Below are 55903 nucleotides of genomic sequence, written 5' to 3' on the forward strand. Positions count from 1 at the left end.
GGGCCAGAGCAGGGCCGAGGCCAGGGCCAGCAGCACGGCAAAAGCGCCCCAGTAGAGCTTGAAGGCGAAGAAGGGCCACACGAAGTGCCCGTAGCCGTTCATGGCCGAGTAGAGCACCGAGGGGTTGGAGTTCGGAAACAGCAGGTTGTGCTCGATGCCCAGCGTGCCCTTGAAGATGTCCAGGGCGTAGTACAGGATCATGATGAAGTGGCCCATGTACTTGTTGTTCACGAGCACCTGCACCGTCATGGCCAGCACGCACAACATCAACATCTCCACCAGCCGGAAGCCGAATAGCTCCTTCACGTACACGTCCAGCTCGTAGTGGAAATAGCCCTTGGCGGTTTGCAGCAGCAGCCCGCAGAGCATCACCACCGCCAGCAGCACTACCTGAATGGCCATCAGCGCCCCGAGCTTGGCCACGAAGGGCACCCAGGCGGGCATGGGCATGGCATCGTAAATCTGGTTGACCTTGCTGTCCCGCTCGCGCCACACCAGCTCGCCGGCGTAGAAGGTGATGATGATGAGCTGAAACAGGGCGTAGGTGCCAGCCAGCAGCTGCACCACCTGCGGGGTGGTGGGAAAGGTGTTGGTGCCGTACATCTTGCCCACCTGCAGGCCGGTCATCAGCAGCATCAGCACGCCGGCCCCGGCAATGCCGATGAAGTACACGCTGCGCACGGTGCTCAGAAACTCCAGGCGCAGCAGGCGGCTCAGCTGCGCCCAGGCCAACCCGGCCGTGAAGCGCGGGGTGATGCGGGGCAGCACCAGCTTGCCCGGCGACTCGACTACGCCCAGAGCGCCCTTGGGGCGCGGGCCCGAATCGGCCTTGTTGGCGAAGCTGAAGCGGAACACGAAAAAGCAGGCGGCCAGCGCCACGGCGCCTACCGACACCCACAGCAGGCGGTTTTGCACCACCCAGGTGCTCCAGGGCAGCAGTTGGGTGTTTTTCTCGGCCACCGTCCAGTAGCGCTGCGTCAGATCAATAGCCTGGCCGCCCAGCGGGTCGAGCAGGGCCTTGAGCAGGTCATTGTCCAGATCCTGCTGCAGGCCGCCGCTGATGGAGTAGAGCACCAGAAACAGCACTCCGCCCAGGTAAATGGCCAGGGCCGAACGCGTGAGCGTGGCGGCGGTGAAGAAGATGGCCCCGGTCAGGAATACGTTCGGAATGACGAACTGCAGGTAGGGCATCAGGTAGGGCATCAGCCGGTTCGGCCCCAGCCGCGCGGCATCGATGCTCGGCCAGTAGGTGGCCAGCCAGGCGCCCAGGCCCGCGCCCAAAAACACGGCTATGGTCACCACGAACGAGCCCAGGAAGCGGCCGCCGAGGTAGCCGGCTTTGCTGATGGGGGCCGTGTAGTACAGCGAGTGGGTGCGGTGGTCGAAGTCGCGGAACACCGGCGTCCCCATCATGGCCGAGGTGATGAATACCCCGAACAGGCTGATAACCGTGAGCAGGGTGTTGATCTGGTAGGCCGAGTTGGCCAGCATCTTGCCCGAGCCGCCGCCCACCGTCAGGCTCACGCCGAACACGCCAGACAGGGCCAGCATCAGCAGGAAAGCCATCAGGGCCATCAGCCCGAAGTAGATGTACGTCGCCGGCCGCTTCAGGCGGTAGCGCAGTTCGAAGAGGAATATTTCGAGGAACATGATTTCGGTCTTCTTGACCGTCACGTTGAGCTGCCTATTTCAGAATGTCATTCCGAGCGAAGCCGAGGAATCTCGCGTGCTAACGTCGGAAATCATTCTTCCAACGACGCGGTAGAGATGCTTCGACAAGCTCAGCATGACGCCATGCAGCGACGTAGAAGCCGCCGGGCCAGCTCAGCATGACGTTCGGTTTTTAGCCTTTCACCGCCTTGGCGGCCACCTGCTCGGCGGCGTGGATGCGGGCGAAATACACGTCTTCCAAGGTGGGCTCGACGCCCTCAAAGCCGTTGCCGGGCTGGGCCAGGCTGTGCACGTGGATGATGGTCTGCCCGGCAAACAGGCGCGAGGAAATCACCGAAAACTGCTGCTGGTAGCTCTCCAGCTCCTGCTTGGCAATGGTGCGCCGCCAGATCTGCCCGCGCATCTCCTCGATGGCGCGCAGCGGGTCGCCGGTGTAGAGCACCTGCCCCTTGTTGATGATGGCGAACTGCCGGCACAGGTCCGACACGTCCGACACGATGTGCGTGCTCAGAATCACGATGCGGTCCTCGCCGATTTCGGCCAGCAGGTTGTGGAAGCGGTTGCGCTCCGTCGGGTCGAGGCCGGCCGTGGGTTCGTCCACGATGATCAGGCGCGGGTTGCCTAGCAGGGCCTGCGCAATACCGAAGCGCTGCTTCATGCCGCCGGAGTAGCCGCCCAGGTTCTTGTTGCGCACGTTGTAGAGGTTGGTCTGCTGCAGCAGCGCGTCGACCACCTGTTTCCGTTCGCCCTTGTTGCTGATGCCCTTGAGCACGGCAAAGTGGTCGAGCAGCTCGGCGGCCGTCACCTTGGGGTACACGCCGAATTCCTGGGGCAGGTAGCCCAGCACTTGGCGCACCCGCTCGGGCTGGCGCAGCACGTCGATGTCGCCCAGCTGAATCGAGCCCGCGTCGGCCTCTTGCAAGGTGGAAATCGTGCGCATCAACGAGGATTTGCCAGCGCCGTTGGGGCCCAGCAGTCCAAACATACCCGGCTCGATGCGCAACGAGACGTCGTTGAGGGCCTTGGTGCCGTTCGGGTAGGTCTTGGAAAGGTGTTCGATGACCAGTTCCATGGTGAGAGAAGGTTAGGATGTTGAGGCGTTGAAAGAATCAGGGATAAGATAGCAGCGGCGGCGACGCGGTTGCCCGGTAAATGCGATTAACTCGTTGAATTCGTGCCGCAAGCACGTCTTTCGCCGGATGAGCACGACGGGCCGCTGCCCGGTAAGCAAACCTAACACGGGGCCCGGTGCGTCCGCCGGCAAATCGACCAACGCCGTGGCTCACGGCGGCAACACCGGCTGCCAGCGCCCCGCCGGGCGGCAAATGCCGTTGTCGGCTGCTGGGGTGGCGTTGCCGGCTGGCCGGGCGGGGCTGGTCGATTTGCCAGCCGGCTTACCCGGCGCGGGCCTTACATTCGTGAATGATGAACCCGGTGGCCTGGCCGCCGGACTGACGTTGATACTGCCTTTGTTATGGCCGAATTTCTGAGGCGAGGAGCCCACCAACTAGCTGCCTGGTGGCTGCGGCCGGCTGCCCCGCAAGCGGTGCCCGTAGGCATCCACGTACTGCTGTGGGCGCTGCTGCTGGGGGCCAACCTGCTTCGGCTCAGCATCAAGTGGCTGGCCGAGGGGGCTGACACGTGGTCGTGGCCGCTGATGCTGGCCGACCTGGCCGCTACCGTTGCCACCTACGCTTTGCTGTTTTACTTCACTTGGCTGGTGCTGGTGCCGCGCCACCTCAACCGGCAGAAGCCCGTGCGCTTTCTGCTGGTGGTGCTGCTGACGGTGATAGTCACCGCCATGGTGCGCTTCACCACCAATATCGGGCTGGGCCTGATGCCCTCCATGTGGCCGGCGCACGTGGAGGGGCCGCCCCCGCCCACCGGTTCGGTAACCGATTCGTTTTTGGCGGGCCTGCGCGCCGGTTACCGCCAAGGCTACAAATCGGCTTCGAGGGCGCAAGAATCAATGGGTGCCGACAAAACCACCGGCAAGAACATCGTGCCGGCCACACTGCTCATTATGCTACTGGGCATCTACCTGCGCCTCGGCAACGACCACCAGCACGAGAAGCGCCGCCGCCGACAGGCCGAACGCGAGCGGCAGGAGCTGGAAAAGCAGCACCTCGCGGCCGAGTTGTCGCTGCTGAAAGCGCAGATCAACCCGCATTTCCTCTTCAACACGCTCAACAACATCTACTCCCTGGCCACGGCCCACGACGTGGAGGCGCCCGCCGCCACGGCCGTGCTGCAGCTGGCCGACCTGATGCGCTACCTGCTCTACGAATCGGCCACCGATACCGTACCGCTGCGCAAGGAAATCGAGCACCTACGCAACTTCCTGAGCCTGCACCTGCTGCGCCTGCCCGGCGCGGGGCCCGAGCGGCTGCGCTTTGAGGTGGCCCCGGAGCTGGCCGAGGCCAACCTGCCCGTGGCGCCCATGCTGCTGCTGCCGCTGGTGGAAAACGCCTTCAAGCACGGCGACCTGACGGCTCGCCCCCACGCCGTGGAGCTGGAACTGACCCAAAACGGCGCTGAGCTGGTATTTTCGGTGCAGAACCGGCGCCGCGCGCCGCGCCCCGGGCCGCCGCAGCCCGGGGGCGTGGGCCTGAGCAACCTGCGCCGCCGCCTGCACTTGCTGTATCCCTCGCGCTACGGCCTGCACATCGAGGAGACGGCCGACTATTACCGCGCCACGCTTACGCTGGTGCTCACGCCGGCTGGCGCTGCCCCGCTGCCGCTGCCCGCTGCCCAACTTGCTGCCGTTTAGCCCCGCCGCTGTTATGGAATCCACACCCGCCCCGCCTACCCGCATCCTCACCTGCGTTGCCGTCGACGACGAGCCGCTGGCCACGGCCGTGATGCAGCGCTACTGCGCCCAGCTGCCGTTTCTGCAGCTGGTGGCCACTTTCCACGACGCCATGTCGGCCTTGTCCTTTCTGCAGGCCACGCCGGTCGACGTGGTCTTCCTCGACATCGAAATGCCAGGCCTCACCGGCATGCAGCTGGCCCAGATTCTGCCGCCCGGCCGCACGCGCGTGGTGCTCACCACCGCCTACGACCAGTACGCCGTGCAGGGCTACGAGCTGGGCGTGGCCGATTACCTGCTCAAGCCTATCGGGTTTCAGCGCTTCGTGCAGGCTGCCAACCGGCTGTACCACAGCTTCCAGACCGAAACCGCGGCCCCGGCTCCGCCAGCACCCGGCCCGAGTGCCGCTGCAGCTACCGACGCCGCCCCGCCGGTAGCCGCCGATGCCATGTTCGTCAAGAACGAGCACCGGCTGCAGCGCGTCGCCTTCGACGACATTCTGTACATCGAAGGCATGAAGGATTACCTGATGATTTACACCGCCGAGAGCGGCAAAATCCTCACGCTGCAGTCCTTTCGGCGAGTAGAGGAGGTGCTACCGCCGCAGCGTTTCGTGCGCATCCACAAGTCTTTTCTGGTGGCGCTGAACCGCATCGAGCACGTGGAGCGCGGCCGCGTGCAGATAGCCGGCCGCCTGCTGCCCGTCGGCGACGCCTACCGCGACGCGTTTATGGCCTTGATCCGGGCCTACAACCAGCTGTAATGATGAGACAAGAGTAGGGAGAGGTGAGAAATGAGACGACGTTCTGCGAAGTCTCGTTTCTCACCTCTCCCTACTCTTGTCTCTAAAAAAAGCTACTTCAGCTCCACACTCTGCATGATGGCCTGGGCCACGGGCTGGTACTGCGCCTGCTCCTCCACCGGGCTGATGAAATGAAACACGTACTGCTGCCCGCCCTCGATGGCGTACTGCATCAGCTCGTAGCGGCGTAGCGGGGCCATCATTTCGCGGCCGCGGCGGGTGTCGCCCAGCGTCGAGACGAACTCCAGCACGATGAAGTCGCGCTTGTTGATGGTCTTGATGTCGTGGGTGAGGATGTCGACCTTGGTGTAGGTGCTCTTCAGCTTCGACTCGTAAATCTTCAGCAGCAGGGCGTAGTCCTGGTTGGTGAAGGTGGTGGGGCGGGCGGCAATGCTGTAATCGATGCGGCCGGCGGGGTTGCTGAACACAGCCAGCGGCTTGCGAGCCGCCGGGTACTTGGTGGCAATGGCGTCGTCGGGCAACGGCTGAAAGTCGGCCGGTACGCCTACGGTGAGGTTTTTGGCGACGTCCACCTTTTTCAGCTTGGGCGGGGCAAAGGCAGTCAGCAGCCACACCAGCGGCAGCAAGGCCAGGGCGCGGCGTAGCACGGAGAAACGGAATGCAGGGTTCATGGCAATCATCGGCGGCAAAGTAACGCAGTCCGGCATGGGAAAATTTCAGGGTGGGACAGGCCTGCTGCAAGGACAAAAAAGAGCGTCATGCTGGGCCCGGCCGAAGCATCTCTACGGATAGTAATCTGCTGGTTGAGATTAGTATCAGGCGAAGCGGGAGAGATGCTTCGGCCGGGCCCGGCATGACGTGCTGAAGACTTGCGTCTGAATGGCCTAGAACAGACCTTTCTTCTTTTTCTTGGCCGGCGCCGCTACCGACGGGTACTTGATGCTCACCTTCTTCCAGTACAGGTAGTTGTCGATTTTGGCTTCTACCAGATACGTGCCAGCCGGAATGTGGCCCAGGTCGACGGGGGCGCCGGTGTGCGTGGCCGGGTCCAGGGCTTGCTCGTACACCACGGCCTTTTTGTAGTTGGTCATGGTGAGCTTGCCGGGCTTGGTAAACTGCTGGGTGAAGCTCAGCAGCACCGAGTTGGAGTTGGGCTTGGGGAAGATGTCGATGCCCGACAGGGTTTCCACGCGCTTGATGCCGCCGTCCAGAATCAGCGGCTCGGCTGCCGACTTGGTTTTGATTTCGGTACCGGTCGTTTCCGACTTGGTTTTGGTCTTGACCTTGGTTTGGGCCTGCGCGGCCGAAACGGTGAGCAGAGCGGTGGCGGCGAGCAGGTAAACGGAGCGTTTCATGGCGTAAGCAGTAGTTCCGCGCAGCTACGCGGACAAATTCGGGGGTAAAGGTCGGGGTTCGGAGCCAATAAAAAGGTGGCCGAAGCGCCCTTTGCACATTCCGGGCCAAATTGCACAACGCGCCTTGTACGTGCCAATCGGGCGCGCGGCTTGCCTATCTTTGCCGGCTCCAAAACCGATTGACCGGCCGCCTCCGGGCGGCTGCCACTGCCCGTTTGGCAACGGCGGGCCTACTTTCTGCTTATGCTCCGAACCCACACCTGCGGCGATTTGCGCCAGGAAAATGTTGGTCAGACCGTTACGCTCAGTGGCTGGGTGCAGCGCACCCGCGACATGAACGCTGTGCTCTACCTCGATTTGCGCGACCGGTACGGCATCACCCAGGTCGTGTTTGAGCAGGGCGTCGAGGCCGAGGCCCTGCGCGAGCAGGCCCGCGAGCTGGGCCGCGAGTTCGTGGTGACGGTGACGGGCCGCGTGGCCGAGCGCTACAGCAAAAACGCCAACCTGCCCACCGGCGACATCGAAATCCGCCCCGAGACGCTGACGGTGCTCAACCCGGCCAAGCTGCCGCCCTTCCTCATCGAGGACAACACCGACGGCGGCGACGAGGCCCGCATGAAGTACCGCTACCTCGATTTGCGCCGCAATCCCGTGCGCCGCAACCTGGAGCTGCGCCACCGCCTCGCGCAGTCGGTGCGCCGCTACCTCGACGAGCAGGGCTTCCTGGAAGTGGAAACGCCGGTACTCATCAAGAGCACCCCGGAAGGCGCCCGCGACTTCGTGGTGCCCTCGCGCATGAATCCCGGCCAGTTTTACGCCCTGCCCCAGTCGCCGCAGACCTTCAAGCAACTGCTGATGGTGTCGGGCTTCGACCGCTACTTCCAGATCGTGAAGTGCTTCCGCGACGAGGACCTGCGCGCCGACCGCCAGCCGGAATTCACGCAGATCGACTGCGAAATGGCCTTTGTGGAGCAGGAAGACATCCTGCAGACCTTCGAGGGCATGACGCGCGAGCTGTTCAAGCAGGTGAAGGGCTTCGATCCGGGCGAGTTTCCGCGCATGACCTACGCCGACGCTATGCGTCTCTACGGCTCCGACAAGCCCGACACGCGCTTCGCCATGCAGTTCGTGGAGCTGAACGATGTGGCCAAGGGCCAGGGCTTCCCGGTGTTCGACAACGCCGAGCTGGTGGTGGGCATCAACGCCTCGACCTGTGCCACCTTCACCCGCAAGCAGCTCGACGAGCTGACCGACTTCGTAAAGCGGCCCCAGGTGGGCGCCACCGGGCTGGTATACGCCCGCGTGGAGCAAGACGGCAACGTGAAGTCGTCGGTGGATAAGTTTTACGGCCCGGAGGCGCTGCAGCAGTGGAAAGCTGCTTTCGACGCTCAGCCCGGCGACCTGCTGCTCATCCTGGCCGGCCCGGCCGACAAAACCCGCAAGGCCCTGAACGAGCTGCGCCTGGAAATGGGCCAGCGCCTGGGGCTGCGCAACAAGGAGGACTTCCGCCCGCTGTGGGTGGTGGATTTCCCGCTGCTGGAGTTCAACGAGGAGGAGGGCCGCTACTTCGCCATGCACCACCCCTTCACCTCGCCCAAGCCCGAGGACATTCCGCTGCTCGACAGCAAGCCCGGCGAAGTACGCGCCAACGCCTACGACCTGGTGATTAACGGCACCGAAATCGGCGGCGGTTCCATCCGCATCCACGACCGGGCGGTGCAAGCGCGCATGTTCGAGCTGCTGGGCTTCTCGCCCGAGGAGGCCGAGGCGCAGTTTGGCTTCCTGCTCAACGCCTTCGAGTACGGCGCTCCGCCCCACGGCGGCATTGCCTTCGGCTTCGACCGTCTGTGCTCCATGTTCGGCGGCGCCGACAGCATCCGCGACTTCATTGCCTTCCCCAAGAACAACTCCGGCCGCGACGTAATGATTGACTCGCCCGCGGAGATTTCGCCGGCGCAGCTCAAGGAGTTGAGCATCGACACGAAGGTGGAAGCGGGAAAGTAATTCCTATAGTAGTCTGAAACACGAAGCGGCGCCTGATGCATCAGGCGCCGCTTCGTGTTATATTATCTACCGTATTGGTTGGGAGCTCAGTTCAGCCGAAAGTTCTTCAGGCTCTTGGGCAGCAGCGCGTGCCGATCCAGCAGCAGGGCCTGCAGAATGGCCAGCGTACATATCACCAGTACGACAATTTTCAGGTTGCTCACCAGGCCGGCGTCCACTTCCATATCCTGGGAGCTTTTCGACAACTCCTGGCCCACCCGCTGTTGAATCTGATTGAGGTGAGTCAGGTCGTCGTGAATGCGGGCAAACTGCTGCTCCAGGCGCGCCTGCACCAGCTCCGTGGAGCCCGTTGCGGTCAGCAGCTCTTGTTCCAGAGCGTTGTACTGGCGCAGCCGGGCCTTGAGGGCACCAAATACCTGCACTTCTTCGGCTACCAGGTAAGTAGCCTCGTAGCGGGCTAGGATGGAATCAACCTGCACATTGTGGCCGCCGAGCTGCACCTGCGCGTAACGCTGCCGGGCCGTCGAGGGCCGACTTTGGTAGCTGGTGAGCAACTGCCGTTTGCTGTACATCAGGTCGTTGAGCTGAAACAGGCCGGCCGCTGGCAGCAGCCGGTCCTGGTACAGCGACGAGACGGACGTATTCATGTCGTGCAGCAGGCGTTTCTCCCAGAAGCTGCTGCCCAGCACCACGAGCAGGACAACCAGAAACAGGGCCGTGGGCTTGGCTTTATGATGGATTCGCTGGAGGGAAGTCATAGCCGATGGGTGAGAGGTAAAGCATAAAATACAAAAAACCGGGCAAAACTGCCCGGTCTCGGTGGCCGCCCCGTCAGAGCCAGGCCATGGTTTCCTGAAAATTCACCGGGTACATATTCAGGTACTGCACGATGCGTGGGTAGTGGCCCCGGTTCGGGCTGCTGCCGTGCGGCAGCATGTGGTGCCAGATAACGAAGTCGCCGGCTTCAGCAGCGATGGGCACGGCCTGCGCATCCAGGTTCACGCGCCGCGGGTCGGTGCCGGGCGGCAGGCTGGCCAGCCACGTTTCCAGAGTGCGGTGGAAGCCCGGCACGCAGCAGAAGGCTCCTTGCTCGGCCGGGGTGTCGCATAGATACAGCAGACCCTGCGTGCCGAAGTGGAAGGGCGGTTCCAGGCTCAGGTCCCAATGCAGGTGCGGGCCCTGGAAGGGCAGGGCGGTGGTTTCGGGCGGGTTGAAGCTGGTGCGGTCGGTGGTTTTCCACAGATCGGCCGTACCCCAGAGCTGGGCAAACGCCTTGTGGATGCGCCTAGACTGCCGGTTGGCCTGCAGGGTGGGGTGATGGTAGAATTCCATCATGATGCCCTTGCCGATGCGCTTCTGGTACCAGGTAGCCGGGTTTTGCGGGTCCATGCCCAGTGCTTCCCACACGGCGTTTTCGGTGGCGCGGGCCTGTTCTTTGGAAATAGCGCCGCGCACAATTACGTAACCGTGCTCGGCCCAAAACGCCAGGTCCTCGGCGCTGAGCACGTCGGGTTCGGCTTCCAGCTCCTGCAAGCTCTGCTGCAGAGCCAGCGGGTATGGCTGGCCGGAAAACAGGCTGTTGAGCCGGTCGATTTGCGGCGGGTCGAGTTGCCCGTTATGCTTGCTGAGCACCCAGCTTTCAAACTCCGCAAAGCTCGGAGCCGAGCCCAGCAGGTACTGCAGGGTTTCTTCTAAGGGCAGGCCCAGCCCGTTGAGCAGCAGGTTGTCGAAGCGCCAGTCTCGGTCGGTCGTCTCCACGAACACGCCGTTGCGCTTGGCTAGCGTCCGCGCCCAGAAGGGCTTGAGGTGCAGCACGCCCAATTGCCCGATTTCTGCCGCCTCGTCCGCTTCAGGCCGGGCACGAGGGCGCTTTAAACTGTTGATAAACTTCGAAAGCATCCTGTTGCCCTTAACTAATTAACCTCAGCAAGGTAAGCCGAATACCAGCAAAGCGGCAACTGCCGCGCCTGCTGGTAGCAGCCCGGAGGTCGTGCCCTGGCGTTGCTGTGTGGTGCAAACCCCGATATTCGCTGCCCGAGAAGGCTGCGCATTATGCAAGGAGCATTGACCACGGTGCGCCTGCCCGGCCGCGTATCAGACGACTATGAGACCTGATTATATTGTGCAAATCGAGGGCAATGAGGCGGTGCTTGATGCGTACGTAGCCGGCGTTTTTGCCGGCACGTGCCAGGCCGTTGCTACCAAAAGGCACCTCCTCCAACTGCCCGGCTACGAACTCTGCTTAAACTCCACGCTGGTCGACTACGTCCTGCAGCAGCCGTTCGTGCTGCCGCGCGTCATCGAGTTTTTCGAGCAGCTGCGCAAAGTGTCTGCGCGAGGCTTCAACGACTTTCACTACCCCGTAGACCGTTGGCTAGAGGCAACTATCGCCACGCCTTATTTCCACAACGCCGGGGACCAATGGCACCCAGACTACCACCTGCGTGCCGATGCCAACCCCGCCAGCCTACCGCCCGACTACATCCATTTTATGCTCTACGTGGCGCTTTGCCACCTCAAGTACGGGCCCAGCTACGCCAGCGTAACGGCCAACCGCTACTTTGATTTCGCCACGGCCCTGGGCTCGGACGAAGTGGCCCGGCTCAAGCAGTTTGGTAGCGGCAAACTACCGCCGGAACTCACCGCATATACCGACGCCAACGTGCATTGCACGGCCAACGACGCGTTTGCCACCATCCGCATCAAGCTAAGCACCGAGGGGGCCGATGGCTACCGGGCCGTGCTGAAGTTCATCAATGGGCTGCTGCAAAACGAGGAGTTTCCGCGTAGCTACGCCATCGAGTTTTCGGGTCGGGCAAAGCACTGGCTGCCGGTGAAAGGCCTGCCCAAAAAAGGCGTGCACGCGCTGTTTGCCAACGCCGCGCGCTACCCCGAGCTGCACCCGCTGCTGGTCAAGTACGCCCAGCTAGCCATGCGGCCCCACGAGTGGTACAGCAACCTGGACGGGGAGCAATGCGCCTTGCCGGGTACCTTCGCCGTGTTTGCGCTGGGGCTGCAGAGCGAGGTGTACTTTGATTTGGTGCAGCAGTACATGCGCGCCGTCGATGAAGAACACCAGGAAATACAGACGGGCTTCACAGTGGCTTTCGTCGAGCGGTTCGGCATCACTGACCAAAGCTTCCCGGTGTTTATAGCCTGCTTGCTCTCGACGCAGTCGCACAAGCACTACAAGGTAGTGGCCGAACACTTCAGCACCCGCCCGAACCTGGAGCGGCTGCTGGCTTGCCGGCGCGACTTTGCCCGCTACTATTACGAGGAGCAGCCGGCCTATGAAGCTACTGCCGATGACGACAACAGCGAGGAAGAGGGGCTATTCGAGTACGTCTGGGCGGATGTGCTGCACGCCATTTTCGGGCCGACCAAGAACTATCCCAAGCTGGTGCGCGCGGCGCCCGAGGAGCTACGGCCCCTGTACACGGAGCTGCTGACCCCGCAGCCATAGTAACCTCAGTGCTCCGGGCTCACCTAGTTCAAGGCTAGCCCGGAGCACTGGGGCAGCAGGCATGAGGCTGTAACGCAGGCCGGGCGAGGCCAGGACTGATCGATGCAGTCCGGCGCGGTGTTAACGCTGCCTGGGTGAACGTGTGCCTAGTTGAGGGCAAGCGCGGAAATGATCAAATAAGACTTTATTGCGTGCAAATAAGGGTGCTTGGGTTGACAAACTTCACCGGGCACGCTTTCTTGCAGGGGATGAATTGTTTTCGGTGGTGGCAACGCGTCTTGCTGCCCTTCTTCGCTCCGTTGCTGCTCGCCTGGCTGGCCCTGCCCACCGCGGCCCAGAACCTGACGTTCCGCACGCTTTCTACCCAGCACGGGCTGTCGGAAAGCAGCGTGTACAGCCTGGTGCAGGACCGCAACGGCTTTTTGTGGCTGGGCACCCAGGACGGCCTCAACCGCTACGACGGGGCCGCGTTTCGCGTGTTCCGCAGCGACCCACAACAGCCCACCGCCCTGGTCAGCAGCTTCATTCTTTCCCTAGCCGCCGATGCTAAGGGCGGCTTGTGGGTGGGCACCGGCGGCGGTGGGCTGGCCTACTACAACCCGCTGACGGAGAATTTTCGCATCTACGAGGCCATTCCCAACGACGAACGGGCCCTGACCGACAACTTCGTGTGGGCCGTGTTCTGTGACCGGCAGGGGCGGGTGTGGGCCGGCACCGAAGGCGCCCTGAACCTGTTCGACCCCAAAACGGGCCGCTTCAGGCACTTCCGCCACCACCAGACGGTGAGCGGCAACGTGCGGCGCAACGCCATCCGGGCCATTACCCAAACCAGCGACGGCCGCGTGTGGGTGGGCACCGGCGAGGGACGCATCAGCCACGTAGATGAGCGCACCGGCGAGCTGGTGGCGCTACCCGATTGGGCCCCCGGTGCGGCTGTCAAAACCATGACGGCTACCCCCAACGGTGGGCTGTGGGTGGCCTCTGAAAACGCTGGTCTCTGTCACCTCGACCTGCCCCGCAACCGCCGCACGCACTACCGCGCCGAGCCCAACCAACCCGGCAGCCTACCGTCCAACACCGTCAACGCCATCCTCGTCGATCAGCAGGCGCGCGTGTGGGTGGGCACGCAGGCGGGCCTGTGCCTGCTCGACCCGGCTACCCAGCGCTTCACCCGCTGGCAGCACCTGCCCAACGTGCCCCACAGCCTGCCTACCGATAAGGTTTACAGTCTGTATCAGGACGGCTCAGGCCTGCTGTGGGCCGGCACCGACCAGGGCGTGGCCAGCTTCGAGCCCCGCCCCAGCGCCTTCGAGCAGCCCTTGTCAACTAGCCTCACGGGCTCGGTGTGGGCCATTACCGAAGACGCGCAGCGGCGCCTGTGGGTGGGCACCGAAAACAACGGTCTGCTCTGCCACGACCCGGCCACCGGTCAGTTGACCACGTACCGCGCCAACCCGGCCGATGCGCAGGCCCTGCCCGAAGACTTCATCCGCGCCGTGTGCCCCGACCGCGCCGGGCGCCTCTGGGTGGGCACGCGCAGCAAGGGCCTGGCCTGCCTCGACCCCGCTACCGGCCGCTTCCGGCGCTTTCGCCACAACCCCGCCGACCCCACCAGCCTCTCCGACGACTTTGTGCGCTGCGTGTACGAAGACCGGCAGGGGCGCATCTGGGTGGGCACCGAGGGCGGCCTGAACCTGCTCGACCCCGTCAGCGGCCGCTGCGCCGTGTACCGCCACAATCCCCGCGACCCGCAAAGCATCAGCAGCAACTACGTGCGCTGCGTGTACCAGGACCGCAAAGGGCGCCTGTGGATCGGGGTGGGAGGGGGCGGCTTGAGCCAGTTCGACTCGCGCACGGGCCACTGCCGCACCTTCCGCGCCGACCGCACCAATGCCCAAAGCCTCAGCAGCAACTTCGTACGCTGCATACTGGAAGATGCCCAGGACCGCTTGTGGCTGGGCACCGAAGGCGGAGGCCTGTCCTGCCTGCTTGATGCTGACAAAGGCACGTTCCGCAGCTACAGCGAAGCGCAGGGCCTGCCCAACAACGTCGTTTACGGCATGGCCGCCGACGAAAGCGGCAACCTGTGGCTGGCGACCAACCGGGGCATTGCGCGCTTTGCGCCGCGCACGGGCTATTTCCGCACCTACGACATGCGCGACGGGCTGCCGCAGGACGAGCACAACGCCGGCGCGTACTGGCGCAGCCCCGGCACCGGGCGGCTGTACTTCGGCGGCGGCAACGGCGTAGTGGCCTTCCTGCCCGCGGCCGTGCGCTTCAACGCCGTGCCGCCGCCCGTGGTGCTGACGGGCTTCCGCAAGTTCAACCGCTGGGCCACCCTCGATACCAGCATCACGGCCAGCCACGTGCTGACCATCAGCCCGCGCGACAATTTCTTCTCCATCGAGTTTGCGGCCCTGAATTACCGTCTGTCCGACAAAAACCGCTTTGCCTACAAGCTCGACAACTTCAACGAGAAGTGGATCGACGCGGGCACGCAGCGGCAGGCCACCTACACCAACCTCGACCCCGGCACCTATGTGTTTCGGGTGCGCGCCGCCAACAACGACGGCGTGTGGAACAACGTGGGCGCCTCGCTGCGCCTCATCGTCGAGCCACCGTGGTACCAGACGTGGTGGTTCCGCATTCTGGCCAGCTGGCTGGTGTTCGGACTGCTGTTTCTGGCCTACCGCATGCGCGTGAGCCAGTTGCTGGCCTTGGAGCGTGTGCGCCACAACATCGCCCGCGACCTGCACGACGACATGGGCTCCACGCTTTCCTCCATCAGCATCCTGAGCCAGCTGGCGCGCACTCACCAGCAGCGCGGCAACGCCGAGCAATCCTCGCAGCTGCTGGAGCAAATTGGTGATTCCTCGCGCCGCATGCTCGATTCCATGGATGACATCGTGTGGGCCATTAACCCCGCGCACGACTCGATGGAGTCCGTCACCTCGCGCATGCGCTCCTTCGCCTCCGATGTGCTCGAAGCCCGCGGCATCGACTTCACCTTCAAGGTGGCCCCGGAGGTAACCGAGCACCGCCTGCCCATGCGCGCCCGGCGCGAGTTTTTCCTGCTCTTCAAGGAAGCCGTCAACAACCTGGCGAAGTACTCCAAGGCCGAGTTGGCCCGCATTGGCCTCAGCTACGACAACCGCTGCCTGGTGCTGTGCGTGGAGGACGACGGCGTCGGCTTCGACCCAAAGGCGCCGGCCCAGGGCGGCGGCAACGGCATGACCAACATGCGCAGCCGCGCCGCCGCCATCAAGGGGCAGCTGACCATCGACACCGCTCCGGGCCAGGGCACGCGCATGGAGCTACGCGTGCCGCTGAAGTAGCGCCGCTCACATCATTATGCGGCGGCGCCGCGTGTGGGCTTTGCATACCTTGCAGCATTCTTCATAACCCCTCATTACCACCGTTCTAGCCCAATGGAAGCCACCGATACCCGCGTCCTGATTTACGAAGACAACCCCGATCTGCGCCTGAGCCTGAGCCACTTGCTGGGCGGCACGCCGGGGCTGGAGCTGGTGGGGGCCCTGGGCAACTGCCAGCAGGTCGAAACCGATATTCCGCGTCTCAAGCCCGACGTGGTGCTGATGGACATCGACATGCCCGGCATCAACGGCATCGAGGGGCTGAAGCGCATCAAGGCGGCCACGCCCAAGGTGAGCGTGGTGATGCTGACCGTGTTCGAAGACAACGACCGGGTATTTCAGGCCGTGTGCGCCGGCGCCGACGGCTACCTGCTGAAGAAAACCCCGCCCGCCAAGCTGCTCGACGCCATTGGCGAGGTGCGGGCCGGCGGCGCACCCATGACGCCGGCCATTGCCCGGCAGGTGCTGCGCCTGTTTCCCAAGCCCGTGGCCCCGCGCCAGCAGGAAGACTCGCCGGCCAACCTGAGCGCCCGCGAGCAGGAAATCCTCGGCCTGCTGGTGGAAGGCTACAGCTACAAAATGATTGCCCACGACCGCGGCATCTCGCTCGATACGGTCCGCTCGCATATCAAGAAGATCTACGAAAAGCTGCACGTGCGCTCCATGACCGAGGCCGTGAGCAAAGCCCTGCGCCAGGGCCTGACTTAGGGCTGGGTGATGGGACGCTGAAGGCCGGGGTGATGCGCATCACATCATCATGTGATTGACGGCCGCCCGGGAAATGCGGACTTTGAGGTGAGCTTAGCCCTGCGCGGCCAGGCTGATATGTTCCACTCTCCACCCTCGTCCGCCATGTCCGCGAAATCCCGTCGACAACTGCTGATTTCCATGCTGGGCCTGTGGCTTACCGGCAGCCCGGCCCTGGCGTAGCGCGGCATTGCCGCGTGTTTTCGCCCGACACACCTACTGCACCCTTGGCAGGCGCCCGGGGAGTTGAGCATACCCAAATGCGCATGACTGGCTCGGCCGGTTGTGCGCATTTTTGCGTTGGCGCCGTGCCGCACCGGCCAAAACAAACGCCCCTGGATTGGCTGTTTGCTTTTCGGTAACCTATCTTCGTTACCGACCCTCTGTTAGCCGTGCCTATGAAACTGCTCCGTAACCTTAAGCTCACCGACGTATTCGTGCTCGACATCGAAACCGTGCCCTGCGTAGGTTGCCACGAGGAGCTGGACGAGATGCTGCGGCACCTGTGGGAGCATAAGGCCCAGAGCCTGCGCCGTCAGCAGGGCTTTCCCACTTGGGGCGCCGAGGAAATCGAGCCCATGCCCGACCGCCTCAGCGCTGCGGCGCTGTTTGCCCAGGCCGGCATTTACGCCGAGTTCGGCCGCGTCATCTGCATTTCGGTAGGCTACTTCTATTACGACGCGCTGGAGCAGCTGCGCTTTAAGGTAAAAAGCTTTGCCGGCGACGACGAAACCAAGCTGCTGCGCGACTTCGTGCGGGCCCTGAGCAAGCGGCCCACCTTCACGCTCTGCGCCCACAACGGCAAGGAGTTCGATTTTCCGTACCTGTCGCGCCGCATGCTCATCAACGGCGTGGAGTTGCCCCCGCAGCTCGATGTGGCGGGCAAAAAGCCCTGGGAAATCAACCACCTCGACACCATGGAGCTGTGGAAGTTTGGCGACCGGAAATCATTCACGTCGCTGGCCTTGCTGGCCGCCATGTTCGGCATTCCCACCCCCAAGGACGACATCACCGGCGCCGATGTGGCCCGCGTGTACTACGAGGAGCACGATTTGCCGCGTATCGTGAAGTACTGCCAGAAGGACATCATCACCACTGCCCGCCTGCTGCTCAAGTTCCGCGGCGACGAGCCCTTTGAGGACGATGCCGTGGTGTACGCCGATCAACAAGCACCCATGTTGGTGGTACGTGGCGCGTAAGCAAGTCCTCAAACAGTCGGGGCAAGACAAGCTGAGTCAACCAAAGCCGCAGGGATGCGGCTTTTTTTCTGCGCAAAAAGTAATGGACGTAGGTGTTGTTTTGAAATATGTTTATAAAAATTAGTATTATTATCTATGGTTTAATGTTTAACCCCTACGGTCATGGCGCAGAATGTGTTGGAGGAAGTGTCGGCTTGCTTTACGGCTCCGGCCGTGAGTCAGACCAGTGCAGCGGTAGGCGAGAGCGAAGCGGGGGTGCGCAAAGCGTTGCCCAAAGTGGTACCGTTGGTGCTCAGCAGCCTGATTAAACTGTCGGAACAAGTAGGTGGGCCCGATGTGGTGTGGACAATGGCCCGCGACGCGCACGAAGCGGGCACCCGCGCCGACGTGCTGGCCGCCCGCACGCCCCAGGGACAGGAGCTGGTAAAAGCCCTACTGGCGGCGCATTACAACGGCCGCGTGAACACCGTGGCCGAAGAAAGCGGCATTCGGCCGGAGGCAGTCGAACGGCTGTTGAGCATTGCCGCGCCGGTTATGCTCGGTGTGCTCGGCAACCACGCCGCCTCCGACCACCTCAACGCCACCGAGCTGGGGCGGTGGCTGCAGAGCCAGCGTAGCAGCGTAACCGGGCTGATGCTGCCCGACACGCATCCGACCCCCGGGCACCCCGTGCCGGCCGAAGCGCCGCCCCATACGGGCCCTGCGACGCATGTGCACCCCGAAGCTACCGAGCCGCGGCCAGCAGCTAACCGGGCACAACAGTGGCTGATTCCGGCTCTGGTTATTCTGGGGGCTATCATCGTGGGCTTTTTGCTGGGGCGGAAGCCCGAGCGCGAAGTAACGGTGGTGCCGGTGCAAACCCTGGCACCCGTCAGCACCGCAGCGGCCAACGTACCGGCCACGGCCGCCAGCAGTACCGCCGAGACCTCCGCGCTGCCCGTGACTACCGTCAGCGGCCGCTACGACGCCGCCACGGAAAACTACATCTACGATACCGGGCGGCCCGTGCGCCTAACGCTGGCCGATGGCTCCACTCAGACTGTCGGTGTTAATTCTACGGAGAACAGACTTTACACCTTCCTGGCAGACCCAGCCATGGTTGTCGACCCGGTAAACCGCACCAAAGGCTGGATCAACTTCGACCGGGTGTATTTCGACACCAAGAAGGCTACGCTAACGGATGAGTCGATGGCGCAGCTGCGCAACGTAGCCACCATTCTGCAAAGCTTCCCAAATGCCCACGTCAAAATCGGCGGCTACACCGATACCACGGGCTACTTCAAAGACAACCTGCGCCTGAGCGAGCAGCGGGCCAACGAAGCCATGGCGGCCTTGGTCGGTATGGGCATAGCCGCCGACCGCATCGAGGCCAAGGGCTACGGGCAGAAGTACGGGGTGGCCAGCAACGAGACGCCCGTAGGCCGGGCCCTGAACCGGCGCATCAGCGTGCGCGTGACGCAGAAGTAGAACGGAGATGCAAAGCCTACCCAGGGTGCAGGGCACGCCCAAAGCGGTGCTTGCGGCGGCTTTGCTGTTGTGGGGCGGCGCTGTGGCGGCGCAGTCGCCACCCGATGTCATCCTCAGCAACGGCAAGATCTTTACCGCCGATGATGCCCGACCCTATGTCCAGGCCCTGGCTGTGCGTGGGGAGCGGATTGTGGCCACCGGCACCACTGCCGACATCAACCGCTTGGCGGGGCCGCGCACCCGGCGTATTGATCTGCATGGCCGCACTGTAGTCCCAGGCTTCAACGACGCCCACGACCACCTGCCGCACGGTACGCCGGCTGGTCGGCATTTTGGGTTTCCGGCGGCTCCTCTGTTGCCAGGCCCCAGCCCAGCCCAGGTGCTCGATACCTTAGCCAAACTAGCGCGGCAAACCCCTCCCGGCACTTGGTTGCAGGGCGATATTGGCTTGGTAGTCCTGCTCGACCCGCAATTTCGGCGCGCGGCTTTGGACCGGGTTGTACCCGAGCACCCCGTTATGCTAAAGCCACCGTGGGGGCACGGCAATATTTTGAATACCAAAGCGCTGCAAGTGCTCGGCATCAGCAAAACCGCGCCCGACCCGGTAGGAGGGCGCTACGAGCGGTTGCCGGGCACCCAGCAGCTCAGCGGTTTGCTCTCGGAATACGCCGACTGGAACGCCCGCCGAGAGCTGAACGCCACACTACCTGACGCCGGCTGGGTGCGCCTGCTGCAACAGTACAGCGCCGAAGCGCTGGCCCTCGGCATTACCAGCGTGCAAGACATGGCCGGCGACATGGTGCCCGACCAAACGCTGCGCGTGGTGCAGGCGGCGCGTTTGCCGTTGCGGCTCCGCATTATTCCCCTGCCTATGACTACTACCCGCGGCATTCGTTACGGGGAGTGGGCAAATGTTGGCCGGCACCTCACACCTTTGGTCCGGGTATCGGGCCGCAAGTACATTCTCGATGCTACACCGCTGGAAGGCGGCGCTTTGATGCGACGGCCCTACCCCGGCCGACCCGGCTGGTATGGGCGGTTGAATTTTCCGGTGGACACGGTGCGGCAAATGCTGCGTACCGCCTTGGTTAGTACCGAGCCGCTGATGCTGCACATTTCCGGCGACAGCACCGCCAAACTGGTGCTCACGCTGATGAGCGAACTGGCCGATGATGCCACGTGGCGCCGCAAGCGGGTGCGTTTTGAGCACGGCGACGGCGTTGCAGCCGACCTGCAGCCCCGGGCACGGGCCCTGGGCATCGTCGTGGTGCAGAATCCCTCACACTTCATCAATCCGGCTTTGGTCAATGCTCCACCGGTCCCCCTTCCTCTGAATCCCGCGTTCCGCTCACTGATTACCGCCGGTGTGCCGTTTGCTCTCGGCTCCGACGGCCCCATGAACCCATTTCTGAACATCATGTTCGCCACCACGCTGGCCGACCCCAAGGAGGCGCTTACCCGGGAACAAGCCGTTCGTGCATACACTGCCGGATCGGCCTATGCCGAATTTGCCGAGCAGAACAAGGGGACACTAGCCCCCGATAAGCTGGCCGATTTAGTTGTGTTGTCGCAGGATATCTTCACGGTCCCTACGCCCGCGTTGCCCGCTACCGTTAGTGAGCTGACGATGATCGGCGGCAAGGTCGTGTACGAGGCGAAAGTCATCGGGAAGCGCTAGTACCCCAATTGCCGAACACAGAAAAAGCGGCCTGAAAGCCGCTTTTTCTGTTTTGAGGTTGCGTAAGGCTACGCGTTCAGCACGCCTTCCACGATGCCCGGCACCAGGCCCAGCAGCAGCGTCAGGCCAATGAGCACGATCAGCACCGTCGACTGCAGACTAGTGACAGCTACGGGCTCCTCGGCGCCTTCCACGGCCGGACGCATGTACATGGCCATGATGGGGCGCAGGTAGTAGTAGATGCCGATGGCGGACATGACCACCGCGAAAATCACCAGACCGATGTAGCCCTGCTCGGCGGCGGCCGAGAACAGGTAGAACTTACCGAAGAAGCCACCCGTCAGTGGAATGCCTGCCAACGACAGCATGGATACCGTCATGGCCAGGGCCAGCAGCGGGTTGGTCTTGGCCAGCCCGTTGAGGCCTTCGTAGTCGTCGCGGCCGCGCTGGTCGAGCACCAGCTTGAGTACGGCGAAGGCGGCTACCGTGGCAATGGAGTACGCCAGCGAGTAGAAGAAGATGGCGTTGGCCGACAAGGCCCCGCTCTTCAACGATACCAGCGCCAGCAGCAGGTAGCCGGCGTGCGAGATGCTGGAGTAGGCCAGCATGCGCTTGGCGTTCTGCTGGGCCACGGCGCCCACGTTGCCGATGAGCAGCGTCAGCACCAGCATGGCCGTGAGCGTGGGCAGCCAGAAGCCCGTGGTGTCGCCGCCGAAGGCTATCATCAGTAGCTTGAAGAAGCCCGCAATACCGGCCGTCTTCACGATGGTGCTCATAAAGCCAGTGAAAACCGTCGGGGCCCCTTCGTACACGTCGGGCGTCCAGAAGTGGAACGGAGCGGCCGAAATCTTGAAGCCGATACCGATCAGCATCAGCAGAATGCCGATGTAGAGCATCGGGGCCATAGCGGCGTCGGCCAGGGGCAGAGCCCGGGCCTTCACGCCCATCTGCGCCAGATCGAAGGTGCCAGTGGCGCCGTAGAGCAGAGCAATACCGAAGAGCAGGATGCCGGTGGCGAAGGAACCCATCAGGAAGTACTTCAGGGCCGCTTCGTTGGAGCGCAGGTTGCCTTTATCCGAGCCGGCCAGCACGTACATGGCAATGCTCAGTGTTTCGATGCCGAGGAAGAGGATGAGCACGTTGTTGTAGCTCACCATCATAATAGCGCCCACCAGCGAGAACAGCAGCAGGCTGTAGAATTCGGCCAGGTTGGGGTTGCCTTCCTGCACGTACTTCTGCGAGAAGGGGAGCAGCAGCAAGGCCGTCAGCGCCATCACGGCCGTGAACACCTGCGCGTACCGGTCGAAGGTGAGCATGCCGTTGAAGTACGGCGACTGGTTCCAGCCAGCCAGCGCGTTGGTATCGATGCCGGCCACGTTCACGGCCAGCACGGCCAGCAGCACCAGCAGCACCACCGGCAGAATCAGGCGGTTGGAGCGCAGGAAGCCCAGAAACAGATTGGCCAGCCCGGAAACGGAAAGCAGAATAATCGAGAGCATGAGGCGGGAGGCTTAGCGGTTGATGAGCACCAGCAGCTTCTGGATAGCCGGTTCCGAGATGTGCATGAAGGTGCCCGGGAACAAGCCGATCCAGAACACCATCAGAATGAGCGGCACGAGCACGGCCAGCTCCGAGCCCGTCAGGTCGCGGATAACGCTGCTGAACGAGGAGTCGGGGCCGAGCATCACGCGCTGGAACATGCGCAGCAAATACACCGCGCCGAAGATGATGGTCAGGCCGGCCACGGCGCCCAGCCAGGGGTTGAACTGGTACACGCCCATCAGCAGCAGGAACTCGCCCACGAAGCCGTTGGTGAGCGGCAGGGCCACGGTGCCGAGCAGAATCACGAGGAAGGTCACCGACAGCAGCGGCGTGGCGCGCGTCAGGCCCCCCAGCTCGGGAATCTGGCGGGTGCCGGTGCGGCGCTCGATGATGTCGGCGATGAAGAACATGCCGACCACGTTCACGCCGTGGGCCAGCATCTGAATCACGGTGCCTTGTAGGCCCACGGCCGTCAGGGAGAACATGCCGGCAATCATCAGGCCCACGTGCGAGAGCGAGGAGAAGGCAATCAGGCGCTTCATGTCGCGCTGGCGAATGGCAATGAGGGCGCCGTAGATGATGCCGATAACGGCCAGCACCATGATCCACGGAATATGCACGCTCATGCCCTTGGGCACGATGGGCATCAACCAGCGCAGCGTGCCGTAGATACCCATCTTCAGCATGATGCCCGAGAGCAGCATGGTGGCCGGGGCCGGAGCTTCGGAGTAGGTATCTGGCTGCCAGCTGTGCAGCGGGAACAGCGGCATCTTGATGGCGAAGGCCGCGAAGATGAGCAGGAACACCCACGACTGTTCCTGGGTGCTCAGCGTCAGGTTGTAGAACGCGGCCAGGTCGGAGCTGCGGGCGCCGCCGTTGGCGCCGGTCATGTAGTAGAGGTACACGAAGCCCGCCAGCATCAGCAAGGAGCCGACGACGGTGTAGATGAAGAACTTCAGCGTGACCTGCACGCGTCGCTCGCCGCCCCACACGCCAGCCAGGAAGTAAATCGGAATCAGCGCCACCTCCCAGAAGAAGTAGAACACGAAGGCATCCATGGCCACGAACACCCCAATGAGGCCCGTCTGCATGAAGAGCACCAAGGCGTAAAACACCGAGGGATTCTCGTAGTCGTGGCGGAAGGAAGCCAGCAGAATCAGCGGCACCAGGAAGGCCGTAAGCAGCACCATAAGCAGGCTCAGCCCATCAATGCCGATATGGAAATTGATGCCAGCGGACTGTAGCCACGGTTGATTGATTTCGAATTGGGGCTGGGAGCCGGTTTGGAACTGGATGGCCACGAATACAGCCAAGGCCAGTTCGACCAGCGAAGCGCCAAAGGCCAGCGCCCGCGCGGCATTGCCCCGCACGAAGTGCAGAAGCAGCGCAGCGGCCACGGGCCAGATAAGCAGAAGGGCAGTCAGCATTTTTGTCGGGGAGTGGGGCCACGGCGCGAGGCCGGGGTTCCACTGAGTTTAAGCTGCGGGTATCTTCTTGGGAGGTAAACGGGAGTAGCGCCACGACTTTGAAGCCGCGGCACCATGCCGTTTTTAGAACTTCACGAAATTCAGGGCCAGCACCACCACGATGCCGATAACCATCAGCAGCAGGTAAGTTTCTACGCGGCCGGTCTGCAGGTTGCGCAGCAGCTGCGAGCCGCCAAACACCCCGCGGCCCACGCCGTTGACGCCGGCATCCACCACGCGCTTCTCCACAAAGTCGTGCAGCCCGCGCGAGAGGAACATGGACGGGCGCACGAACAGCGTGTTGTACAGCTCGTCGACGTAGTACTTGTGGTACACCAGCTTTTCGAGGAAGCCGCGCTCCGCGTCGTCCTCGGCCGGGCGCACCTTGCGGCTCAGGTACTGCACGTAGGCGACGATGATGCCCGCCACGCCGGCCGCTACCGACAGGCCGATGAGCATGTACTCCGTGGCGTGGTCGATTTCGGCGCCGAAAGCTTCCGGGTTAGCCTGCCGCGAGTAAGCGAACAGCGGCGCCAGGAAGTCGGCGAGGTAGCCTTTGCCGAGCAGCAGCGGGGCGTTCATGAAGCCGCCGACGGCCGCCAGAATAGCCAGCACAATCAGCGGGAGCGTCATGGTGGCCGGCGACTCGTGCAGGTGGTGCTTCTGCTCCTCCGTGCCGCGGAACTCCCCGAAGAAGGTCAGGAACAGCAGGCGGAACATGTAGAAGGCCGTCAGGAAGGCCGTGAGCAGACCGATGCCGTACAGCACTTTGTTGTGCTCGTAGGCGTGCATCAGGATTTCGTCCTTGGAGAAGAAGCCCGAGAAAGGCGGGATGCCAGCAATGGCCAGGCAGCCGATCAGGAAAGTCAGGAAGGTAATCGGCAGGGCCTTGCGCAGGCCGCCCATCTTGCGGATGTCCTGCTCGTTGCTCATGGCGTGAATCACCGAGCCGGCGCCAAGGAACATCAGGGCCTTGAAGAAGGCGTGGGTGAGCACGTGAAACAGCGAAGAGGTGTAGCCCATCACGCCCAGCGCTAGGAACATATAGCCCAGCTGCGAGACGGTGGAGTAGGCCAGCACCTTCTTGATGTCGTTCTGAGCCAGGCCGATGGTGGCCGCGAACAGGGCCGTCAGCCCGCCAATCCAGGCCACCACGTTGAGCGTATCGGGCGAAAGCGTGAAGAGGATATTCGAGCGCAGCACCATGTAGATGCCGGCTGTCACCATCGTTGCGGCGTGAATCAGCGCCGATACGGGCGTAGGGCCCGCCATAGCGTCCGGGAGCCAGGTGTAAAGCGGCAGCTGTGCCGACTTACCCATGGCACCCACAAACAGCAGTAGCGTGATGACCGTCACCACCGTCACGGTGTAGGGGCCAAACTGCCCGCCGGCGGCTTTCTGGAATACCTCCCCGTACTGCACCGAGTCAAAGGTTTGGTAGATCAGGAAAATGCCCAGCAGGAAGCCCAGGTCACCGATGCGGTTGATGATGAAGGCCTTCTTGGCGGCGTTGTTGAACGCCGTGTGCTTGTTCCAGAAGCCGATGAGCAGGTAGGAGCACAGCCCGACGCCTTCCCAGCCGATGAACAGAATCACGTAGTTGGCGCCCATCACCAGCACCAGCATCGAGAAGACGAACAGGTTCAGGAAGGCAAAAAACTTCCCGACGTTTTCGTCGTGGTGCATGTAGCCGATGCTGTACACGTGGATGAGGAAGCCTACGCCCGTCACCAGCAGCAGCATGATCAGGCTCAGCTGGTCAATCTGGTACGAGAACGGAATGCTCAGCGAGCCGACCGAAATCCAGTCGAACAACTGCACCGTGTAGGGCGTGCCAGTGAACTGCACAAAGTGCATCACGGACAGCAGGAAGGAGCCCAGTACCATGAGGCTGCTGATGCCGCCGGCCACCGTGCCCGAAAGCCGGCGGTTGAGCAGCCCGTTGATCAGGAAGCCCAAAAAGGGCAGCAGCGGAATGAGAACGTAGAGCAGCGGCGAGCCGGTGAAGACGGCGAGGGGCGCTTGTTCAGCCATTAGTGTATTGTGCTAATGTGATGGAATGTGCTGATATGCTAATGCGTTGGAATGTGGGTAATGTGTTGAAATGTGGAAAATGAGGCGAGAATTGACCTGACTCATTTTCCACATTTGCACATTCATCACATTCGCACATTGGCGAAGCCCATTACCACTTGAGCCTGTCGAGCAGGTTGACGTCGGTGTTCTGAATGTTGCGGTAGATCATCACGATGATGCCCAGGCCCACGGCGACTTCCGCGGCGGCAACGGCCATGATGAAAAACACGAAGACCTGCCCGTTGGCATCGGCGCGGTAGGCCGAAAAAGCCGTGAGCAGGACGTTGACGGCGTTGAGCATCAGCTCCACGCACATGAAAATGATGATGGCGTTGCGCCGGGTCAGCACCCCCAGCACACCGATGCTGAAGAGGGCAGCGGCGAAGAACACATAGTGCTGGAGCGGAATGGTGCGAATGACTTCCGGTATCGTCTGTTCCATTCAGGACGGGGTAACGGCGGAAAAAAGCCCACAACATACTGGGGCCAATTAGCGGGCAAAGGTAGCCCGAAACTTGGAAAACGCACGCCTAAAACTGGCCTTATTGGCGAGTTGGCAGAACGAAGGGCGCGCCTACGTGCGCGAACGGCTGTGCACCCGGCTGCTCCCCGAAATTTTCTATTTCCGGTAAAGTAATTTTCCAGCGCCTGCGTCTTCCCCTTCAGAATGGAACAGGCAGTGACCATATTTCCCCACAGCGCGGCCATGACCGAGCAAAACGACCGGGTGCAGCAGGCCGTGCGCGAGCAGCGGGGCAAGCTGCTCTCGTTCATCCGCCGCCGCATCCCCGACGAGGCCGATGCCGAGGACGTGCTGCAGGACGTCTTCTACGAGCTCGTGCAGAGCTACCGCCTCGTCAAGCCCGTGGAGCAGATGGCCGCCTGGCTGTTCCGTGTGGCCCGCAACAAGATCATCGACCGCTACCGGCGCCCCAAAGCTGCCTCGCTGGAGGAAGCGGCCGCCTATCACTCCGCCTCGGATTCCGACGAGCCGCTGCTGCTGGCCGATGTACTGCCCGCTCAGGACGACTCCACGGAAACGGCCATGGCCCGCGAAACCATTATGGAAGCTATCCTTGATGCCCTTGAGGAGCTACCGCCGGCCCAACGCGATGTGTTCGTGTGGCACGAGTTTGAGGGCAAAACCTTCAAGCAGATGGCGGAAGAAACCGGCGTGCCGCTCAAAACCCTGATTTCGCGCAAGCACTACGCGGTGCAGCAGCTCCGCGTGAAGCTGCAGGCGCTCTACACTGATTTGTTTCTCGACTAACTCTCCGCATTCCCATGAACCGCAACTTCTGGCTGCTGCGCGGCCTGCGCTTCCTGCTCGCCATAGTAGCTTTCATCGCCCTAGCCAGTTTCGTCGTCATGGCGCTCTGGAACTGGCTGATGCCGGCCATCTTCGGCCTGCCCTTGCTCACCTTCTGGCAGGCGCTGGGTCTGCTCGTGCTCAGCAAGATTCTCTTCGGGGGCTTCCGGGGTGGCCCGCCCGGTGGCCGCGCCGCCTGGAAGGCCAAAGCCCAGGAGCACTGGCGCAACAAAATGGAATCGCGCATGCAAGGCATGAGCGAGGAAGAGCGGGAGAAATTCCGCCAAAAAATGCGCCGCTGCAGCCCGCCTTGGTCCCGGATGCCCGAGCCGCAAGTACACCCTACGCAAACTGCGCCTACCGAATAAGCCCGATTGCCAAGCCATGAAAGCCGCTACTGAACGCAAGCTCATCCGCTGGCTGCACCTCTTGGCCAGCATCCCCATTCTGGGCTTCATCTACGGTACCGTAGCCGATAAGCCGGAAGCCGCGGCGGCTGTGCGCTGGGTGATTCTGCCGCTGGTGGCCCTATCGGGGTTGTGGCTGTGGAAAGGCTACGTAGTGCGGAAGTGGCTGAAGCCGGGTACCCAAATGACTAATTAGCGCAAAGGGGCGTCCGCAGCTGCGGACGCCCCTTTGCATGTAGCGCTTCAGCAGTTTACCGATAAATCAGCAGTTTGGCATCCTGCAGGCAACGCAGCGCGTGCGGGGCGGCCGCCGGGATGATGAGGTAGTCGCCGGCTTCCAGCAGGATATTGCTGCCATGCAATTCCAGTTCCAGCTGTCCGTCCAGGCAAGTCACAAGTACTTCCTCAGCGGAGTGGTGCGTGGGCATCAGCTCACCGGTTTTGAACGTCTTGTAAATAACTTTCTGCCCGTTGCGACTGAACAGGACCAAGCCTTTTTGTTCGCCGATGGGCGTATGGCGGCCGGCAAGCAAGCTACCGCTCTGGGTGATTACCGTATTCATGCGGATGACTTTCGAAACTTGAACTGGGAAGCACGAAAGTCGCACCACAGACTTGGGAAGCAGGTGAGTAGAATCAGGCTGCACGTTGATACTTATCAGGAAACGCCCGTAGAGGCATCACTCCTCCAAAAGCAAGCGGCGCCTGATGCATCAGGCGCCGCTTGCTTTTTGGCCGTTGAATTTCTGCAATAGGTGCGTTCTGGAAGCGGGAGCGGCCTTACTCATCAGCAAAACCAATTCTGTCAGCTTCGGCGCATCGACACCCGTGGCGCTGACGGGAAGTGTCAGCTCCTGAAAACCCATGGCCCGGGAGAGGCCGCCCATTTGCTGCGCCACCTTGCCTTTGCGCATGGATGGTTCAAAATCCGGCGGCACCACGAGGCAAAGCAGTTGCTGCTTGTGTACCTCGACCAGATAAGCATTCTGGATCAGGTTCCAGTTGATAAACTCGCGGTGCGTTTCGTGATGCAAAATGCCAAGTTCATTAAGAACAATCAGCGGCCGGCGGTCCAGCAGGTTGTATAGGCCAAAAGGGTAGCCCATGCCAAAGAACAGGATGCCTACCCAGCACAGCCAATTGGACGGCATGTTACTGACTCCCCAAATGCAGGGCACCACGAAAACGGAGCAGAGCAGCATCACCCGGATGGCCTGCCAGCGCGATTTGTAAAGGTTGATTTCCACCATATATGGGTAGAACAACAGCGTATAAACCCTTCGCCGCGTTAATCAAATTTCCAGCTGACTGATTTGTCGAACTCCGCCCGTTCAGCCGGCGTCATTCGGTCCCGAATAACCCGGATAGAGTACCCGCCCATCAGCTTGCCGTTGTGGGTGTAGTTCCAGTCAGCAATGGAGTCCTTGTGAATCGCCACGGGCTGTCCGCTTGCTACATTGTGAATGTACTCCGGGTCGTTGTCAATAATGCCGTAAAGTGAGTCACCCCGCACTGTCAGGTCGCCGATCCACATGTACTCCCGCTCGTCGCCTTCTACGAAGCCGTACTTGACAGCAAAGTTGTAATTGGTAGTATCGGCGCTAGTGAGAGCCTGGATAAACTCCCCAACTGTGGCACGGCCCTTTTGCTGAGCCGCAAGCATGGCAGGATCTTCCTTCGAGGCGTTGTAAATGAGCGTGTTGTCATTCCAGCCCGCTTTCTTACCCGCCGAATCACAACCCGCTAAAAGAGAGGCAGCCGCCCCAAAGACCACGAAAGTCTTCAGCAGCGGCTGCGCCAATGGGTGTTTGTTCATTACTAGAAGTTCCGCTCCCCGGCTTCGCGCTTGCCCAGCATCACCGAACCGACCATGGCGACTAGGAATAGCACGGAGGCCAGCTCAAACGGCAGCAGGTATTGCTGATAGAGTACGAGGCCTAGACGGTTCACCATGCCGATCTGCGAGTCGAACGTAGCAGCATCGGCCCCTACGGGGTTAACGTTGCGCAGCGCGGCAATCAGCACCAGCAGCAGCATGCCGCCGGCAATGGCACCGGCTACTTTCGCCAAAGCTGATTTGTTGGGCTCGGTGTCGGCGTTCAGGTTCAGGAACATAATCACGAACAGGAACAGCACCATGATGGCCCCGGCGTACACGATGATGTTCACGGCGGCCAGAAACTGCGCGTTCAGCATCAGGTAGTGCCCCGAAATGGCGAAGAACGTCAGGATCAGGAACAGGACCGAGTGAACCGGGTTCTTGGCAAACACCACGCTCAGGGCGCTCAGCAGCGCAACGAAGGTCAGGAAGTAAAAAAGGGAAGTACCCATAGGGGAGAGGAAGCGCGGAACTGCAGAACTAGGAAAACGACGCCGTCAGGCAGGATTGGTTAAGCATCCATGCCGGCCATGCGGCGGGCCAGGGCTTCGGCTTGCTCGGCGGTGAGCTGAATGCCGCGCTTGCTGCGGGCGTTCGGGTCGACGGGCTCCACCAGGCGGTCCTTGCCGTAGATGAACTCGTCGCGCTCGAAGCGGGGCGGAGCCATCTTGTCGGCCTGCAGGTACACGGCTGCTTTCGGGCAGGCCTCCTCGCAGAGGCCGCAGAAGATGCAGCGCAGCATGTTCACCTCGTAGCTGACAGCGTACTTCTCCTCGCGGTACAAGCCTTCCTCGCCCTTTTTCCGCTCGCCGGCCACCATGGTAATGGCTTCGGCCGGGCAGGCCACGGCGCAAAGGCCGCAGGCCGTGCACCGCTCGCGGCCCGCTTCGTCGCGCTTGAGTACGTGCAGGCCGCGGAAGGTCGGCGCGATGGGGCGCAGCTCTTCCGGGTAACGGATGGTGGCTTTCTTCGAGAAAAAGTGCTTGAGCGTGATGCCCATGCCCGTCAGCACTGCCGGCAGGTAGGCCCGCTCCAGCAGCGTCATGGGCTTCTTCTCGAGGTGTTTCGATCTATTGGTCAGTTTCATGCTGAGGTCGTCGGTTGGTGGGAGGGTAGGAAGTAGCGCCGACTTCAGTCCGCGTCTGCCGGGCCTCCCGGACGAAATCGTCTAAACGATGAAGTTATGGTCTGTGCGCCGCCGGTCTACTACTTCCGCGCTACGGCCCGAATTTCGGTAGGTGCCGGTTGCTTGGTCGTGTCCAGCTTAGCCTCCTTGTTGCCGAAGAGCAGGATGAAAGCGCCCGTCAGCAGGATGTTCAGGATGGCAATGGGGAAAAGCATCGTCCAGCCCAGGCGCATCAGTTGGTCGTAGCGGAAGCGTGGCAGCGTCCAGCGCACCCACATGAAGAAGAAGATGAAGAAGAAGATCTTCGCGAACAGCACCACGGTGCCCAGGATGGTCACCGCGTTGTGGGCGAACAGTTCGCCCTGCGACGAGGTCAGCGTGTTGTAGAGCAGATGCTCACCCGGGAAGCTGAAGCCACCGAAGTAGAGCGTGCTCATCACGGCCGAGGCCACGAATACGTTGATGTACTCGGCAAACAGGTACAGGCCCATCTTCATCGAGGAGTACTCGGTGTGGTAGCCGCCCACCAGCTCAGTTTCGCACTCGGGCAGGTCGAAAGGCGTGCGGTTCGTTTCGGCGAAGGCGCACACAATGAAGATGATGAAGCCGAGCGGCTGGTACACGATGTTCCACAGGCCGTTGTACTGCTGCAAAGCAATTTCGCGCAGCGAGAGCGTGCCGGTTACCATCAGCAGGGCAATCAGGGCCATGCCCATAGCCAGTTCGTAGCTAACGGCCTGAGCGGCTGCACGAACAGCACCGAGCAGGGAGAACTTATTGTTCGAAGCCCAGCCACCAATCATCAGCCCGTATACGCCCAGCGACACCACGCCGAACACGTAGAGCATGCCGATATTCACCTCAATGGCTTGCAGGCGAATAGCCGTACCGTCGCCCAGCAGGATGGTGTTGCCGAACGGGATAACGGCCGAGGCCATCAGGGCGGTGGTCATGGCCAGGCAGGGCCCGAAGATGAACAGGCCGCGGCTGGAGCCAGCCGGGAAGAATTCTTCCTTGGTGAACAGCTTCACGGCATCGGCCAGGGGCTGCAGCAGGCCGTAGGGGCCGGCGCGGTCTGGGCCCACGCGGTCCTGCAGGAAGGCCGCCACCACGCGCTCGGCGTAGGTGGAGTAAGTCGCAATCAGCAGCGTGATGCCGAAGACAGCCAGAATAACGAGGCCTTGCCAGGCCAGGGCGGGGATTTCCATCACAGTCTAGCTTAGCGGCCGAGTTTCAGCGGCGGGTTGTTTTCCAGGTCGCGGACCGAGCTTTCGGGCAGGTCGGCAATGACTTGCGGATTCATCACCGGCAGCTCGTAGTGGTTGGCCGAAATGACCGAGGTACGCTGAATGTGCGAGGGGCCCTCGATGGTCCAGTCCGAAGTTTCCTTCTTCTCGAAGCGGCAGGTGTTGCAGATCCACTCCTTCACCTCGCCATACTCGTCCTTGCGGGCGGTTACGCGCAGCACATCCTTGCCCTTGTACCAGAGCACCACGTTGCCCGAGCACTTCGGGTTTTCGCAGTTGCGGTGGGCGTTTACCGGCTTGGTAAACCACACACGCTGCTTGAAGCGGAAGGTTTTGTCGGTCAGGGCACCCACCGGGCACACGTCGATGACGTTGCCGGAGAAGTCTTGGTCGATGATGTTGTCGATGTAGGTGCCGATTTCGGCCGCGTCGCCGCGCCCCAGCACGCCGTGTACGCGGCGCTCCGTCAGCTGATCCGCCGTATACACGCAGCGGTAGCACAGGATGCAGCGCGTCATGTGCAACTGGATGTAGGGGCCGATGTCAATTTTCTCGAAGGTGCGGCGCTCCTCTTCGTAGCGGGTGGTGGCCACGCCGTGCTCGAAGGCGAAGTTCTGCAAATCACACTCTCCGGCCTGGTCGCACACCGGGCAGTCCAGCGGGTGGTTGATGAGCAGCATCTCCACGATGCCCTTGCGCACGTCCATCACCTGCTGGTTGACGGTGTTTTCCACCACCATGCCGTCCTGCACCGTGGTGATGCACGAGGGCACCAGCTTGGGCATGGGGCGCGGGTCCTTGGCCGAGCCGGCCGCCACCTTCACCAGGCAGGCGCGGCACTTGCCGCCCGTGCCCTTGATGGGGGTGTAGTAGCACATGGCCGGCGGCACAATGTTGCCCCCGATCTGGCGGGCTGCATTCAGGATAGTGGTACCGTCTGGTACTTCTATCTCGATGCCGTCGAAGGTTATTTTAGCCATTTTCAGAACTCCCTATAGGGGAGCGAAAAGTCAGTTCTACAGTAAAATTACACTGCTACCGCCGCTTTCGACGAGTAGTAGGCGCCGGGGCGAGTAGCTTCGGCGGGGTTGGTCACGTGCCACTCAAACTCGTGGCGGAAGTGGCGCACGGCGGCGGCAACGGGCCAGGCGGCGGCTTCGCCGAGCGGGCAGATGGTGTTGCCTTCGATTTGCTTGGCCACGCTCACCAGCAGGTCGATGTCGTGCATGTGGCCGTGGCCGTGCTCGAGGCGGTGCAGCACCTTTTCCAGCCAACCCGTACCCTCGCGGCAGGGCGAGCATTGCCCGCACGACTCGTGATGGTAGAAGCGGGAGAAGCTCCAAGTGTTGCGCACGATGCAGGTCGTCTCGTCCATGGCGATGAAGCCGCCCGAACCCAGCATGGTGCCGGTCACGAAGCCGCCGTCCGACAGGGACTCGTAGGTCATCAGGCGGTTTTCACCGGCTGCGGTTTTCAGAATCAGCTCCTTGGGCAGAATCGGCACCGAGGAACCACCGGCTACCACCGCCTTCAGGTCGCGGCCCTTCCAGATGCCGCCGCAGTACTCGTCGGAGTAGATAAACTCCTCCACGGGCACGCCCAGCTCGATTTCGTAGATGCCCGGCTTGTTGAGGTGGCCGCAGGCCGAAATCAGCTTGGTGCCGGTGCTCTTGCCCACGCCCAGCTTGGCGTACTCCTCGCCGCCGTCGTTCACGATGGGAACTACCGCTGCAATGGACTCTACGTTGTTGACCACTGTCGGGCGGGCGTAGAGGCCCTGCACGGCCGGGAACGGGGGCTTGTTGCGCGGGTTGCCACGCTTGCCTTCCAGGCTCTCCAGCAGGGCGGTTTCCTCACCGCAGATGTAGGCGCCGCCGCCGGGATGCACGTGCAGGTCCAGGTCGTAGCCCGAGCCTAGGATGTTCTTGCCCAGGAAGCCGTTGGCGTAGGCCTCGGCAATGGCTTTTTCCAGGATGCGCAGCACGTAGAGCAGCTCGCCGCGGATGTAGATGTACGAGGTGTTGGCGCCCAGCGCATACGAGCTCGTAATCATGCCCTCGATGAGCAGGTGCGGCAGCTTCGACATCAGGTGGCGGTCCTTGAAGGTACCGGGCTCCGATTCGTCGGCGTTGCACACCAAGTGGCGCGGCACGCCCTCTGGCTTGGCCAGGAAGCTCCACTTCATGCCGGTGGGGAAGCCGGCGCCGCCGCGGCCGCGCAGGCCCGACTTCTTCACCTCTTCCACCACCTCGTCGGGGGTCATCGTCTTCAGGGCCTTCTCCACCGAGCGGTAGCCGCCGTGTTTGCGGTATACCTCGAAGGTGTCGATGCCGGGGACGTTAATATGTTCGGTCAGTAGCTTGCGGCCCATGACGGTAGTTGCTTCAGGTTATTGTTGCGAGTGTGCCAGGCCGGTTTCTTCCCAGGGAAGCAGCGGGCGGTGCACAAGGTTGCGCAGCTCGTTAAGCATAGCGTCCACCGCTTCCGGCGTGTCCAGCTGCTCGTAGTACTTCTCGCGCACCTGCACGATGGGGGCCGTGCCGCAGGCGGCCAGGCATTCCACTTCTTTCAGCGTAAACAGACCGTCGGGCGAGGTGCCGCCGACCTTGGCGCCGGTGATGCGCTCCAGCTGGGCGGTCAGCTCGTCGGAGCCGCGCAGCATGCAGGGGCCCGTGCGGCAGATTTCCAGCACGTGCTTGCCCACCGGCTTGAGGTTGAACATCGTGTAGAACGAGGACACCTCGTACACCTCGATGGGCAGGATGCCGATGGTTTCGGCCACCAGATCCTGCACTTCCGGGCTCACCCAGCCGCCAAACTCCGCCTGCGCGATGTGCAGCAGGGGCAGCAGGGCCGACTTGCGGCGCTCGGCCGGGTAGTGCGTAAACAGACGGGCAATTTCGGCCTGGGCGGCGGGGGAGAATTGCGGCTTTACGGGCGCGGTTGTCGATTCCATTCGTGGCAGATTAAGCGTCCAGCTCGCCAGCAATGACGTTCATGGAGCTCAGGGTAATGATGGCGTCGGAGAGGGTCGAGCCTACCACCATTTCGGGGTAAGCCTGGTAGTAGATGTAGCACGGCCGGCGGAAGTGCAGGCGGTAGGGCGTGCGCCCGCCGTCCGAAATCAGGTAAAAGCCCAGTTCGCCGTTGCCGCCTTCCACGGAGTGGTACACTTCACCAGCCGGGGCGTCGATTTCGCCCATGATGATTTTGAAGTGGTAGATCAACGCCTCCATATTGCGGTACACCTCCTGCTTGGGCGGGAGGTAGTAGTGCGGGGCGTCGGCGTGGTAGGGGCCTTCGGGCAGGTTTTCCAGCGCCTGGTTGATGATGCGCAGGCTCTGCCAGATTTCCTCGTTGCGCACCAGGTACCGGTCGTAGGTGTCGCCGTTGGTGCCCACCGGAATTTCGAAGTCGAAATCCTGGTACGAAGAGTAAGGATTCATCACCCGCACGTCGTAGTCGACGCCGGCGGCGCGCAGGTTGGGGCCGGTGAAGCCGTAGTTCAGGGCGCGCTCCGCGCTGATCGGACCCACGTTGATAGTGCGGTCCATGAAGATGCGGTTGCGGTCGAACAGGTTCTGGAACTCGCGCATCACCGCCGGGAAGCGCTTCAGCCAGGTGCGCAGCTTCTCCAGCGCCACCGGCGACAGGTCGCGCTCCATGCCGCCCACGCGGCCCATGTTGGTCGTCAGGCGCGAGCCGCAGACCTCCTCGTAGATTTCGTAGATGTTTTCGCGCTCCTCAAACAGGTAGAGGAAGCCCGAAAACGCGCCGGTGTCCACGCCCAGAATGCCGTTGCAGACCAAGTGGTCGGCAATGCGGGCCAGCTCCATCATGATGACGCGGATGTACTGGGCGCGCTTGGGCACCTCGATGCCCAGCAGCTTTTCCACCGTCATGTGCCAGCCCATGTTGTTGATGGGGCTGGAGCAGTAGTTCATCCGGTCCGTCAGCGGCGTAATCTGGTAGAAGGGACGCCGCTCGGCAATCTTCTCGAATGCCCGGTGGATGTAGCCGATGGTGGGCACGCCGGAAATGATTTTCTCGCCATCCATCTGCAGGATGTTCTGGAAAATGCCGTGCGTGGCCGGGTGCGTGGGGCCCAGGTTCAGCGTGGTGAGGTCCTGGCCGAAATCTTCGGTTTTGGTGACCATCACGCCGCGCTGCTGTTGGGCAGCCTCGTGGTGTATATGTCCCGTCGCGGTAAGTGCGTCGTTCGTTGCCATGTTAGTTAGTACTGAGTAGGGAGTATTGAGTAGTGAGTATCAATGGGCGAGAAAATGAATTCTCAGTACTCAATACTCGGTACTCCATACTAATCAGGTTATCGGCCGAAGAACAGGTCGGTTTTGTCTTCGCGGGTGCCGTCTTCCAGCGGGTACTCCTTGCGCATGGGGTGGTAATCCATGTCCTCCACATTTAGGATGCGGATCAGGTTGGGGTGCCCGGTGAAGATGATGCCGAAGAAGTCGTAGGCTTCGCGCTCCATCCAGTTGGCGGTGGCGTACACGTCCGTGAGGGTGGGCACGACCGGGTCCTGAATGGGGAAGAAGATTTTCAGGCGCAGCCGGATGTTGTTGACTAAGCTGTGCAACTGGTACACCACGCTCAGCTCCTTGCCTTCGTTCTCGGGCCAGTGCACGCCGCACATGGTCGTGAGGAAGTTGAGTTGCAACTGCTCCTCGCCGTGGAGCACGTCGATGATTTCGTGAATCTTCTCGCGTGCTACCGTAGCCGTCAGCAGGCCGTATTGCTCCTCCACGTCCGAGAACGTGTCGGCGCCGAACAGCTCCTGCAGCCGGGTCAAGATCTGCTCGTTGCCAATGGCCGCGTGGGCTTTCACATAGTCAGCCGCCTTTTGCTGGGCCGCCGGCGAGGTGTTGAGGTCAGTCATTCTCTAGTATTGAGTATAGAGTATTGAGTAGTGAGTACCGAGCAAGGGCCGGGGCCGCGTCTCAATACTCACTACTCTGTACTCACTACTATTTGATGTTGTAGGACTCGAGCAGCGCCTGGTACTCGGGCGAGTTGCGGCGGCGGATCGACTCGTTCTTGGCCAGCTCCTGCACGCGCATCAGGCCTTCCAGCACCTGCTCGGGGCGGGGCGGGCAGCCGGGCACGTACACATCCACCGGGATGATGCGGTCGATGCCCTGGAGCACGGAGTAGCTATCAAAAATGCCGCCCGAGCAGGCGCAGGCGCCCATGGCCAGCACCCAGCGGGGCTCAGCCATCTGCTCGTACACCTGCTTCACGATGGGAGCCATCTTCTTGGCAATGGTGCCCATCACCATCAGCAGGTCGGCCTGCCGGGGCGAAAACGACGGACGCTCCGAGCCGAAGCGCGAAATGTCGTAGTGGGCGCCCATGGTGGCCATGAACTCGATGCCGCAGCAGGAGGTAGCGAAGGGCAGGGGCCACAGGGAGTTGGCGCGGGCAATGCCCACCACCTTGTCCAGCGAAGTGGCGAAGAAACCGGCGCCTTCGATGCCCTCGGGGGCGGCTACGGTTTTGATTTCAGGAACGCGGTTATCACTCATGACGAATGGTCTCTGGTTGGGGAAGTAAGCGCGGCGGCAACTCCACCTTTCCGAACACAAGTCCGGGCGTTTTAGTGCTTCTTGTCTAGAGCTTAGTGTTTGGCTCGCTCCAATATTTCAGGTCGATGCCAAGCGTTAGACACTATTGGCTAAGCACCAATTAGTTCTGCCACTTCAGGATGCCCTTCTTGATGATGTAGTAGAAGCCAGCCAGTAGCAGGCCCATGAACATCAGCATTTCGACAAAGCCGAACATGCCCAGCTCGCGGAAATTCACGGCCCAGGGGTACATGAAGATGACTTCCACGTCGAAGAGCACGAAGAGAATGGCCGTCAGGAAGTACTTCACCGAAATCGGGGTGCGGGCGTTGCCCACCGACTCGATGCCGCACTCGAAGGACGAGTCCTTTACCTTGGAGTGGCGCTTAGGCCCGATGAGGTGCGAGGCAATCATCGAGAAGGCGACGAAGGCCAGCGCAAGGCCAAATTGGATGAGAATCGGCAGGTAATCGGCCGGTTGGTAAGCAGCGGTGGTGGCTAACAGCATGACAGAAGAGAGGAAAGTGCTGTTGAGAAAAGGCATTGGGAGCAAAGGTAGGACGAAAACCGGGGGGGTGCAACGAATCCAAGACCGGGAGCGGCGTATCTTTGGAGAAACTGCGTGACCAGGCGGCTGAGGGCGTCAGACCTTAACAAACGACGCCAGTTTGCGAACTTCCGCCCCCAGCTTCTCCTTCCTTTGGCTATGGCTCATCCTCAACCTGATAAGCGCATGTATTCGGTAGAAGAGTACCTGGCACTGGAAGAAGTGTCGGAAGTACGCCATGAGTTTTACCAGGGCGAAATCTTTGCCATGACGGGCGCTTCGCTGCCGCACAACCGGCTTATCAAGAACAGCGTCCGTGCTATTGAAGACCGTATCAACCCCGATATGTGTGAAGCATTTATCGACGGCGCCTTGGTCGAAATCAGCGCCGACTGTTATCTGTACCCAGATGTAGTGGTATCGTGCCACGATGAGGACCTGGCATCGGACCGCATCCTGCGGCATCCGTCCGTCATCATCGAAGTCCTTTCGCCCAAAACCGCCGACTACGACCGTACCAGCAAGCTGCGGCTGTACCAGCGGCTGTCGTCGCTGCAGCATTACGTATTGATCCGTCAGGATTACTGCTGGGTTGATTGCCTGACGCGGGCGGCCGACGAATGGAGCCTGCGCGTGTATGACTCGCTGGCGGATGAGCTGGAGCTGTCGGCGTTGAATATCCGGATTCCGCTGGCGGAATTATACAAGCGGGTGAAACTGGACAACCCGCCGCAGCTGCAACCAGATATCCGGTAAGTACCTGCACAAAAAAGCCGCCCCGGTCACCCGGGGCGGCTTTTAGTTTCTACTAGCCGGGCCGCTTAGAAGCCACCTCCGCCAGTCACGTTCAGGTCCTCGTGGTTGTCCACGCCCATGAAGGGGTAGCGGTAGTCCACGGGCGGCACGAAGGTTTCCTTGATGGTGCGTGGCGACACCCAGCGCAGCAGGTTCAGGATGGAGCCGGCTTTGTCGTTGGTGCCGGAAGCGCGGGCCCCGCCGAAGGGCTGCTGGCCGACTACGGCGCCGGTGGGCTTGTCGTTGATGTAGAAGTTGCCGGCGGCGTGCACCAGCTTCTTGGTGGCCAGGTCCACGGCGTAGCGGTCCTTGGCGAAGATGGCGCCGGTGAGGGCGTAGGGAGAGGTGTTGTCGACCAGTTCCAGGGTCTTCTCGAAGTTCTGCGAGTCATACACGTGCAGGGTCAGCACCGGGCCGAACAGCTCCTCGCACATGGTCACGTACTGCGGGTCCTTGGCCACCAGGATGGTCGGCTCGATGAAGTAGCCTTTCGACTTGTCATAGTTGCCACCGGCCAGGATTTCCACCGACTCGTCGTTCTTGGCGTTGTCGATGTAGCGGGCCAGCTTGTCGAAGGACGCCTCGCTGATAACAGCGTTGACGAAGTTCGAGAAATCCTCCACGTCGCCCATCTTAAACGACTTCAAATCGTCGATGAGGTACTGACGCACTTCGTCCCACAGGTTCGAGGGAATATAGGCGCGCGAGGCGGCCGAGCACTTCTGGCCCTGAAACTCGAAAGCGCCGCGGGTAATGGCGGTGGCTACTTCCTTGGCGTTGGCCGAGGAGTGGGCGAGGATGAAGTCCTTGCCGCCGGTTTCGCCCACCACGCGCGGGTAAGCCTTGTAGCGCGACACGTTCTCGCCGATGGTCTTCCAAATGTTGTTGAAGACGCCGGTGGAGCCGGTGAAGTGGATGCCGGCGAAGTCGCGGTGCTTCAGAATCACGTCGCCGGCGGTGGGGCCGTCCACGTACACCAGGTTGATGACGCCGTCGGGCACGCCGGCCTCCTGGAACAGCTCCATCAGCACCTGCGCCGAGTACACCTGGGTGTTGGCGGGCTTCCACACCACCACGTTGCCCATCATGGCGGGCGCGGTGGGCAGGTTGCCAGCAATGGAGGTGAAGTTGAACGGCGTCAGCGCGAACAGGAAGCCTTCCAGCGGGCGGTGCTCCAGGCGGTTCCACATACCGGGCGCCGACTCGGGCTGCTGCTGGTAGATCTGCTGCATGAAATGCACGTTGAACCGGAAGAAGTCGATCAGCTCGCAGGCCGAGTCGATTTCGGCCTGGAAGGCGTTCTTGCTCTGGCCCAGCATGGTGGCTGCGTTCAGCTTGGCGCGGTAGGGGCCAGCCAGCAGCTCGGCGGCTTTCAGGAAAATAGCGGCGCGCTCCTGCCAGGGCAACTCGGCCCACTGGGTACGGGCGGCCAGGGCAGCATCAATGGCCTGCTGCACGTGCTCGGCCGAGCCGAGGTGGAAGTGGCCGAGGGTATGGTTATGGTCGTGGGGCGGCGAAATGCGCTGCAGGTTGCCGGTGCGCACTTCCTGACCGCCGATGTACATCGGAATGTCGCGCTCCTGGCTCTTGAGCGTTTTGAGCATCGCCTTGAGTTCGGCGCGCTCGGGGGAGCCGGGGGCGTAGCCCTTCACGGGCTCGTTCTTGGGGGCGGGGACGTTGAAAAAGCCGTTGGCCATAGCGGGGAATGTCAGGGGGCTTTGTGAAGGCTGGGATTGAGCGGACAAAGGTAAGGCATTGCCCATGCCGCGCCGAAACAGGTGCAATATTCGCCGCTGAGAATCCGTTCAGCCCAAAATTGTTTGAATATGCGTCTTGTACTATACCTCGGCGTTCTGGCGAGCCTGGCTGCCTGCAGCCCCACTTCCACTTCTACTCCGGCCGTGCGGCAGATCAAAGTGTCGGGGTTTGGCGTGGTGACGGCGTATCCTGATCTGGCCGAAATCACCGTTGAAGTTTCCTTCACCAAGCCCCGGCTCAAGGATGCCACGGTGGAAACGCAGGCGGTGGTGGAGCAGGTAGTAGCCGCCTCGAAGCCCTTTATTCGCAGCCAGGAGGACTTGCGCGTGAGCCACGTCTCCACCAACAAGGACTACGACTACGTGCGCGGCAAGCAGGTCTTCCTCGGTTTTGAGGCTACCCAGTCGCTGACCGTGCAGCTCGCCGACCTCAACCGGCTGGAAGACTACATGGAGGTGCTGCTGCAAACCCGTATCAGCCGCATCCGCAGCGTGGCTTACTCGCATTCCAAGGCCGACAGCCTGCACCGCGAAGCCCACGGCATTGCCTTGCGCAACGCGCTCAAATCGGCGGATAAGCTCTGCGGGGTGCTGGGCGCCAAGCGCGGCGACGTGCTGGAGGTGAGCGAACAGGATGCCAGCCAGCTCAGCGACGACAACTGGGACCGGCGCTCCGTGGACATGGAGCTGTACGGCAAGGGCATCAGCACGCGCAGCTTCAAGATTACGCCGGAACTGATGCACTTCGGGGGCGAGGTGCAAGCGGCCGTGGCCTTGGAGTAAGCCCGTTACAAAAAGCTCTTCAGCTCGCTCAAACAGCTGATTTCGTACGTCACCTCGGCCGAGTGGCGCCGCTTGTCGGGGTTGAAGTACACCTGATCGATGCCCGCGTTGTAGGCGCCGAGCACGTCGCATTCCAGGTTGTCGCCAATCATCAGGCTCTCGGCGGCGGTGGTGCCGGCGCGCTCCAGGGCGTGCTCGAAGATGCGGCGGTCGGGCTTCAGGCACCCGATGTGCTCGGAGGTGACAACCTCCTGGAAGTAGTCGGTCAGCCGCGAAGAGGCCAGCTTGATGTGCTGCACGTCCTGGAAGCCGTTGGTGATGAGGTGCAGCACGTACTTCTCCTTCAGGTAATCCAGCACCTCGTAGGTGAAGGGAAACACCGCCGACTTCTGGGGCAGGATGTCGGTGAACTGCGCCGATATATCCGCCGGTACTTCGCTTTCCGGCACGCCGAGCTTCATTAGGCTGCGCACGAAACGTATTTCGCGCAGCTCTTTCTGCCCGATCTTATTGGCCTGATACATGCGCCACAGGGCATGATTAACTTCGCTGTAGCGGGCAATGAATTCTTCGACCGAGAAGCCGTAGCGGGCGAAATCGTGCAGCTCGTACAGGTGGCGCAGGGTTTCGTCGGCGTTTTTCTCGAAGTCCCAAAGGGTGTGGTCGAGGTCGAAGAAGAGGTGGCGGTAGGTCTTCATGCAGTAGGTAAACAGTGGAGCTACGCAAATAGCTTCACTTTGAAGGGAAACCAGGTCGCGGGTTCATCCGCTATCTGGTCGGTGTAGGCCGTCACCCGCTGGCAGTCGGCTTGGTTGAGAAAAAGGCCGTATTCGTTCAGCGTGATGCCGAAATGCTGATGGTATTCCTGCTCCAGAACGTGGTAGGAAAACGGCTCGAAGCCGCCGAGGTCCAGCAGGCCAAGTAGGTCATAACCGATAACGCTGCCGGCATCCGGTTCCGGCAGGCGCCGTTGCAGCAACCGATGCAAGTCAAGTGCCACCGAAGGATATGCTTGGGTTTGCTCTAGGGCGGCAGGGTAAAAATTCTCGTCGAGAAATAGGCCCAGCAGTTGCACCTGGGGCAGCGATGCCAAGAAAAGCTTCTTAAATTCTAGGGCTTTAGCCAGGCTCGTAAAAAAGCCTGGGTAGCCGTAGTTGCTCTGCTCGTATTCCTGTTCAGTCCATGAATGCAAAGCAGCCAGTGCCGTTGCATCAGGCTTGAAGTTCTTGACCTTGGCAAATTGCCGCTTACTGTACAGCCAACTCAAGCCCCACTCAGCATCTGGATAAACGTAGCTGACATAGCGGCTAACTGACCACGTGCGGGAAGTATATGTGTACCCATTAACGGTGCCACGCTCGTGCTTGGGAATGATTAGATAATAGCCAGCGGTATAATACATACTAGGGCTCAATCTGTAACCGCCGCACCACCTTGTTGTTGCCCAGGTGCTCAGCTACAATGTCGCCGGCGTCTTTGGGTTGCACGTCGCCGTACCAGATGCCTTCAGGGTAGACGACCACAGCGGCGCCGTTACCTTTTTTGCAGTGCTTGCACACATCCAGGCAGCCGGCTGTCTGCACGCGGTTCTTGCGCTTTTTGCCGCCGAGCAGCAGGCTTTTCAGATCCTGCTTCTTCAACTCCTTTTTGATGGCCTTGGCGACGTCCTTGCCCACGTCGCTTTTCTGGTTGGTGCAGACGAACAGGTGGTGCTGGTATTTCATAAGGTCTTTCCGTCAGGTTGTCATCCTGAGCGCAGCCGAGGAATCTGGCGTGTTGGGGCCAGTAGTAATGCGGTGACCCGTTTTACTACTGGCCATCAGCACGCGAGATGTCTCGACTTCGCTCGACATGACGTTCTTTTTTCACCGCTCAGGTACGCGGCGTGCCGGTCCAGTGGCGGTTTTGCAGCTTATACGCCGCCAGTTCGCGGTTCGACCAGAGCGTCTGGTAGGTTTTCTGGTCCTTTACCAGCTGCGCGTCGCGCTCCATATAGCCGAGGTGTTGCTGCAGCAACTCGGCGTATTCCTCTTTGATGAAATAAAACAGCCAGTTGTCGAGGCGGCGGAAATTCACCAAACCTGCATTTTTCAGGGTCGATAATTGCCGGGAAACTTTCGTCTGGGTGAAATCCAGCACTTGCTCCAGGTCGGAAATGCACATTTCCTGGTTGCGCCAGAGCAAATGCAGGATGCGCACCCGGGATTCGTCGCCCAAAGCTTTATATAAGCCGAGCCCGAATGCAACGGAAAAGTGTTTGAGACGCATCTTTTGACCAACTGCGGGGTTATGTAGCCGGCAGCCCGTGCCTGCGAAGGTACGGGGCCGCTGCCCGACGCCCCGCGAAAGAGCCCTATCTTTGCTTATACGCAACCCGCTGACATGCCCTTGATTGTCCGTTTTCCCTCTTTTCTCAGCACCCTGTTGCTGACGTCGCTGCTCGTGCTGGCTGCCGCGCTGCTGCCTCACGGCGCTCAGGCGCAGGGACAACGGCGCGTGGTGCAGTTTACCGGCATCGTGGCCACCGGCGACTCGCTGCTGGGCGTGCCCGGTGCCACCGTGTTTGTGCCCAAGGCCGGCCGCGGCACCGCCACCAACGCCTACGGCTACTTCTCCATCCCGGTACTGGCCGGCGACTCCATCGTCATCCGCTCCTTGGGCTACCGCAATCAGTACGTCGTCATTCCGCCCGATTACCCTCGGCAGAGCTACTCCGTGATTGTGCAGCTGAAGGAGGACGCCACCGTGCTGCCTGAAGTGCGGGTATTCCCCTACGTGACGGAAAAGGACTTCAAGCGGGCGTTTCTGGCTTTGCGCCTGCCCACAGAGCGAGGTACGGCCACGGCGGAAAACCTCAACGAGCAGATTCTGCGGCGCATCTTCCTGAACGCGCCCGTGACCAGCATGGCCAATTACCGCCAGACCATGCAGGGCCAGCAGCTCGATCAGCAGCGCCGGATGGGTACCGCCCCGAACCCGTATTCCAACAACCCACTGCTGAACCCCTTCAGCTGGCTGCAGCTGATCAATCAGTTCAAAAACGGCGACTTCAAAAAGAAGAGCAACGACTAAGCTGGAGCGGTGATACCCGCTGTCATTGCGAGCAGAGCGAAGCAATCGGTCCTGTACAACGTGTCGACCTTAAAATGAGCATCGCCCGAAACTAGCGTCTGCAGTTTCGGGCGATGCTGTTTTCGGCTAGTAGGAATTGTGTCGGCGGGCTACTGGAGCAAAGATTGGCTACGCCTTCCTGTGGTTGCCGTGCTTGACTGCGTCGACCTTCGGTTCGCTCGCAATGACAGCCCGTGCGGCCGTTTGCGGGGGCGTTGCAACCACCAATGCGGTTTTCCGGTAAAGCCAAGCTAGGCCGCAATGTGCCACCGCGGGCTTATGTTGGCCCGCCCCAACCCAGGTTTGCCTTATGGACACGAACCTTCCCAAATCCGCGCATCCGCGCCTGGTCATCATCGGCTGCGGGTTTGCCGGGCTGCGCCTGGCGCAGGCGCTCAAGCACGACCCGGTGCAAATCGTGGTTATCGACCGCCACAACTACCACAACTTCCAGCCGCTGCTCTACCAAGTAGCTACCGGCGCCCTGGAGGCCGACAGCATCGCCTATCCCATCCGCAAAATCTTCGCGGGCCAGAAGAACTTCTTCTTCCGCCTTGCCGACGTGGAGCACGTGGACACGGCTTCGAACACGGTGCACACCAACATCGGCGACATCAGCTACGACTACCTCGTCATTGCCACCGGCTCGCTGACCAACTTCTTCGGTATCGAGAGCATCGAGCGCAACGCCATGCAGATCAAGAGCATCCCGAATGCCCTGAACCTGCGCAGCTATATCTTCCAGAACTTCGAGAAGGCCCTGCTCAAGGAAGACCCCGAGCAGCGGCAGGCCCTGCTGAACATCGTGGTGGTGGGCGGTGGCCCGACGGGCGTGGAAATCAGCGGCTCGCTGGCCGAAATGCGCCGTACGGTGCTGCCCAAGGACTATCCCGAACTGGACCTGAGCCAGATGAAAATCATCCTGGTGGAAGCCGGACCCGCCCTGCTCGGGCCCATGTCGAAAAAGTCGCAGGAGGAAGCCCTGCGCTACCTGCAGGACCTGGGCGTGGAGGTGCGCCTGAACACCGGCATCAAGCGCTTCGAGGACTGCCGCGCCTACTACTCCGAGACGGAATATATCCCGACGGAAAACCTTATCTGGGCCGCCGGCGTGAACGGCGCGGCCCTGCCCGGCCTGCCCGAGCCGGTGGTGACGCGCAACAAGCGCATCAATGTGAACCGCTGGAACCAAGTGGAAGGCCTGCCGAATGTCTTTGCCATCGGCGACGTGGCCAACATGGTGACCGAGGAAATGCCCAAGGGCCTGCCCATGCTGGCGCCCGTGGCCCAGCAGCAGGCTGACCACTTGGCCGAAAACTTCCGCCGCCTCGCCAAAGGCCAGCAGCCCGAGCCCTTCAACTACTTCAACAAGGGCGTTATGGCCATTGTGGCCCGCAACAAGGCCGTCGTCGACCTGCCCAAGGACGTGCACTTCCGCGGCTTCTTCGGCTGGCTCACCTGGCTTTTTGTGCACCTGATGACGCTCGTCGGCTTCCGCAACAAAGTCGTGGCCTTCATCGACTGGGCCTTCAGCTACTGGAACTCCGACAAAGCCCTGCGCCTGATCATCCGCCCCTTCAACCGCCGCGACATGAAGGACGACAAGGGCAAGCGCACCGCCGAGCAGCAAGTGGCCACCCCGCAGTACAACCCCACGCCCCCGGCTATTCAGACACCGGCCGCGTAGGAGCTGTTGCGGTTGTCCTCTATGCGAAGCGGCGAAGAACCACTGGAGTTCTTCGCCGCTTCTTGTTTACTGGCAGGGCTTGTCCTGTGCTACCTCTATGGTTACCAGGGGAGGGGGCGCAGCGCACTGCGTAGTACGCGGCCCCAAGGCCGATTTTTCGGATTCGGTAGCTTGGTGGGCTGCGAAATACACCTTTTTGCCGGGTTGCCGCAAGGCCGCAGGCAGGTTGATGGCGGTAACGGCAAATGAGTATTGGTTGCCGACCGAATCGACCCAGGCCTGGGCATTGGTGTTGGGCTGGCTCAGGTTCAGCACGAAGCCGTACGAACCCGAACCGGAAGCGCAGTGGCGGCCGACAACGGTGGCTTCGACGCATTGTAGCTGCGGATCATCGTCGTCTTGGCAGGCGGTGAATGCGAGCCCCAAGCCGACGAGCACGGAAAGCAGCAGAAAACGAAGTTTCATAGGTGGGAATAACGAAAGGGACCAGCACGGGCTAACCTGATAGCAAGGTCAGGCGGCTGCGTGAGCGACGGATACGCAAGATAATGCCCGGGCACTGGTATTTATACCCGTCCCTGAGTTTGCACTACAGCGCGTGCTCGGCCAGAGCCTTGCTGATGTCGTGGATGTTCTGGTCGTTGCGGAAGGTCTTGCTGATGGGCTCGGTTTGGCCCCGCACCCAGATTTTTAGCTCCGCGTCGAGGTCGAAGTGGCCGGTGGTTTCCATGCTGAAGCGCTCTACGCTGCGGTAGGGCACGCTGTGGTATTCTTTTTTCTTACCCGTCACGCCCTGCTTATCCACCAGGATCAGGCGTTTGTTGGTGAAGATAATTTGGTCGCGGATGATTACGAAGGCCCTTTCCACCCGCTCATCGGAGGCGAGGATGCGGGAGAGTTCCTGCTGGGTTTCCAGCGTGTCGTTTTCGGAGGCGTTGCCGAGGAGGCCGTCGAAGATGCTCATAGCTGAGATGGGTAGGATGGTGTGTGACCGGAAGGTACGCAGCAGCGGCTGCGCGCAACACAAAACCGGGCCATTAGTCGCGGTAGTTCAGCGCCGGTGCCCGGTTGCCGAGCAACGGTTGGTACTGGTAAGCGCCAACGTTGCGGCGGTGCTCGTCCTGGGCCTGGCGTAGCAGGGCCGGGGTGGTAAACAGGTCGAGGCCGGTCAGCGTCATGGTTTTGGCGGCCACCAGCATGCCCTTCGAGCCGATTTCGGTGCCGCCGCAGGCCACAGCCTGCCAGCTGTGCGCAGGCGTGCCGGGCACCCAGGTAGCGGCCTCCAGGCCCACGGTGGGCACCACGTAGCTCACGTCGCCCACGTCGGTGCTGCCGCCGCCCTCGTGCATGGCGTAGGGGCCGATCTGGCCGGCCGCGTCGAGGGGCGGAGCCGCGAAGCCCAGTGAGGTCTGAATCTGCTGGCCGAAAGTGCGTTCGGTGTCAGTGTAGCGCACGCCACCCACGCGCAGCAGGTTTTGCTGCAGTACCTGGGCCAGCGTCTGGTTGAGCAGCAAATCGTGGGTGCCGCCGATGAGTTCGTAGTCCATAGTGGTGCCGGTGCCCAGCGCCGCACCTTCGGCGGCCTTCACCACGCGCTCAAAAATGGCCTTAACCTCGTCCTTCCTGGGGTGGCGCACATAATAGTAGACCTCCGCAAAGTCGGGCACCACGTTCGGCGCCTTGCCACCGCCGGTAATGACGTAGTGAATGCGCGTTTCCTGCGGCACGTGCTCCCGCATCATGTTCACCATGTGGTTCATGGCCTCTACCGCGTCGAGGGCGCTGCGGCCGCGCTCCGGCGACATAGCCGCGTGAGCCGACACGCCGTGGAAACGGAACTTGGCTGACGTATTAGCCAGGTAGTTATTGAGCATGGCGCGGTTCTCGTTGGCCGGGTGCCAGTGAATCACCGCATCCACGCCCTGAAACAGACCCGCCCGCACCATGTACACCTTGCCGCTGCCACCTTCCTCGGCCGGCGTGCCATATACTTTGATCGTGCCCTTAAACTTTCCCTGCGCCAGCAGCTTCTTTAGCTCCACGCCCGCCGCCACGCTGGCCGTGCCGAAGAGGTGGTGCCCGCAGCCGTGGCCGGCGTCCTGACCCGCCACGGGTTGCTTCGTGGGCACGGCTTGTTGCGAAAGGCCCGGCAGGGCATCAAATTCTGCCAGCAGCCCAATGACCGGTTGGCCACTGCCGTAGGTAGCCACAAAAGCGGTGGGAATCCCTGCTACACCCGCTGCCACCATGAAACCGTTGTCGCGCAGTATTTGCTGCAGTAGCGCCGAGCTGCGCTTTTCCTTGTAGCCTACTTCGGCAAAGCTCCATATCTGTTGGGCCACGTCGCGGTAGGTAGCGTAGGCGGCATCGAGGTCTTTAAGAGCGGCCGATTTCAGGGCGCCGGGGGCGCCGGGGGCGGAGGAAGGAGCGGGAGCCGCGGCGAGCAGTAAGCCGCCTAGTAGGATGGAAGACAAGGAACGGTACATGGCCAGAAAATTCGCCGGACAGAAGCCGGTTACTAAGCCGAATAAAGCACGGAAAGGCCGAATCGCAGCCATAGGTAGGCTATGATCTGGTCAATCGGCCAAAACGGCGTCGGCCAGCTCGGCTAATTCCTCGATGCCAAACTCCAATAGGGCAGGGGAGGGGTGTTGTCGGGCCTGGGCTACTGCGGCGCGCAGATCCCGGCGCATGGCAGCATCGGGAGTGAATTCTTGCTCATCGACAATCCACACAGCCATGAGTAGCGCTTCGTAGCCGTGGTGTAGGATGATTTCGAACAACTGCGGCAGGTACTGGCGGCAGTCGAAGCTACGCAGCACGTACATAAGCGTGCCGTTGGCGCCGATGTTAGTAGGCTCCAGGGCTGCGCAAAAAAGCGATTCTACGGCCCGGGCGTCCCCCAAGCGCTTTAGCTCAATGGCAATGGCATTGCGCAACCACTGGTCGGCTGAATCGAGCAGCGAGAGATAAAACGCAAAAACGTCTTCCCCGCCGACTGCCGTCAGTGCGGCCAAAGCAGCAGCGCGCGTATCCGCATTCGCCGTCAAAACCTCGGATTTAAGATGAGCTAGTTGGGCTGCAGAGTGCTTGGACATAAGCTGAACAGCCGAACCACGCGGCCCGGCTGTTTCAAAGCTACTGCAAACTTAGCTTGCTGATCAGGGGCAGCCCGTGGCTGACAAGTTGCTGACCTGCACTAGCTTACCGCTGTTGAGTGCGAAGATTGGAGCCTGATTGGCCGTGCAGGGACGGAGCGCACCGGTAGTGCTAATGGTATAGGTGAAGTAGACCCGTTGCCCCGGCGAGTTCAGCGAACCAAAGTCATTGAAATTGACGGCTGCCAGCACGTTGGCGTGTCCGTATGCCTGTCCGCCAATGGGGTATTGCTCATCGAGTTTAATCAGGATGCCATCCAGGCAGGTTTCGCCCACCACGGTCCCGGAAACGCAGGCTGTCAGGGGCGGTGTTGGTTCGGGCTCCTGGCAAACCAGGGTATGGCAGCTGGTCAGCAAACCAGCCGCCAGCGCAGCGCAGGTGAGTACTAGGTGACGCATAAGCTAGAGGTTTGAGAATAAGGAACGTGTTCAATAAGACAGAGGCACATGTTTGGTAAAAGGTTGGCAGCGACATCCAAAAAATGATAATTGAACCAACGTAAACAAAAACAGCCGGACCATGTGGCCCGGCTGTTTCGGAAGAGAGGGTAGTATAGGCTTAGCGGCCCCCGCCGGTGCTGCTACCGCCTTGCTGCGGCTGCTGCGACGACACGTTGCGCTGCTGCATGGGGTTCGGCTGCTGGGGTTGCTGCTGCATCTGGAACAGCTCGAAGCGCGAGGGCGCCAGCTTGCGCGGGAAGCCGTTGTTCGACAGGTCCGTATCGGCCGTCTGCAGGTAGGGGTCGAGGGTGAAGGAAGCCACGGGCTTTTCCGTCATGAACACCTTGGTCACCTCGGCGTTGTTCTTGCGCCAGATTTCGGCCGGAATGTTCACCACTTCCTGCGTGCCGTCGTTGTAGGTCATCTGGATAACCACCGGCATCACCAGGCCGCCGATGTTTTTCAGGTTCACCTGGTAGAAGTTCAGGCCCTTCTTCAGCGTTTCCTGCTGCTGCGGGCTCAGCTTCGACACGTACTGCTGGTAGCGGGCCTTGTCCGTGTCCGACACGGCCAGCGCGTCGTAGCCGTTGTAGAAGTCCTTCAGCTCGGGCCGCTCGTCCACCAGGGTTTTGGGGATGTCCTGCAGGTTTCGCTGCTGCGAAAGGCTCTGCGGGGCAGCGTTCAGCTCCTCGCGGCGGCGGGCGTTTTCGATTTCAGGGTTCTTCGAGTCCACCTTGTACCACTGCACGTTCTCGATGCTGATGTCGGTGTGCTCGGTGCCGTAGAACCAGCCGCGCCAGAACCAGTCGAGGTCCACGCCCGAGGCGTCTTCCATGGTGCGGAAGAAGTCGGCCGGGGTGGGGTGCTTGTAAGCCCAGCGCTTGGCGTAGGTCTTGAAGGCGTGGTCAAACAGCTGACGGCCCATCACCGTCTCGCGCAGGATGTTCAGGGCCGTAGCCGGCTTGCCGTAGGCGTTGTTGCCCAGCTGCAGCACCGATTCCGAGTTGGTCATGATCGGGTTCTGCAGGTTCGTGGCCATGCTCATGTAGGGCACGATGTCCTTCGGCTCGCCGCGGCGCGAGGGGTAGCCCCGTTCCCATTCCTGCTCCGTGAGGTACTGCATGAAGGTATTCAGGCCCTCATCCATCCACGTCCACTGCCGCTCATCGGAGTTGACAATCATCGGGAAGAAGTTGTGGCCCACCTCGTGGATAACCACCGAAATCAGCCCGTACTTCGTGTTGGCCGAGTAAGTGCCGTCGGCTTCGGGGCGGTAGCCGTTGAAGCAGAGCATGGGGTATTCCATGCCGCCGATGGGGCCGTGCACCGAAATAGCCACCGGGTATTGGTACGGGATGGTGTACTTGGAGTACACTTTCAGCGTGTGCGCCACCGACTGCGTGCTGTACTGCCCCCACAGCGGGTTGGCCTCCTTGGGGTAGTACGACATGGCCAGCACGGGCTTGCCCTCCACGGTCAGGCCCATGGCGTCCCAGATAAACTTGCGCGAGGAAGCCCAGGCGAAGTCACGGACGTTCTTGGCGGCAAACACCCAGGTCTTGGTGCTCTTGGCGCGGCCCTGCTCGGCCTTCACGGCCTCCGGCTGCTCCACGATAACCACCGGCTTCGAGGCCGACTTAGCCTGCTCCAGGCGACGACGCTGCGTAGCGCTCAGCACCTGGTCGGGGTTCTGCAGGGTGCCGGTAGCGCCCACCACGTGGTCGGCGGGGGCGGTGATGCTCACGCGGTAGTCGCCAAAGGGCAGCGTAAACTCGCCCTGGCCCAGAAACTGCTTGTGCTGCCAGCCGTTCACGTCGTCGTAGACGGCCATGCGGGGGTAGAACTGGGCAATTTCGTAGAGGTAGTTCTTATCCTCGGGGAAGTACTCGTAGCCCGAGCGGCCGCCCAGCTTCTTCTGGTCGTTGACGGTGTAGTGCCACTTCACCGAGAAAGTCACCGACTGCTTCGGGGCCAGCGGCTGGGGCAGGTCCACGCGCATCATCGTGTAGTTGATGGTGTAGGGCAGCTGCTTACCGGCGCCCTTCATACGCAGGTCGTCAATCTTGAACGAGCCGTCGAAGCCCGTGCGCTCCAGGTATTCCATGGCCTGGAAGGGCATCCGCTCCCGCATTTCGCTGGTCTGCGTCGCCTTGGTCATGGAGTTCGGCGCGTAGATGTTCGCGTCGAGCTGTAGCCACAGGTAAGAGAGCTTGTCAGGCGAGAGGTTGGTGTAAGTGATGTCCTCCGAGCCGGTGATGCTCTGGTTGTCGTCGTTGAGCGTCACCTTGATGTTGTAGTCGGCGCGCTGTTGCCAGTAGTCCTTGCCCGGGGCACCGGAGGCCGTCCGATACGTGTTGGGCGTGGGCAGCTCCGTGCCGAGCTGGGCAAATTTATCGGTGCCGGAGTGGGTCTGCTGAGCCAGCGCCGGCGTGGCCAGCACCGCTCCCAGACCGGCGGCAAGAAGTAGGCGAAAACGCATACAGTGAGGAAAAAGCGTAAAGAGCGGTTAAGATAACACCCCGAAGCCGAAGGAGCGGCCCCATCAGGTTCTTGGCAAAGGCCAAGGACGCAGCCGCGGGCGCGGGGCTGCGTGGGGTAGGAGGCTAACTTCCAATCGGGGGCAAAAAGTGCCCCAGATGCAGCTAGGGTAGGCGCTTAAGTGGCCGTAAACTGATTGAGCAACAGTATAGTAGCGATGCCCGCCGCCGCGCCGCTCACGACCAGAAGCCAGTCGCGGCGGGCAGCCCCAAAACCGCGCAGCACCGCGAAGCCCAGCAGCAAGATGAGGCTTACGATGAGCAGTTGCCCGATTTCCACGCCCACGTTGAAGGCCAGCAGCTCCAGCACCGGGCGACTTTGCTGGCCCAGCAGTTCGCGCAGATAGTTGGAGAAGCCCAGGCCGTGAATCAGCCCGAACACGGCCGCCAGTAGGTTGGGCAGGGCCCACAGCACCGATTCGGGCTGTCGGCGCGCCGGGGAGTGTTCGGTGCGGCCAGCCTGGCGCAGGTTGGCCACGCAGGTCAGCAGGATGGTCACCGGAATCAGCGCCTCAATGACGGCCGCCGGAAACGTAACGATGCCGAGCGTGGCCAGCGCCAGCGTGAGCGAGTGGCCGAGGGTGAAGCTGGTCACCAGCGCCACCACGCGCCGCCAGTCGCGCAGCACGTAGGGCGCGCACAGGGCCAGTAGGAACACGAGGTGGTCGTAGGCCCGCAGGTTGAAGATGTGGAAAAAGCCGAGCTGGAGGTAGGTCTGAAAAACCGACATGCGGCAAAGCTAGCCGTTGGGGCCCAAACTGCCGTACTGCCCCACTGACCTCGCCGGTCCTATCTTGCACCGGCTAATTCTCCACCAGCTCCATGCGCAAGCAACTTCTCACCGCGGCCGGCGTGTTTCTGGCGGCAGCTGCCGTCCAGGCCCAGGATACCCCCACCCTGCCGGCCACGCCCACCCCGCCCGCCAGTGCCACCATCACCAAGCCGGGCCCCGATTCGGTGCAGGCCGTGCACACGCTGTTTCGCAAGCGTCGCAACGGCGGCACCGTGTTCACCGCCATTGGCGGGCTGGTAGGACTGCAAAGCATTCTGGATGGGCCATTCGACGTGAGCCGTGCCGGATCGGCGGCCGTGGCCGTGCCGTTTCTGGGTTACGGCATCAGCAAGCTGGTGCGCTTCGGCAGCAAAAAGGAAGAGGCCATTATCAAGCAGTATCAACAGGGCAAGCCGCTGCCCGCCGCCATTCGCAAGCGCCTGCGGCCGGAGTATTTCGCCCCGAACCGATAGCGCCGCCTCGCTCGTCGCCTCCCCTGATGGGGCCTGGCGTATAAGCAAAAAGCCCCGCCGGCAAGACCGGCGGGGCTTTTTAGTGAGGGACGTATCCCGTGCTTACTGGCGCACGATGCGGCGCGTGTCGGTGCCGCCGTCGGTGGCAGCACGCAGGATGTAGACGCCGGTGGGCTGCTGGCGCAGGTCCAGCAGCAGCTGCGCCTGGCCGGCCGGTACCACATGGCGGTACACCACCTGGCCCACGGCGTTGAGCACGGTCAGCTCCACAGCTTTGTGGTAGCCGCTCAACTGCAGCGTGAGCCGGCCGTCGGGGGTCGGGTTGGGGAAGAGCTGCAGCGAGGAGCCGGCCAGCGGTTTGCTGCTCGCTGTCACCGTCAGCGGCAGCGAAGCTTGCGAGGCACAGCCCTGGGCCGAGCTCACCACCACGGTGTAGGCGCCGGGCTGCGCCGTGCCGGTGGCCGTGTAGCTCGGGCCCGTGGCGCCACTGATGGCCACCCCGTTCAGGTACCACTGGTTGCCCGTGGCCGACGAGCTGCTGAGCACCGCCACGCCCGCCGAGGGGTAGCTCACGCTCACCGTCGGGCGCACCGGCGCCGCTTCCACCGTCACCGTCGCCGTCGCCGAAGCGGCCGAGCAGGTACCCGAGGCAGCAATGGTATTCGTCACGGTGTAGGTGCCCGGCATCGAAGCCGACAGATTAATCACGCCCGTCGCAGGGTTAATGCTCAGGCCCGTGGTCGAGCTGAACGTACCAGCCGAAGCGCCGGTGCCGAAGGCAGGCGTGATGCTGGCGGTTGAGCCGGCACAGTAAGTAGCATTGGCGTAGCCAAACGTGGCAATCGGAGCCGTGGTGATGGTCACCGTAGCCGTTCCTACAGCCGGGCAGGCGGTGCCGGTGGTGTAGGTGACGGTGTAGGTGCCGGGCGTGGACGCGGCCACGTTGATGGCGCCCGTGGTGGCGTTCAGGCTCAAGCCCGAGGTCGAGCTGAACGTGCCGCCGGCCGTACCCGTCACGGTCGGCATCTGGTTCGCGCCCGACTGGCAGAACGTCGAGCCGCTGTAGCTGAACGCGGCCGAGGCAGCCGGCGTGATGGTTACGGTAGCCGTGCTGCTCACGGCAGCGCAGCCACCCGAAGGTGCCAGCGTGTTGGTCACGGTGTAGGTACCGGCCGCGGAGGAGGCGAGGTTAATCACGCCCGTTGCCGGATCAAGCGTCAGGCCCGAAGTCGAGGAGAAGACGCCCGCCGAAGCTCCCGTGCTCAGCGTAGGCGATACAGCCCCGACCGAGCCGGCGCAGTACGTGGCCGAGCTGGGGTAGCTGAAGGTAGCTAGGCCCGGAGCCGTGATAGTCACGGAAGCCGTGCTGGTTACGCTGGCGCAACCGCCCGAAGCCGCTACGGTGTTGATAACCGTGTAGGTACCCGGCGTGCTGGCACTCGGGGTAATGGCCCCCGTAGCCGCGTCGATGGCCAGACCCGCCGTCGAGGAGAAGCTGCCCGCGGTGGCGCCGGTGCTCAGCGTCGGTGTGGCCGGGCTGGTCTGCGAGGTGCAGTAGCTGGCAGCCGCGTAGCTGAAGCCCGCCGTGGCCGGAGCGGCAATGCTCACGGTAGCGGTGCTGGTGACGGCGGCGCAGCCGTTGGCCGGCGCAATGGTGTTCGTCACGGTGTAGGTGCCGGGCGTGCTGCTGCCGGGCGTAATGGCCCCCGTAGCTGCATTAAGGCTCAGACCAGCCGTAGACGAGAACGTGCCTGCCGAGGCCCCTGCCGCCAGAGTAGGCGCGACGGTGCCGCTGGCCGAGGTGCAGTAGCTGGCGTTGGCGAAGCTAAAGCCGGCCGTGGCCGGCGCCGTAATGGTGACCTGCGTGGTGGCCGAAGCCGGGCAGGCGGTGCCGGTGGAGTAGGTGACGGTGTAGGTGCCGGGCGTGGACGCGGCCACGTTGATGGCGCCGGTGGTGGCGTTCAGGCTCAAGCCCGAGGTCGAGCTGAACGTGCCGCCGGCCGTACCCGTCACAGTCGGCGTCTGGTTCGCGCCCGATTGGCAGAACGGACCTACTGCATAGCCAAACGCCGCCGAAGCAACCGGGTTGATGGTCACCGTAGCCGTGCCCGACGTAGCCGCGCAGCCGTTGGCGGCTGCAATGGTATTGGTCACAGTGTAGGTGCCGGCCGCGGACGAGGCGAGGTTAATCACGCCCGTTGCCGGGTCAAGCGTCAGGCCCGAAGTCGAGGAGAAGACGCCCGCCGAAGCGCCCGTACCCAGCGCGGGCGATACGGTGCCGGTGGTGCCGGCACAGTTGGCCGTGGCCGGGTAGGAGAACGAAGCCGACGGCGCGCGGGTGATGGAGATGGAAAGCGTACCCGAGGAAGGGCAGGGACCCGCCACGCTATAGGTTACTGCATAGGTGCCCGGCGTGGAGTTGGCTACGCTGATTTGGCCCGTCGTGGCATTCAGGCTCAGACCCGAAGTGGAGCTGAACGTACCGCCCGGCGTCCCGAAAACGGACGGGGTCGGATCGGCGCCCGACTGGCAGAACGACGAGGCACCGTAGTTAAACGAAGCCGAGGTGCTCGGATTCACCGTAACGGCCGTGGCCGTCGAGGTAGCGCTGCAGCCCTGTGCGTTTGTCCCCGTGACGCTGTACGTGCCCGCCGCCGATACCGTGATGGAGGGCGTGG

53 protein-coding genes (2 of these 53 only partly in view) are annotated in these 55903 nt (G+C 62.0%); 17 read left to right on the plus strand and 36 right to left on the minus strand.

The annotated features are described in order from the left end of the window. A protein-coding gene (locus B0919_RS20835; protein ID WP_254846637.1) for an ABC transporter permease/M1 family aminopeptidase crosses the window boundary here: on the minus strand, positions 1-1674 show its 5' portion. It extends 1971 nt beyond the left edge of the window; 1674 of the gene's 3645 nt are visible here — the first part of the coding sequence; its start codon is at positions 1672-1674; the stop codon falls past the left edge of the window. A 169-nt stretch (positions 1675-1843) separates the two neighbouring features. After that, positions 1844-2743 (minus strand): ABC transporter ATP-binding protein, encoded by a 900-nt coding sequence (locus B0919_RS20840; RefSeq protein ID WP_078014230.1) that lies wholly within the window; start codon positions 2741-2743, stop codon positions 1844-1846. 402 nt (positions 2744-3145) lie between these two features. Between B0919_RS20840 and B0919_RS20845 the strand changes: the two genes are divergently transcribed. Both B0919_RS20845 and B0919_RS20850 read left to right on the plus strand, forming a co-directional pair. Further along, entirely contained in the window at positions 3146-4441 is a 1296-nt protein-coding gene (locus B0919_RS20845) for a sensor histidine kinase (RefSeq protein WP_078014231.1), read from the plus strand. A 13-nt stretch (positions 4442-4454) separates the two neighbouring features. Then, complete coding sequence (locus B0919_RS20850) at positions 4455-5243, plus strand: LytR/AlgR family response regulator transcription factor (RefSeq protein ID WP_078014232.1); 789 nt, start codon at positions 4455-4457, stop codon at positions 5241-5243. Between the two features lie 92 nt (positions 5244-5335). Here the strand turns inward: B0919_RS20850 and B0919_RS20855 are convergent, their stop codons facing one another. Both B0919_RS20855 and B0919_RS20860 read right to left on the minus strand, forming a co-directional pair. Next, on the minus strand, positions 5336-5914 hold the full coding sequence (locus tag B0919_RS20855; RefSeq protein WP_139362298.1) for a hypothetical protein: 579 nt from the start codon (positions 5912-5914) through the stop codon (positions 5336-5338). A 213-nt stretch (positions 5915-6127) separates the two neighbouring features. Beyond that, positions 6128-6598: a hypothetical protein gene (locus B0919_RS20860; RefSeq protein ID WP_078014234.1), complete on the minus strand. Its 471-nt coding sequence runs from the start codon at positions 6596-6598 to the stop codon at positions 6128-6130. A gap of 243 nt (positions 6599-6841) precedes the next feature. Between B0919_RS20860 and aspS the strand changes: the two genes are divergently transcribed. After that, the gene (gene aspS, locus B0919_RS20865; RefSeq protein WP_078014235.1) at positions 6842-8602 is read left to right on the plus strand and encodes an aspartate--tRNA ligase; all 1761 of its coding nucleotides are present in this window, start codon (positions 6842-6844) and stop codon (positions 8600-8602) included. A gap of 86 nt (positions 8603-8688) precedes the next feature. Here aspS and B0919_RS20870 read toward each other — a convergent pair whose 3' ends face one another. Both B0919_RS20870 and B0919_RS20875 read right to left on the minus strand, forming a co-directional pair. Continuing rightward, positions 8689-9360 (minus strand): MCP four helix bundle domain-containing protein, encoded by a 672-nt coding sequence (locus B0919_RS20870; RefSeq protein WP_078014236.1) that lies wholly within the window; start codon positions 9358-9360, stop codon positions 8689-8691. Positions 9361-9433: 73 nt separating this feature from the next. Beyond that, complete coding sequence (locus B0919_RS20875) at positions 9434-10417, minus strand: phytanoyl-CoA dioxygenase family protein (protein ID WP_217701054.1); 984 nt, start codon at positions 10415-10417, stop codon at positions 9434-9436. 289 nt (positions 10418-10706) lie between these two features. Here B0919_RS20875 and B0919_RS20880 point away from each other — a divergent pair, with 289 nt between their 5' ends. The 6 genes from B0919_RS20880 (at position 10707) to B0919_RS20905 (ending at position 20530) form a co-directional block, all read left to right on the plus strand. Continuing rightward, positions 10707-12065, plus strand: a complete 1359-nt coding sequence (locus B0919_RS20880; protein ID WP_139362299.1) for a DUF6138 family protein — start codon at positions 10707-10709, stop codon at positions 12063-12065. A gap of 299 nt (positions 12066-12364) precedes the next feature. Next, positions 12365-15400 carry a sensor histidine kinase gene (locus B0919_RS20885; RefSeq protein ID WP_176133160.1) on the plus strand — a complete coding sequence of 1012 codons (3036 nt, stop codon included), beginning with the start codon at positions 12365-12367 and terminating at the stop codon, positions 15398-15400. 93 nt (positions 15401-15493) lie between these two features. Then, complete coding sequence (locus B0919_RS20890) at positions 15494-16147, plus strand: response regulator (RefSeq protein ID WP_078014240.1); 654 nt, start codon at positions 15494-15496, stop codon at positions 16145-16147. A gap of 437 nt (positions 16148-16584) precedes the next feature. Further along, positions 16585-17385, plus strand: coding sequence for a 3'-5' exonuclease (locus B0919_RS20895; RefSeq protein WP_217701055.1), 801 nt, complete (start codon positions 16585-16587; stop codon positions 17383-17385). 162 nt (positions 17386-17547) lie between these two features. Further along, on the plus strand, positions 17548-18852 hold the full coding sequence (locus B0919_RS20900; protein WP_078014241.1) for an OmpA family protein: 1305 nt from the start codon (positions 17548-17550) through the stop codon (positions 18850-18852). Positions 18853-18859: 7 nt separating this feature from the next. Then, positions 18860-20530 (plus strand): amidohydrolase, encoded by a 1671-nt coding sequence (locus B0919_RS20905; RefSeq protein ID WP_078014242.1) that lies wholly within the window; start codon positions 18860-18862, stop codon positions 20528-20530. 68 nt (positions 20531-20598) lie between these two features. On the opposite strand, the gene B0919_RS20910 is transcribed toward B0919_RS20905, so the two are convergent. The 4 genes from B0919_RS20910 to nuoK all read right to left on the minus strand — a co-directional run bounded on the left by B0919_RS20910 (position 20599) and on the right by nuoK (position 26056). Beyond that, positions 20599-22029 (minus strand): NADH-quinone oxidoreductase subunit N, encoded by a 1431-nt coding sequence (locus tag B0919_RS20910; RefSeq protein WP_078014243.1) that lies wholly within the window; start codon positions 22027-22029, stop codon positions 20599-20601. A gap of 12 nt (positions 22030-22041) precedes the next feature. Next, positions 22042-23499, minus strand: coding sequence for a NuoM family protein (locus tag B0919_RS20915; protein ID WP_078014244.1), 1458 nt, complete (start codon positions 23497-23499; stop codon positions 22042-22044). A gap of 123 nt (positions 23500-23622) precedes the next feature. Continuing rightward, positions 23623-25572: an NADH-quinone oxidoreductase subunit L gene (gene nuoL, locus B0919_RS20920; protein WP_078014245.1), complete on the minus strand. Its 1950-nt coding sequence runs from the start codon at positions 25570-25572 to the stop codon at positions 23623-23625. Between the two features lie 151 nt (positions 25573-25723). Further along, positions 25724-26056: an NADH-quinone oxidoreductase subunit NuoK gene (gene nuoK, locus B0919_RS20925; RefSeq protein WP_078014246.1), complete on the minus strand. Its 333-nt coding sequence runs from the start codon at positions 26054-26056 to the stop codon at positions 25724-25726. Between the two features lie 225 nt (positions 26057-26281). Here nuoK and B0919_RS20930 point away from each other — a divergent pair, with 225 nt between their 5' ends. From B0919_RS20930 to B0919_RS20940, 3 genes are read left to right on the plus strand one after another with little or no spacing between them, the layout of a single operon-like run. Further along, complete coding sequence (locus B0919_RS20930) at positions 26282-26884, plus strand: RNA polymerase sigma factor (RefSeq protein WP_217701056.1); 603 nt, start codon at positions 26282-26284, stop codon at positions 26882-26884. A gap of 14 nt (positions 26885-26898) precedes the next feature. After that, positions 26899-27291, plus strand: coding sequence for a hypothetical protein (locus B0919_RS20935; protein ID WP_078014247.1), 393 nt, complete (start codon positions 26899-26901; stop codon positions 27289-27291). 16 nt (positions 27292-27307) lie between these two features. Further along, positions 27308-27526: a hypothetical protein gene (locus B0919_RS20940; protein WP_078014248.1), complete on the plus strand. Its 219-nt coding sequence runs from the start codon at positions 27308-27310 to the stop codon at positions 27524-27526. Positions 27527-27581: 55 nt separating this feature from the next. Here the strand turns inward: B0919_RS20940 and B0919_RS20945 are convergent, their stop codons facing one another. The 13 genes from B0919_RS20945 to B0919_RS21005 all read right to left on the minus strand — a co-directional run bounded on the left by B0919_RS20945 (position 27582) and on the right by B0919_RS21005 (position 37672). Beyond that, positions 27582-27893, minus strand: a complete 312-nt coding sequence (locus B0919_RS20945) for a cupin domain-containing protein (protein WP_078014249.1) — start codon at positions 27891-27893, stop codon at positions 27582-27584. Positions 27894-28043: 150 nt separating this feature from the next. After that, positions 28044-28580 (minus strand): STM3941 family protein, encoded by a 537-nt coding sequence (locus B0919_RS20950; protein ID WP_078014250.1) that lies wholly within the window; start codon positions 28578-28580, stop codon positions 28044-28046. A 38-nt stretch (positions 28581-28618) separates the two neighbouring features. After that, positions 28619-29146, minus strand: a complete 528-nt coding sequence (locus B0919_RS20955; RefSeq protein ID WP_078014251.1) for a YegJ family protein — start codon at positions 29144-29146, stop codon at positions 28619-28621. A 2-nt stretch (positions 29147-29148) separates the two neighbouring features. After that, the gene (locus tag B0919_RS20960) at positions 29149-29661 is read right to left on the minus strand and encodes an NADH-quinone oxidoreductase subunit J (protein WP_078014252.1); all 513 of its coding nucleotides are present in this window, start codon (positions 29659-29661) and stop codon (positions 29149-29151) included. A gap of 59 nt (positions 29662-29720) precedes the next feature. Next, positions 29721-30296, minus strand: a complete 576-nt coding sequence (locus tag B0919_RS20965) for a NuoI/complex I 23 kDa subunit family protein (protein ID WP_078014253.1) — start codon at positions 30294-30296, stop codon at positions 29721-29723. Positions 30297-30415: 119 nt separating this feature from the next. Beyond that, entirely contained in the window at positions 30416-31543 is a 1128-nt protein-coding gene (gene nuoH / locus B0919_RS20970; protein ID WP_078014254.1) for an NADH-quinone oxidoreductase subunit NuoH, read from the minus strand. Between the two features lie 11 nt (positions 31544-31554). After that, positions 31555-32562: a 2Fe-2S iron-sulfur cluster-binding protein gene (locus tag B0919_RS20975; RefSeq protein WP_078014255.1), complete on the minus strand. Its 1008-nt coding sequence runs from the start codon at positions 32560-32562 to the stop codon at positions 31555-31557. Between the two features lie 47 nt (positions 32563-32609). Further along, a complete protein-coding gene (gene nuoF, locus B0919_RS20980; protein WP_078014256.1) occupies positions 32610-33953 on the minus strand; it encodes an NADH-quinone oxidoreductase subunit NuoF in 1344 nt (447 codons plus the stop codon). An 18-nt stretch (positions 33954-33971) separates the two neighbouring features. Next, positions 33972-34538 (minus strand): complex I 24 kDa subunit family protein, encoded by a 567-nt coding sequence (gene nuoE, locus B0919_RS20985; protein ID WP_078014257.1) that lies wholly within the window; start codon positions 34536-34538, stop codon positions 33972-33974. Between the two features lie 10 nt (positions 34539-34548). Further along, positions 34549-35739 carry an NADH dehydrogenase (quinone) subunit D gene (nuoD, locus tag B0919_RS20990; RefSeq protein WP_139362305.1) on the minus strand — a complete coding sequence of 397 codons (1191 nt, stop codon included), beginning with the start codon at positions 35737-35739 and terminating at the stop codon, positions 34549-34551. Positions 35740-35909: 170 nt separating this feature from the next. Beyond that, on the minus strand, positions 35910-36479 hold the full coding sequence (locus tag B0919_RS20995; protein ID WP_078014259.1) for an NADH-quinone oxidoreductase subunit C: 570 nt from the start codon (positions 36477-36479) through the stop codon (positions 35910-35912). 88 nt (positions 36480-36567) lie between these two features. Further along, positions 36568-37125 carry an NADH-quinone oxidoreductase subunit B gene (locus B0919_RS21000; RefSeq protein ID WP_078014260.1) on the minus strand — a complete coding sequence of 186 codons (558 nt, stop codon included), beginning with the start codon at positions 37123-37125 and terminating at the stop codon, positions 36568-36570. A gap of 160 nt (positions 37126-37285) precedes the next feature. Further along, positions 37286-37672: an NADH-quinone oxidoreductase subunit A gene (locus B0919_RS21005; protein WP_078014261.1), complete on the minus strand. Its 387-nt coding sequence runs from the start codon at positions 37670-37672 to the stop codon at positions 37286-37288. Between the two features lie 198 nt (positions 37673-37870). Between B0919_RS21005 and B0919_RS21010 the strand changes: the two genes are divergently transcribed. Beyond that, positions 37871-38467, plus strand: coding sequence for a Uma2 family endonuclease (locus tag B0919_RS21010; RefSeq protein WP_078014262.1), 597 nt, complete (start codon positions 37871-37873; stop codon positions 38465-38467). A gap of 65 nt (positions 38468-38532) precedes the next feature. Here the strand turns inward: B0919_RS21010 and pruA are convergent, their stop codons facing one another. Continuing rightward, positions 38533-40203 carry an L-glutamate gamma-semialdehyde dehydrogenase gene (pruA, locus tag B0919_RS21015; RefSeq protein WP_078014263.1) on the minus strand — a complete coding sequence of 557 codons (1671 nt, stop codon included), beginning with the start codon at positions 40201-40203 and terminating at the stop codon, positions 38533-38535. A 129-nt stretch (positions 40204-40332) separates the two neighbouring features. Between pruA and B0919_RS21020 the strand changes: the two genes are divergently transcribed. Then, a complete protein-coding gene (locus B0919_RS21020) occupies positions 40333-41046 on the plus strand; it encodes an SIMPL domain-containing protein (RefSeq protein WP_078014264.1) in 714 nt (237 codons plus the stop codon). Between the two features lie 5 nt (positions 41047-41051). Here B0919_RS21020 and B0919_RS21025 read toward each other — a convergent pair whose 3' ends face one another. From B0919_RS21025 to B0919_RS21040, 4 genes are all read right to left on the minus strand, one after another. Beyond that, complete coding sequence (locus B0919_RS21025) at positions 41052-41744, minus strand: YjjG family noncanonical pyrimidine nucleotidase (protein WP_078014265.1); 693 nt, start codon at positions 41742-41744, stop codon at positions 41052-41054. Positions 41745-41764: 20 nt separating this feature from the next. Further along, entirely contained in the window at positions 41765-42448 is a 684-nt protein-coding gene (locus tag B0919_RS21030; protein WP_139362300.1) for a hypothetical protein, read from the minus strand. A gap of 1 nt (position 42449) precedes the next feature. Continuing rightward, positions 42450-42770, minus strand: coding sequence for a (2Fe-2S) ferredoxin domain-containing protein (locus tag B0919_RS21035; RefSeq protein ID WP_078014267.1), 321 nt, complete (start codon positions 42768-42770; stop codon positions 42450-42452). 148 nt (positions 42771-42918) lie between these two features. Beyond that, the gene (locus B0919_RS21040; RefSeq protein ID WP_078014268.1) at positions 42919-43314 is read right to left on the minus strand and encodes an ArsR/SmtB family transcription factor; all 396 of its coding nucleotides are present in this window, start codon (positions 43312-43314) and stop codon (positions 42919-42921) included. 114 nt (positions 43315-43428) lie between these two features. Between B0919_RS21040 and B0919_RS21045 the strand changes: the two genes are divergently transcribed. Both B0919_RS21045 and B0919_RS21050 read left to right on the plus strand, forming a co-directional pair. Continuing rightward, positions 43429-44118, plus strand: coding sequence for a carboxypeptidase-like regulatory domain-containing protein (locus B0919_RS21045; protein WP_078014269.1), 690 nt, complete (start codon positions 43429-43431; stop codon positions 44116-44118). Positions 44119-44467: 349 nt separating this feature from the next. Beyond that, positions 44468-45844 carry an NAD(P)/FAD-dependent oxidoreductase gene (locus B0919_RS21050; RefSeq protein WP_078014270.1) on the plus strand — a complete coding sequence of 459 codons (1377 nt, stop codon included), beginning with the start codon at positions 44468-44470 and terminating at the stop codon, positions 45842-45844. Positions 45845-45910: 66 nt separating this feature from the next. Here the strand turns inward: B0919_RS21050 and B0919_RS21055 are convergent, their stop codons facing one another. The 7 genes from B0919_RS21055 to B0919_RS21085 form a co-directional block, all read right to left on the minus strand. Next, a complete protein-coding gene (locus tag B0919_RS21055; RefSeq protein WP_078014271.1) occupies positions 45911-46309 on the minus strand; it encodes a hypothetical protein in 399 nt (132 codons plus the stop codon). Between the two features lie 124 nt (positions 46310-46433). Next, the gene (locus B0919_RS21060; RefSeq protein ID WP_078014272.1) at positions 46434-46808 is read right to left on the minus strand and encodes a PH domain-containing protein; all 375 of its coding nucleotides are present in this window, start codon (positions 46806-46808) and stop codon (positions 46434-46436) included. A gap of 73 nt (positions 46809-46881) precedes the next feature. Further along, positions 46882-48330, minus strand: a complete 1449-nt coding sequence (locus tag B0919_RS21065) for an amidohydrolase (protein ID WP_078014273.1) — start codon at positions 48328-48330, stop codon at positions 46882-46884. A 90-nt stretch (positions 48331-48420) separates the two neighbouring features. Continuing rightward, complete coding sequence (locus B0919_RS21070; RefSeq protein WP_078014274.1) at positions 48421-48942, minus strand: HEAT repeat domain-containing protein; 522 nt, start codon at positions 48940-48942, stop codon at positions 48421-48423. Between the two features lie 63 nt (positions 48943-49005). Further along, positions 49006-49401 (minus strand): hypothetical protein, encoded by a 396-nt coding sequence (locus B0919_RS21075; RefSeq protein ID WP_139362301.1) that lies wholly within the window; start codon positions 49399-49401, stop codon positions 49006-49008. Between the two features lie 160 nt (positions 49402-49561). Further along, the gene (locus B0919_RS21080) at positions 49562-51922 is read right to left on the minus strand and encodes a M1 family metallopeptidase (protein WP_078014276.1); all 2361 of its coding nucleotides are present in this window, start codon (positions 51920-51922) and stop codon (positions 49562-49564) included. Positions 51923-52098: 176 nt separating this feature from the next. Next, positions 52099-52710, minus strand: a complete 612-nt coding sequence (locus tag B0919_RS21085) for a HupE/UreJ family protein (RefSeq protein WP_078014277.1) — start codon at positions 52708-52710, stop codon at positions 52099-52101. A gap of 92 nt (positions 52711-52802) precedes the next feature. Between B0919_RS21085 and B0919_RS21090 the strand changes: the two genes are divergently transcribed. After that, complete coding sequence (locus B0919_RS21090) at positions 52803-53225, plus strand: hypothetical protein (protein WP_078014278.1); 423 nt, start codon at positions 52803-52805, stop codon at positions 53223-53225. Positions 53226-53327: 102 nt separating this feature from the next. On the opposite strand, the gene B0919_RS21095 is transcribed toward B0919_RS21090, so the two are convergent. Beyond that, on the minus strand, positions 53328-55903 hold the 3' portion of the coding sequence (locus B0919_RS21095; RefSeq protein WP_078014279.1) for a GEVED domain-containing protein. Its footprint extends 1846 nt past the window's final position; only the last 2576 of its 4422 coding nucleotides appear in the window; its start codon lies off the right edge, out of view; its stop codon occupies positions 53328-53330.

Source organism: Hymenobacter sp. CRA2, from assembly GCF_002007105.1.
Classification (GTDB): domain Bacteria; phylum Bacteroidota; class Bacteroidia; order Cytophagales; family Hymenobacteraceae; genus Solirubrum.

Excerpts from the sequence above, each read along its gene's own strand:
- B0919_RS20840 (WP_078014230.1), bottom strand. The coding sequence starts at position 2,743 with ATGGAACTGGTCATCGAACACCTTTCCAAGACCTACCCGAACGGCACC.
- B0919_RS20845 (WP_078014231.1), top strand. The coding sequence starts at position 3,146 with ATGGCCGAATTTCTGAGGCGAGGAGCCCACCAACTAGCTGCCTGGTGG.
- B0919_RS20850 (WP_078014232.1), top strand. The coding sequence starts at position 4,455 with ATGGAATCCACACCCGCCCCGCCTACCCGCATCCTCACCTGCGTTGCC.
- B0919_RS20855 (WP_139362298.1), bottom strand. The coding sequence starts at position 5,914 with ATGAACCCTGCATTCCGTTTCTCCGTGCTACGCCGCGCCCTGGCCTTG.
- B0919_RS20860 (WP_078014234.1), bottom strand. The coding sequence starts at position 6,598 with ATGAAACGCTCCGTTTACCTGCTCGCCGCCACCGCTCTGCTCACCGTT.
- aspS (WP_078014235.1), top strand. The coding sequence starts at position 6,842 with ATGCTCCGAACCCACACCTGCGGCGATTTGCGCCAGGAAAATGTTGGT.
- B0919_RS20870 (WP_078014236.1), bottom strand. The coding sequence starts at position 9,360 with ATGACTTCCCTCCAGCGAATCCATCATAAAGCCAAGCCCACGGCCCTG.
- B0919_RS20880 (WP_139362299.1), top strand. The coding sequence starts at position 10,707 with ATGAGACCTGATTATATTGTGCAAATCGAGGGCAATGAGGCGGTGCTT.
- B0919_RS20890 (WP_078014240.1), top strand. The coding sequence starts at position 15,494 with ATGGAAGCCACCGATACCCGCGTCCTGATTTACGAAGACAACCCCGAT.
- B0919_RS20895 (WP_217701055.1), top strand. The coding sequence starts at position 16,585 with ATGAAACTGCTCCGTAACCTTAAGCTCACCGACGTATTCGTGCTCGAC.
- B0919_RS20900 (WP_078014241.1), top strand. The coding sequence starts at position 17,548 with ATGGCGCAGAATGTGTTGGAGGAAGTGTCGGCTTGCTTTACGGCTCCG.
- B0919_RS20905 (WP_078014242.1), top strand. The coding sequence starts at position 18,860 with ATGCAAAGCCTACCCAGGGTGCAGGGCACGCCCAAAGCGGTGCTTGCG.
- B0919_RS20910 (WP_078014243.1), bottom strand. The coding sequence starts at position 22,029 with ATGCTCTCGATTATTCTGCTTTCCGTTTCCGGGCTGGCCAATCTGTTT.
- B0919_RS20915 (WP_078014244.1), bottom strand. The coding sequence starts at position 23,499 with ATGCTGACTGCCCTTCTGCTTATCTGGCCCGTGGCCGCTGCGCTGCTT.
- nuoL (WP_078014245.1), bottom strand. The coding sequence starts at position 25,572 with ATGGCTGAACAAGCGCCCCTCGCCGTCTTCACCGGCTCGCCGCTGCTC.
- nuoK (WP_078014246.1), bottom strand. The coding sequence starts at position 26,056 with ATGGAACAGACGATACCGGAAGTCATTCGCACCATTCCGCTCCAGCAC.
- B0919_RS20930 (WP_217701056.1), top strand. The coding sequence starts at position 26,282 with ATGGAACAGGCAGTGACCATATTTCCCCACAGCGCGGCCATGACCGAG.
- B0919_RS20935 (WP_078014247.1), top strand. The coding sequence starts at position 26,899 with ATGAACCGCAACTTCTGGCTGCTGCGCGGCCTGCGCTTCCTGCTCGCC.
- B0919_RS20940 (WP_078014248.1), top strand. The coding sequence starts at position 27,308 with ATGAAAGCCGCTACTGAACGCAAGCTCATCCGCTGGCTGCACCTCTTG.
- B0919_RS20945 (WP_078014249.1), bottom strand. The coding sequence starts at position 27,893 with ATGAATACGGTAATCACCCAGAGCGGTAGCTTGCTTGCCGGCCGCCAT.
- B0919_RS20950 (WP_078014250.1), bottom strand. The coding sequence starts at position 28,580 with ATGGTGGAAATCAACCTTTACAAATCGCGCTGGCAGGCCATCCGGGTG.
- B0919_RS20955 (WP_078014251.1), bottom strand. The coding sequence starts at position 29,146 with ATGAACAAACACCCATTGGCGCAGCCGCTGCTGAAGACTTTCGTGGTC.
- B0919_RS20960 (WP_078014252.1), bottom strand. The coding sequence starts at position 29,661 with ATGGGTACTTCCCTTTTTTACTTCCTGACCTTCGTTGCGCTGCTGAGC.
- B0919_RS20965 (WP_078014253.1), bottom strand. The coding sequence starts at position 30,296 with ATGAAACTGACCAATAGATCGAAACACCTCGAGAAGAAGCCCATGACG.
- nuoH (WP_078014254.1), bottom strand. The coding sequence starts at position 31,543 with ATGGAAATCCCCGCCCTGGCCTGGCAAGGCCTCGTTATTCTGGCTGTC.
- B0919_RS20975 (WP_078014255.1), bottom strand. The coding sequence starts at position 32,562 with ATGGCTAAAATAACCTTCGACGGCATCGAGATAGAAGTACCAGACGGT.
- nuoF (WP_078014256.1), bottom strand. The coding sequence starts at position 33,953 with ATGGGCCGCAAGCTACTGACCGAACATATTAACGTCCCCGGCATCGAC.
- nuoE (WP_078014257.1), bottom strand. The coding sequence starts at position 34,538 with ATGGAATCGACAACCGCGCCCGTAAAGCCGCAATTCTCCCCCGCCGCC.
- nuoD (WP_139362305.1), bottom strand. The coding sequence starts at position 35,739 with ATGGTCACCAAAACCGAAGATTTCGGCCAGGACCTCACCACGCTGAAC.
- B0919_RS20995 (WP_078014259.1), bottom strand. The coding sequence starts at position 36,479 with ATGACTGACCTCAACACCTCGCCGGCGGCCCAGCAAAAGGCGGCTGAC.
- B0919_RS21000 (WP_078014260.1), bottom strand. The coding sequence starts at position 37,125 with ATGAGTGATAACCGCGTTCCTGAAATCAAAACCGTAGCCGCCCCCGAG.
- B0919_RS21005 (WP_078014261.1), bottom strand. The coding sequence starts at position 37,672 with ATGCTGTTAGCCACCACCGCTGCTTACCAACCGGCCGATTACCTGCCG.
- B0919_RS21010 (WP_078014262.1), top strand. The coding sequence starts at position 37,871 with ATGGCTCATCCTCAACCTGATAAGCGCATGTATTCGGTAGAAGAGTAC.
- pruA (WP_078014263.1), bottom strand. The coding sequence starts at position 40,203 with ATGGCCAACGGCTTTTTCAACGTCCCCGCCCCCAAGAACGAGCCCGTG.
- B0919_RS21020 (WP_078014264.1), top strand. The coding sequence starts at position 40,333 with ATGCGTCTTGTACTATACCTCGGCGTTCTGGCGAGCCTGGCTGCCTGC.
- B0919_RS21025 (WP_078014265.1), bottom strand. The coding sequence starts at position 41,744 with ATGAAGACCTACCGCCACCTCTTCTTCGACCTCGACCACACCCTTTGG.
- B0919_RS21030 (WP_139362300.1), bottom strand. The coding sequence starts at position 42,448 with ATGTATTATACCGCTGGCTATTATCTAATCATTCCCAAGCACGAGCGT.
- B0919_RS21035 (WP_078014267.1), bottom strand. The coding sequence starts at position 42,770 with ATGAAATACCAGCACCACCTGTTCGTCTGCACCAACCAGAAAAGCGAC.
- B0919_RS21040 (WP_078014268.1), bottom strand. The coding sequence starts at position 43,314 with ATGCGTCTCAAACACTTTTCCGTTGCATTCGGGCTCGGCTTATATAAA.
- B0919_RS21045 (WP_078014269.1), top strand. The coding sequence starts at position 43,429 with ATGCCCTTGATTGTCCGTTTTCCCTCTTTTCTCAGCACCCTGTTGCTG.
- B0919_RS21050 (WP_078014270.1), top strand. The coding sequence starts at position 44,468 with ATGGACACGAACCTTCCCAAATCCGCGCATCCGCGCCTGGTCATCATC.
- B0919_RS21055 (WP_078014271.1), bottom strand. The coding sequence starts at position 46,309 with ATGAAACTTCGTTTTCTGCTGCTTTCCGTGCTCGTCGGCTTGGGGCTC.
- B0919_RS21060 (WP_078014272.1), bottom strand. The coding sequence starts at position 46,808 with ATGAGCATCTTCGACGGCCTCCTCGGCAACGCCTCCGAAAACGACACG.
- B0919_RS21065 (WP_078014273.1), bottom strand. The coding sequence starts at position 48,330 with ATGTACCGTTCCTTGTCTTCCATCCTACTAGGCGGCTTACTGCTCGCC.
- B0919_RS21070 (WP_078014274.1), bottom strand. The coding sequence starts at position 48,942 with ATGTCCAAGCACTCTGCAGCCCAACTAGCTCATCTTAAATCCGAGGTT.
- B0919_RS21075 (WP_139362301.1), bottom strand. The coding sequence starts at position 49,401 with ATGCGTCACCTAGTACTCACCTGCGCTGCGCTGGCGGCTGGTTTGCTG.
- B0919_RS21080 (WP_078014276.1), bottom strand. The coding sequence starts at position 51,922 with ATGCGTTTTCGCCTACTTCTTGCCGCCGGTCTGGGAGCGGTGCTGGCC.
- B0919_RS21085 (WP_078014277.1), bottom strand. The coding sequence starts at position 52,710 with ATGTCGGTTTTTCAGACCTACCTCCAGCTCGGCTTTTTCCACATCTTC.
- B0919_RS21090 (WP_078014278.1), top strand. The coding sequence starts at position 52,803 with ATGCGCAAGCAACTTCTCACCGCGGCCGGCGTGTTTCTGGCGGCAGCT.